Below are 57671 nucleotides of genomic sequence, written 5' to 3'. Positions count from 1 at the left end.
TTAAGGAAAAATAACTAATAAATACGAACAAGAAAAAAAACAAGTTGATTCCATGGGATTTATAAGTTTTGTACTGCAAAAACAAGTGCTTTTTTAATCGGAATTTGTACTTTTGTTGATATATTTTGTATCAATGTCGATTTTTTCAAACAATATTCGCTTTTTGAGGGATAAAAGAGAGCTCTCCCAACAATCTGTGGCCAATGAACTGGCCATTTCCCGTGTACGGTATTCCAAATATGAAAACGGAGTTTCTGAACCGCCTATCGGGCTTCTGATAAAAATATCTAAATATTTTCACGTCAGCATTGATCTTCTGGTCTCTGTAGATATCAGTAAATATCCGGTTGAAGATATGCTAAAACTTCCGGATAACAGAATTGTCCTTCCGGTGGCTGTAGATGATTTGGGTAATGATACCATTGAAATTATTCCGCAGAAAGCATCAATGGGATACCTTGAAGGTTACAGTGACGTAGGTTATATTGAAAGCCTGCAGAGAATTGCCCTACCCTTCCTAACTAATGGCAAATACAGAGCTTTTCCTGCAGATGGAGATTCAATGCCACCTTTTAGGAACGGATCTTATATCGTAGGGAAATATGTAGAGGGAATTGATGAGCTGAAACCGGGAAAAACTTATGTTTTTATCACTCTAAATGATGGAATTACCTATAAACGTTTCAAGGAAAAAAAAGGAAATACTATCTGTGTAAGTGCCGATAATTCATTTTATGAACCTTATGATATCCCTTTTGAAGAAATTGTAGAAATCTGGCAGTACGCATCAGGGATTTTTCCTGAAGACTTCGAGCCCGGTGACTATGATAATTATAATTTTAAAGAAATGTTCCGGGAACTGAAGCAGGATATCAAACAGCTGGACCAAAAAGTTTCCGGACGCCGGAAACCTAAATAAAGCTGATATAAACAGTGAAATGGATCAGTTAAGCTTATTTAATTCAGATGAATATTTCCGGTTCCCGAAAGAATTGCTCGAGTACACCGAACACTTCTTACCGGAAGATGAAGCCTCAGAACTTGAGGAGCTTCTGCTTCGTGCAGCTCCGTGGAAGCAGAGAACCCAGAAAATGTATGATAAAATGGTTCTGACCCCGAGGCTGACAGCATGGTATGGAGATGAAAGCAGGACCTATCAGTTGGGTGGCAACTCTTTTAACGTCAATCCATGGCTCCCTGAATTATTATCCTTAAAACAACAGATAGAAAAATCATCCGGTTACAAGTTTAATTCTGTACTGCTGAATTTATACCGTGACGGAAACGATTCAGTAGCCTGGCATCGTGACAAAGAAAGCGAGCTGGGGAACCGGCCAGTCATTGCTTCCGTAAGTCTTGGTCAGATAAGGAATTTTGATTTCCGCAAAGCAGATGACCATCGGAATAAATACAGCTTGCCGCTTCAGCACGGATCTCTGCTGATTATGAAAGGAGATCTGCAGGTTAACTGGGAGCACCGTATTGCCAAATCTGCAAAACCCATGAAGCCACGGATCAACCTAACCTTCCGCCTGGTTCATGAAATGTAGGCAATAATATTTATTTTTCCAATTGAATCCATACAGGCGCATGATCGCTGCTTTTCGTCCAGCCACGGACATGACTGTCGACACCGCCGGATCTTAAGTCTGAATGAAGATATGGACTTAAAAGAATATGATCCAGCCTTATACCTGCATTACGGTCGTATGCCTTATACAGATAATCCCAGAAAGTGTAAACAGTATCATCCGGATATAGCGTACGGATGGAATCAAGCCAGCCTTTATTTAGCAGATCTTTGTAGGCCTTTCTGACTTCTGTCCTGAATAATGCATCATTTTCCCAGCGTTCAGGTTTATAAACGTCCCGGGGTTCAGGAATAATATTAAAATCACCGATAAGTATTGCAGGCAGTTCCATTTTGATGAGCTCATTAGTTCGTTTTTTAAAACGTTTGAGCCAGTCTAGTTTATAATCAAATTTTGGGCCCGGATAAGGATTTCCGTTGGGAAGGTATAGGCAGCATATCACCATCTGGTCAATAATAGCTTCAATATAACGGCTTTGCACGTCTTCAGAATTTCCGGGCAGGACTCTCTGAACTTCTGTGATCTCCAGATCTTTGGCAAGTATGGCTACTCCATTCCAGCTTTTCTGTCCGTTCCATATGGCCTCATATCCTGCTGCATTAATCTCTTTTAAAGGAAAACGTTCCTGGGGTGCTTTTAGTTCCTGAAGACAGACAATATCCGGACTGGCTTCTTTCAGCCATTGCAGCAAGACCGGTAAACGGCCATTGATTCCGTTTACATTATATGTTGCTATTTTCATAGTTTGAGATGATTTAGAAACTATTTACCTGTTTTAGAAGGCAATAATTATTCCATCAAATGGAATGTTGTATATTAAAAATAAAATTCGGAATTATATTGGCATAATTTATTCATTACAATAAAAATAAAACATTATCCCATGTTAAATAAAAATTTTACAAAAGCAGAATTCATATTGAATAATGAAAATCAGTATCAGTTAGAATTTACCATTCAGGAAATTGGTCAAGGATCGAACCTTATCGTTGAAAGGAAAAATGAAAATGGAGAATATGAAACAGTTCAGGCTATGATTACCAGGCTGAATGACCGTATCTTTATAAAATGGAGCGAGCCATTCGACGGCAGACTTATTTTTGAAAAATAAAAACAAGTTTATGAAATACAGTGAAGCCTTAGAATATAAAAAAGAAGCTTTAAAAAAAGCCGATCAATCTGTACTCGAGAATTTTCATATCATTATTGCACCTGCCGATACCGGAGAAAGCGCAAAATATATAGAAGATTTTTCGAAAAATCCTGATCATTTTAATGACAGCAGCTGTAAAAAATACTGTTCGAATGATGAGTACGAAGTGATGAGCTTCAAAAAGGAAACGGAAAATTAAGAGCCTCTTCCCTATTGGATTATTAAAAAATTCCGTATTCGTAAACTTTTATGATCTGCCACATACATACCCGAAAATGCAGGCTGGTCCCATAATTGTAGATATTGTACCATCGAATAATTAATCACTAAAATATATTATTATGGAAACTAAAAAAACAACAAGAAAAACAGCCTCGAAAACTGCAGCAAAAAAAACAGGAAAAACGCCTGCTAAAAAAGATGCAGCCAAACAGCTGAAAGATTTGTTTGAAGATTCACTGAAAGACATTTACTGGGCAGAAAAAGCTCTCGTAAAAGCTCTGCCTAAGATGCATAAAAATGCCACAGACAAAAAACTGAAAACGGCTATTGAACAGCATCTTAACGAGACAGAAATTCATGTAAAAAGACTGGAAGAATGTTTTGCTGCTCTCGGCAAAAAAGCCCAGGCTAAAAAATGTGATGCCATGCAGGGATTATTAGATGAAGGTAAAAGCATCATGGAAGAAACTGAGGCTGGAGCTGTAAGAGATGCAGGGATAATTGCCGCTGCACAGAAAGTGGAACATTATGAAATTGCGACTTATGGGTCACTAGCTGCCTATGCCAAAGTTCTTAAAGAAAAAGTATGCTTAAAAAACCTATTAGCGACTCTTAACGAAGAAAAAAAATGTGATGAGCTGCTCACTAAAATAGCAGATACTGCCATTAATACTAAGGCAATATAAAAACTCAATTCAATATATTTAAAGAGACCTTCAAGAGGTCTCTTTTTTATATTTATTGATTCAGGCTATTATTTTTAATTCTTTCATGACAGAAATTCACCACTTAATCAGCTTATAAAATCCAGCAGACGTTTTCTTGTGATCACTTGGTTTTCTTTATAGAATTCTTCTTTATCTAAACGTGCCAGTGATGCTGTAGATTGAGAGGAAAGCCATTCCACAAATAAATCCCGGGTTTCAAAGATTCTTGGGACATTGAAATCACTATCATATATTTCTCCGTATATAAACTTTTGATCTTCATTTACTTTCATACCCATTCCGCAATAATCCCTATGACTGTAACCTAAAACCGAACCGGTCTGCAATTTATCGGCGACAAGATTGGCCAATCTTTCTCCAAACGCAGCGGTGTCTGGGTCCGGTTTTTCTGAAAAATGGTAATTGTCCATAAGTTTAAATTATTTTAATCAATAATCTTCTAAGTTAAATCATTCATCTTTGAAATTAATAAATTTAGATGATAATTTTTTATATCCATTCTGTTTTTAAGTCTATCGCTATAACAAAAATTAATATCAGTTGTTTAACTTTGCTTCATCTTAAAACTGCAAGTAAATAAACAGATTTGAAGCTGCCACTTTCTTATTATTTAAATCAGGATGTTATTTTCCTGGCTAAGGATCTTTTGGGAAAAGTACTTTTCACAGAAATAAATGGGGACATCACTGCGGGGATCATTGTAGAAACCGAGGCCTATTTTGGTGTCATAGATAAAGCTTCCCATGCTTACGGTGGCCGACGCACCGGACGTACCGAAACATTATATACCCAAGGTGGTGTTTCCTATGTTTATTTATGTTATGGAATCCATCATCTCTTTAATGTTGTAAGCTCCGTTGAAGACGAACCCCATGCAATATTGGTAAGGGCTGTGGAACCATTAATAGGTAAAGGAATCATGGAAATCAGGCGGAATATGCCGGCTTATAAAACTGCTATTTCATCAGGACCTGGTTCAGCAGCTAAGGCTTTGGGTATTGACCGCTCTTTTAACAAAAAGGATTTAACCGAAAATGAAATATGGATCGAAGACCACGGAATTAAATATTCTCCGGACGAGATCGTTTCAGGACCTAGGATTGGAGTTGCCTACGCTCAGGAAGATGCACTGCTGCCATGGCGTTTTTATGTCAGGGGCAACAAATATGTAAGCAAACCAAGATCCTGAGAACTGTTGTTAAAAATGTTAGTATCAATAAAAATGTCTGTTCGTGATATTTATATCTGTGCAGCTTTTAACATTAGGTAATGCAGATCTGTATTTTTAATAAAAGGTGGCAGAAGTTCTTTCCCCGGGCCATAAACCGCAACTTCTACATAATCTCCGGAATGGTCCATACTGATCCATCCGACAGAATTATGCTTTCTCTGAATTTCTGAATAAGCTTTAAAAGGTAATTTTTTATAATTGTAAAGCCCAGCTTCCTGCTTTTCAAGCCCCGAATAAAAACCGAGTAAATGTTTGGCCTCATCATCAGCAAGACGTATTTTGTTGGTCTCATAGATCCAGTCTTTCATTTGCTGAAGATTAAAATCCGGGTGAATAGCATTCAGAATATATTCATTAGTGTATCGATAATCGGAGATGCTGTTGAAATTTTTGGTGGCATCCGGTCCGTAAATTGTTCCCGGATTAGCATTTCCATGATCTGTTGTGATGATCACCAATGTATTTTGATCTTTCTCTGCAAAATCCATTACGGTTTTTATAGCTTCATCAAAAGCAATCTGATCATGAATTAAAGCAGAAATATCATTAGCATGTGCTGCCCAGTCAACTTTTCCGCCTTCGATCTGTAAGACGAAACCTTCCTGATGATCTTTCATCTGATGAATAGCAGTTTGAGCTAGTTCAGCAAGAGAAGGCATCTGCTGCAGCTCAGGAATATTCGCCCTGTCGATGGAATATGGCAAAGCGCCGGAATTGAAAATCCCTAAAGTTTTCTTTCCTTTTTCTGAAGTTTTCAGGTCTGCCCTATTTTTAAGAACCTGATAACCTTTCTGCTTATAAAGGGCATAGATATCTTTCTTATCTTTTCTTTTTAAAGGATTAAAAAATTCATCTCCACCACCCATCATTACATCAAAACCTATTTCAGCATACATTTCCGCGATTTCATTTTCTGCATTTCTACTGTCTGAATTAACGCAGAAACCTGCCGGTGTCGCATGGGTAATGGTTACTGTCGTGACACAGCCTGTCTTTTTTCCAGCCTTTTTAAATTTTTGCCAGATTGGAACATATTTTTCTCTATTTCCTCCAATATTAAGGACACCGTTTTTCACACGGAATCCACCGCCAAAAGACGAACTGGCCGCAGCAGAATCTGTAACAATAGAGCTGGCAGAAGCAGTGTCCATCAAAGCTCTGGAAACTTTATTTTCAAGATAAAGATTCATCCAGTTTCCGTTTTTTCCCAGAATATTCTGAGAATACAGATTAGCCATTGCTAAAGTTCCCGAGCTCATCCCATCACTGATCATGAAAATAATATTTTTTGCTTTTTTCCCCGGACCCTGAATTTCCTTTGCACTGTTGGCAAAAAAATCAACCGGATTTAAGGTGAATAGGCCTGACAGCAATGCTGAACCTTTTAAAAATTTGCGTCTGTTCATCTGGATAAATTTGGTATTGCAATTTAGAGGGTAATGCTAACTAATGAAACTAAGTTGCGTTAATTAATTATGAATTTTCATCATTAATATTCTGAATCATTCCGCTTCGGAATTTTAAGTAATCAGAATCTTAATGCTTGTGATTTCTAAAATTGATGATATGGCCTGTAATTAATCCTGCTGCTCCTACGTAAATCAAAGGAATATGGATTTCAAAGATTAAATCTGCCAAAACAGAAATTGAGATAAGGATAATAGAACTCCAAAAAAGTAATTTAAGCCAGCTATTGGTTATATTTTTAGTCACTCTATAGATTACAACAGCGCCAATGATAAGGAAGGCAAGATCAATATAAGGATTATGGGATATTCCCAACGGAATGATCATTAACAGAGGAAAAACAACACAATGGATAAGGCACAGGACCGCTGCAGAAATTCCTACTGCATCAAGAATTTTTGATTTCATAAAGATGGGGATTTAAATTTCTTATTGTAACTTTGTTGCAAAAGTATAGATAAAATCTCAAATAACGCAACTTTATTGCATTAAAAATGAAGCAAACCAGAAATACACAGGCTAAAACTGAAATTTTAAATGTCATTAATCATTCTGACATAGCTCTTTCACAACCGGATATTCAGAAAAAGTTGGGCGATCTATGCAATAGAGTGACGATTTACAGAGTGCTTGAAAGACTTGAAAATGAAGGTCTTATTCATAAGATTGTTAACGTTGACGGTGTTGTGAATTTCGCGAAATGCAGTGGAAAATGTAGTACAGAAAAGCATTTTCACAATCATATTCATTTCAATTGCAAGGAATGTCATTCGGTGACTTGTATTGAAAATGTGATTCCTGATATCAGCCTTCCACCAGATTTTATAGCACAGGAATATAATTTTATAGTAAGCGGAATATGTCCGAAATGTTCCAAAGTATAGAATCTTGTGCACCACCGCTTGATCGTTTGTTTGCTTTCTAGACGTTTATAAAATCCCAGCATCAGTTTTTCCTGTATCTGGAACAGATTAATGTTTGGTAAAGTAAATAAAAGTACTATTTTTATTTTCATAAAAGAAAACACCAATTATGCCGACTGAAGCTTCCCACAAGCTGATTCCGATGACAGATTTTGTTATTGAGTACTACTCTAACGAAGGATATGCCGATCTTCAGACATTGCGTCTGATGAAAAACTATGCTAATTTTCTAAGACGACCTCTTACGCTTGGAATGTTTGTTCCTGTAGATCTAAACGGAAATGTATTGAAAGAACCGAAAAACTATACCTCCTGGAAATCTCTTGATCATAATACCGTAAAAAGAAATGATGCAGCCGGATTTGAGGAATATACCGAATATCAGAAAGCTGAAAAGAACTGTCTGTTTGAAGGCTTTACCATTGCTTACAATGGATATTCTGTCGTAAGAATCGTAGCTTCCTATGATGAGGCAGTTGAGCTTTCTTTTAATAAGAGCGATCTCATGTCATCTGCCTTTGCAGATATTGAATCACTGACGGTTTTTAATGACATTTATCTGACGGTTAATGCTTTGGAGGCTATAGGGATCAAAAAATAAAACTTATTTTCCGTCGTTCAGTATCTTTTCCAGTTCGGTTATAAAGGCAGCCTGCGCCGGATTGATTTTTTTCTGAGCTTCTTCTGATTCAAACCATTCCCATTGGTCTACCTCAGGAATTTCGATCATTTTAGAAGATCTTGGTGGCCATTCCATCTGTAATGTATTGCTGTGAAGTCCTGTTGTTTCAATATCACTCTCCAATGCCCATGCATAAACAGTTTTGCCGCCTTTCTGTTTAACAGGTGATAAAGCGGTAAATTTTCCTTGTACTGTTTGGCCTGTCTCCTCCTTAAACTCAAGTAAAGCCCTTTCCAGAGGATCCTCATCTGGCTGCACTTCCCCTTTTGGGACAGACCATGCGCCTAAATCTTTATTTTTCCAAAAAGGTCCGCCTGGATGAACCAGAAAATAATACAGCTTATTTTTCTGTCTTTTATACAATAAAATGCCGGCACTTGTTTTCATAGCTTTAAGATAAGACTTTTTTAAAGTAATAATCAATCAGGCGGTTAGTTATTTTTCCTGAATGCTGATGGTGACATATTTTTATATCCCCGGAAAATCTTATTAAAATGGCTGGCATCATTAAATCCAAGCCGGTCCGCAATTTCATTGATGTTATAATTACTCTGCTTCAGAAGCTTTTCAGCGGCCTTTATTTTCTGATGCATCACGTGCTGTTGTATGGAGAATCCGGTCTGCTTTTTAATGTAAATGCTGATGTAATTCCGGGAAAGCATAAATTCCTTTGCCAGATTTTCAAGCTTCATTTTGTTGGCATCCATTGCATTAACATTGATATAATAGAGAATTCTTTCCGCCTGATTGATCCCTTTTGATATTCGCTCCATACCACCGCTGTTCATCGTATTTCTGATCAGAATGGTGATTATTGCCGAGAAAATATCTGCCGCTGTTTCTTTGCTGTACATACTTTTGTTGCCGAATTCATAAAGAAGGATTTTGGCAAGTTGTAGTAGGTGTTTCCTGTCTGTTGTATTTGTAATCGCCGACTCATATACGAATGTGCTGTCTTCCAGCATCAGCCGGACTACTTTATGAAGCTCAGCTTTTTTATCAGTCTGCAGACTTTCCCAGATATGATGTTCTGTAAATTTTATATAAATGAAACTGGTTTTGTTTTTTATAGAAAATTCGTGTGCATCGCTTGGTCTGAGCAGAAAAGCATCTCCTTTTTTATAGGTAAATGTAATCCCATTCAGGTAGTGTGTTCCTGTTCCGCTTTCGATAACAATCAGCTCGTAGAAATTATGATTATGGTATTCAATGTCCCAGACCTCCTTTTCAATACTGAAAACATTAAAAGAACTGAAATTGACAATACGCTTCATGTTGAATGGATTTTTACAAATTTAGCATAAATTTTTACAATATAAGTCAACCGTTTATTCTTCAATTTTGTAGAACAAAAACTCTTTAAAATGAAGCATTTAAAACAATCAGTCTTCCTGATCGCATCTGCAATATTTTTAGTTTCCTGTTTTGACAGAAATATGAAAAGCACAGCTAAACAGTCCGCAGAAACCGGAACATCCTCTAAAAAATACTGGCCCAATGGTGCTCAGCTGGTTATCTCAGTATCTATGCAGTTTGAAACAGGAGGACAGCCTGAAGGTGCAGAAAGCCCTTTCAGCGGAACTCCCCTTCCCAAAGGCCATCCGGATCTCGCAGCAGAAAGCTGGTATCGGTATGGAGCCAACGAAGGAATTTACCGTATGCTGGATCTGTGGAAAAAATATGATATAAAAGTGACCTCTCATGTTGTAGGTACTGCTGCTGAAAAATATCCTGAAATTGCCAGAGCTATTGCCAACGGAGGTCATGAAATAGCTGCACACGGTTTTGCCTGGGACAGCCAGTGGAACAAAAACTATACAGATGAAATGCAGTTTGTAAAAGATGGCGTAGATGCAGTGGAAAAAATTACAGGACAAAAAGCAGTGGGCTACAACTGTAACTGGCTCAGAAGGAGTCCTAACACTTTAAAAATCCTGCAGGAGCTTGGTTTCCTTTATCATATAGACGACCTAAGTCACGATGAGCCTTTCATTACCCAAGTAAACGGTAAAAACTTTGTTGTGATGCCTTATACACTCAGAAATAATGATATTGTGAATATTGAAGGTAAACACTGGAGCCCGGATCAGTTTCTGACCCAGCTGAAGTTCGAGTTTGACCGCCTGTATGAAGAAGGAGCTTCTAAGAGAAGAATGATGAGCATCAGCTTCCATGACAGGATTGGCGGAACTCCGGCAATGGTTCATGCTATGGAAGAATTTATCAGATATACCAAAGAAAAACAGGGAGTTGTTTTTATGCGTAAGGATGATATTGCGAAAATGATAGTGAATGATCCCGCAACGCCTGTAGATAACAGCGAAGAAAAATTTAATAACTAAAAATAAATATTATGAATAAAAATATAGCCTATTTCCTTTTACGTATATCTATGGGAGTGAATCTTCTGGGACATGGTCTTGCAAGAATCCCCAAACTTTCCGTTTTTGCTGAGGGAATGACCAAAGGGTTTGAAAAAAGCTGGCTTCCACAGCCATCCGTATACCTGTTCAGTACTACTCTGCCCTTTCTGGAATTTATTATTGGTGCTTTGCTTATTCTTGGCTTTAAGACCCGTTGGGCAAACTTTGCCGGAGCCGGGCTTATCATTATGCTTCTTTTTGGAAGCAGTACCGTTGAAAACTGGGAAGCCATGGGAATACAAATGATTTATGCTCTTTTCTTTTATATTCTGATCAGCAGAATAGAAGATAACTGCTATGCCCTGGGTCAAAAGAAATCATTTCATACAAAGTAGATACCTCAGATTTTAATGATTTTCGACTATTATAATATATCTTAATTTGTTTCAGTTGTAAATACAGTATAGATACCACATTTTAGATATTATTGCTGGTTTTCTTCATAAAGGCATGGAATATGTATTTAATAAAAACAATAACATTAAAAAATTTGAGTCATGAGAAATTTATTATGGTTAGTAGCCGTCATTTGTATCGTTATCTGGCTTCTGGGAATGTTAAATATCGTACCGGGAATAAGTACTGGTTACTTAGTGCATGTTCTTTTGGTAATTGCTATTATTGTAATTCTTTATAATATCATTTCCGGCAAAAGGCCACTTTGATAATAATTAAAGCTTTTTTGAATAACAGATTAAAACAGGTCAGAAATCATTTCTGACCTGTTTTTTTGATACTGCCGAAAATATCTGATGATAAATCTTCAGGTATACGTCTGAATATTTTATATATTTATTATAGGATATAATGAAAGTATAAACAAAAGTAATTCAATACAATGGAGGAAAAATTCCAGCCTGATGTTATCATTGTGGGAACAGGGTTAGCAGGACTCACTGCTGCTATGGAAATTACCGATGCCGGAAAAAAAGTACTTCTCCTGGATCAGGAAACTGAACAGAATATTGGCGGACAGGCATTTTGGTCGTTCGGTGGTTTGTTTTTTATCAATTCACCACAGCAGCGGAAAATGGGAATTAAAGATTCTTATGAACTGGCTCTGCAGGACTGGAAAGGAACAGCTGGATTTGATCGTCCGGAAGATTACTGGCCCAGAAAATGGGCAGAAGCCTATTTGAAATTCGCAGCCTATGAAAAATATGCTTATGTTTCTAAGCTGGGGGTCAGGTTTATGTTCATGGTAGGCTGGGCCGAACGTGGAGACGGATCAGCAACCGGCCACGGAAATTCCGTACCGCGCTTCCATGTCAGTTGGGGAACCGGGACAGGAGTTGTGAAGCCTTTTGTAGATAAGGCGTATGAAGCAGAAGGAAAAGGCCTTTTACAGATGAAATTCAGACATAGAGTCACGGAACTGATCATAGAAAATGGTAAAACCAAAGGCGTGAAAGGTGATATCCTTGAAAATGATCATAAAGAAAGAGGTGTTGCCACCAACAGAAACGTAATTTCCCAGTTTGAATACCATACCTCTCATGTGATCATTGCATCAGGAGGCATAGGAGCCAACCATGAACTTGTGCGGAAGAACTGGCCGGAAAGATTGGGAAAAGCTCCCGAAAATATGGTTTGTGGTGTGCCTGCGTATGTGGATGGAAAAATGATTGGTGTTGCAGAAAAGTCCGGTGCACACATCATTAACCCGGACAGAATGTGGCATTATACAGAAGGAATACAGAACTGGAACCCGATATGGCCGAAACATGGCATCAGAATACTGCCGGGACCGTCTTCTTTATGGTTTGATGCCAGGGGAAACCGTTTTCCCGCTCCTTTTCTGCCAGGATTTGATACGCTTGGAACCCTGAAACATATACAGGAAACAGGGTTTTCTTACTCCTGGTTTATCCTGACCCAGAAAATCATTAAAAAAGAATTTGCTCTTTCCGGATCAGAGCAGAACCCCGATATTACCAATAAAGATTATGCTCTTTTTCTGAGAAGAATTTTTGGAAAAAAAGCTCCGGGACCTGTGGAGGCTTTTAAAGAACATGGAAAAGACTTTATTGTTTCGGATGATCTGAAAACCCTTGTGGAAAAGATGAATGAACTGTCTGGCACTTCCCTTTTGGATTATGAGAAGATGAAAGCACAGATCGAAGCCAGAGACAGGGAGCTGGACAATAAATATTCAAAAGATACACAGGTCAATTATATCAGGAATACAAGAAATTATTTAGGTGACAGACTCGGTCGGGTTGCCGCTCCGCATAAAATATTAGATCCTAAGAATGGTCCTCTGATCGCTGTCCGTCTCAATATTCTTACTCGGAAAACCCTGGGAGGTATTAAAACGAATCTTGACGGACAGGTTTTAAGAGATGATGATACGGTGATCGACGGGCTTTATGCAGCAGGAGAAGCTGCGGGGTTTGGCGGAGGCGGAATGCATGGCTACCGTGCACTGGAAGGAACATTTCTTGGAGGGTGTATTTTTTCAGGCATGAAAGCCGGAAAATATATTGCCGGACTTTAAAGGTCAGATCGTGAATTCTTCTTTGAACCTGAATGGTGAATTGTAAGAATAAGAGAGTAAAATATTAAAATAAAAAAAACAAAAGTGAATACTTATTTTGATCATAAAGTGGTTTGGGTAACAGGAGCTTCGTCAGGAATAGGAGAAGCTCTGGTAAAAGAGCTGGCAGTGAAAAGCAATGCGAAAATTATCCTTTCATCAAGAAATAAAGATCAGTTAAATGCTGTGGCTCAAAGGGCCGGACTTGAAGCAAATCGTTTTTTTGTTCTGCCTTTGGACCTTGAAGACTATAAAAAAATGCCGGATGTTGTGGAAGAAGCTGTAGAAAAATTCGGAAAGATTGATATTCTGATCAATAATGCAGGACTGTCTCAGCGTTCTCTGGCTATAGAAACTGACATAGAAGTTGATAAACGTTTAATGGATATTGATTATATAGGAACCGTAGCCCTTACAAAATCTGTGCTTCCCTATATGGTCAGGAACGGCGGCGGACATATTGCTGTTGTTTCCAGTCTTATGGGTATTTTCGGAGCTCCGATGCGAAGCAGCTATGCGGCAGCAAAACATGCACTTCACGGTTTTTTTGATTCGCTGCGTGCTGAATTATATACGAAAAAAATTACAGTGACCATCATCTGTCCCGGCTTTGTACAGACCAATATTTCTATAAATGCATTAACGGGTAACGGCTCTCTGCAGGGAACAATGGATGATGCTACAAATAAAGGAATGCCCGCAGATGTGTTTGCAAGAAAAATGCTTGCGGCTATTGAAAAAAAGAAAAATCAGGCATCTATTGGCGGTCGGGAAGTAATGGGAACCTATCTCAAAAGATTTTTCCCCTCCCTGTTGGCTAAGATTGTCCGTAAGGCAAAAGTGGTATAGACAAATACAAAAACCTCCCATAATGAGAGGTTTTTTGTATATTTCATTGAATAAGAATAAGCTATTATTTAAATTGCTTTTTAAGATTTAGGAACCTGCGCCTTTTCATAGATCAGTCCGTTAGACTTCAATTCGTTCCAGAATTCAGACGGAATAGTGGCCTTAAAACCTTCCACATTATCTTTCACCTGTTCCGGCCTGCCGGCTCCGGGAATAATAGAAGCAAATTCATCTGAAGCCAAAACAAAATGAAGCGCAGCATGTACAATATCTGTATTGTATTTTTGAGCAATAGCAGTTATTGCGGCACGTTTTTCGGCCATTCCTTTTGGAATGACATCCTTATAATTGTACCTTTCTCTTCCTGCAATATATCCGGAATTATACCCAGCACCCGAGACCAGTTTTACACCGGCTTTTTTTAACTGCCGGAAGCAGCCTGTCGACGGCATCTTCATGTTCAAGGATCGAATATTGTGTTGCAGAAAGACAAATATCAGGATCAGCAGAATCAATACAGTCTAAAATAGGTTCAATTTTGTTGACTCCCATTCCCCATGCCTTGATCACTCCCTGGTCCCGCAGCTCGGAAAGAACTTTAAACGCTCCTTTCTTTGCCTGTTCCAGAAAATAAGGATACCGGTCCCCTACCTGATCTTCAGACAGGTCATGAACATAAATAATATCAATATAATCCAGTCCTGTTCTCTGCAGGCTGTTTTCTATAGATCTTTTGACTCCGTCTGCTGTATAATCATGTTTAAAATCATAATTCAGCGGTTTTTTCCACATCGTAGGTGGAACTTCTGATTCAGGGACTTCATGAAACAGTCTCCCTACTTTAGTTGAAAATATAAAATCGCTCCTGTCTTTATCTTTCAGAAAGTGTCCGAATCTTCTTTCACTTTTTGTAAGGCCATACCAGGGAGATGTATCATAATAGCGGATTCCCAGATCCCAGGCGGTCTGAAGTATTTTATAAGACTCTTCATCACTTATATTTTCGAAGGCCGTTCCTATCGCCACCCCGCCTATTCCTAACCTGTGCTTTTCTGTTAAAACTTCTGTTTTCATATGATTGTATTTAAGTGTTGGTGATAAATAAAATACAAACATCGTGCAGAGAAAACTAAAGGATATATAAAATCACCCCGAACGAGAGGTGATTTTTCGCTTTTCTGATATAGTTATTGTTTAGGCAGAAAAATGAAATTACTGCTCAACAATTGTTAAAACATTATAGCCTCCTGTATTAAGAAGAGGACGTTTGTCTGGGTCCCACGATACATTGATCCATACAAAAGGTCTTAGCTTATCTCCTGCATTCAGATACAGGCTCGCAGTACAGGCAGATCCCACGATCACAGCATTCGGAGCAACTCCTGTGTCCTGAGGATAACCGTTATTGGTTTTTATCCTCTGTATAACCGTATTGGAAGAGTTTCTTACTTCCCAAATCGCTTCCGTCTGGTTTTGTCCAGAACTGGTATTTACCTGGTTGGGTGCTAGGGCAAAAGTAAAAGTAGCATAATATACGCCCGATCTCGGAGCAATAAATTCCCCTGTAGCAGGATCAAAATTAGTTCTTGGCTGTCCGGAGTCCGAATCCAGTTTTTCTGCCCATGAAGTAAGATAAGCAGAAGATCTTCCGGGGATTCCGTCTGTATAGTTTCCTATAGGCCACAAACCGGTTTCAAAAACAGTGGAATTATTATTGGTTTTCTCGGCCATCACCACAATTCTTGGCTTTCCGTATGGCAGAATAGGAACCCATACTGTTCCGTCAGAATATTCTATATAACCCTGGACCCCGATGGCTGGACTTGGATTGTAACGCATAGCTCCTGCCCCGGCCTCGGCTGCGGTTTGATTGGTCATTCCTATAGCCATAGAACCGTTGGCTCCATTTCTTAGGTCAATAGCCATTTTTGGAGTAGCTACCCCAACCCCTATTTTTCCTGTTTTATCAATAATGACTTTTTCAGTTGTGTTAATTTCAATGGAATTGGCAGGATTCGGATTATTAATACCAATACCTATCTGAGCTAAAAATAAGTTTGGGAGAAGTCCCAACCCCAGAAATAATATATTTTTTTTATTTAATTTCATCTTTGTTTGTTTATAGTTCGTAAACGCTGATACTGTTATTGGTACCGGTATTGGCTGTATTTATACTTTTATTGCTTCCGAAATTGTGAAATACTTTAAACTGGATGGTATCACCTGCTACCAAATTGAAAATAGCCGTACAGTTACCTCCTACAATATTATTCACTGTATTAACGTCCCATGCCGGGTATGAGTTTACACTTCTGTATGTCTGGATATTATTAGTGGCTGTATTACTTTCAATAATAGTTTCAATTCTTGAGTTTTGGGCAATATTCCCATCAGCTAAGGTAATATTGAACGAAACGATGTAAAATCCGTTTCTGGGTGCAGTAAAAGTAGTACCATTGAAATTAGACTGTGAATCTGTAACTACGGTCCATCCGTTTACAAGAGTGGTGGTATTATTTGTGAGGGTAAGCGCACTGCTTTTATTAGCCAGCACCACTGCTTTAGGCGGTAAGGTCATTGGAAGATTATGCCACGATACGCCGTCAGAATACTGGATAATATTTCCGGTGCTGTAACGGATGGCACCACCACCTGCTGCTGCGGCAGTCTGTGAGCTTGTTCCCAATCCTATAATCCCTTTTTGATCGGCAGAGCGGACATCTACTTTTGTTTTGGGATTTAACAGTCCCACCCCCAGGTTACCATTGGAGGTTACTACTACATCATTTAATATCTGAGGTGCAGAAGGCGGTACACTGCTGTTATCTTTTGCACCGTCTAAATGAAAAGTCTGCATTGGATCTTTGGTGAAGAAACCTGTCTGTGCCTGTATAGAGAATGACAGAAAAAAAACCAGTAATTGATATAAATTTTTAATTTTCATTTTGTGTATTTTTTAATTTTCAATAATGGTCATATTGTTAAAACCTGCATCCGGGTGGGTCCAGTCTGCATTTGCTCTTAAAGCTCTTGGCCCGGATCCTGTGATGTTTTGATTAAGCTGTGGCCGCACAGTCTGGTTGGCAGTCAGGCTTACTGTAATGGTGGCGGAACCTCCTACCTGAGCATCTTCATTGCTGCGGGCAAAGGTCTTGTAAGAACGCGCAAGGATAGCTGCAGTAGTTGGGCTGTAAAACTGGCTGGTGACTTCAGAAGAATTGACTATTGATCCGGAAACAAAATTATACGTCATCAAAAACGTATAAACTCCGGTTCTTGGAGCCGTAAAAATCCCTGTAACAGGATCAAAACTGTTGGAAAGATCTCTTATCTCGTCCCATCCTGTAATATTTACATCAGTATTGAAAGGAACCGAGAACGGACTTGTCAACCTGGCAACCACCACAGCTTTAGTGGGCAGGATAATTGCTGCTTCCCATACATTCCCGTCAGATACTTGAAATTTTGCCTGAGTAGGTTCATATCGCACGGCCCCTGCTCCTGCTGCGCTCGCTGTCATAGTTGTTGAGCCCAGTCCAACAGCATTCTGAAGTCCTGCTGAACGCATATCAAGTTTTACTACTGGATTTGAAACGCCTGCTCCTATAAAACCGGTATTAGTAATAATAAGGTCATTACTGATTTGTGCGGGAGTGGCTGATGCTGTATTGTCTTTTGCACCGTCAACATGCAAAATTCCCAATGGATTACTGGTACTAATTCCTATCTGTGCATTCAAGAGAGATGATGCAATAAAAGCTAGGGATAGCAATTTTTTTTTCATTTGAATTGTGTTTTTAAGATGTCAGGATTTAGTGGAACTTCTGATATAAAACTGCTTATTAACAAATTTGATACCAACATGCAAATTTAGGTTTTCTTAGTTAATGAATGAGGCTTAATACAAAAATTGGCAAATTCTTTCAGAATATAAAATGTATGGTGTAATATTTACTGAAATAAACACATTGATTTTAGATTGTAAATGTTTGATATATAAGTGATTATTTTTTAAAATACACTTTACATACCGTATTCTGCTAAATAAGTTTCTTTTTCCAATTAGCAATCGTATTTCTGCTTAATTTAAAATGCCGGGCCAGTTGTGCGTTATTGTATCCATACTTTTCCTGGTAATTTAGTATTTCAAGAATCGATTGTTTATCATAAAAACGATGTTTCTGATTAAAAATAAGGGTATTTTTATCTTCCTTATCCGTAAGAATGTTGCTGCAAGCGATAACATCCAATATGGACAAAGTTTTTTTAGAGAGTATGGTTCTACATGCTTCCTTTTTATCAGGATATTTTTCATTGATAAGGTCTGTATAGATTCTTTTGTAATCCGGAATATTTTTCATTATGTCTTTATTTATTCATCATATCATATTTATGAAGCCATTTGTAGAGTGTGCTTTTGGGGATTTTATACTCAGAAATTACACTGGATTTTGTCATTTCCCCTTTTCTGATCTTGTGCAGGACAAATTCTACAATCTCTTTGGTGTAAAGGCTCTTACGAAAAGCCGGGAGTAGATGATCTGTTTTTTTCTTTTGAATATAATTCATAGAAGACTGTGGAGAATATAAGATCAGGTGTTGTGAATAGAGCCTGAAAAAATCATATTGCAGGAGTTTGGACCAGCGCAGAAGGACTTCCGTGTCAAAAGCAGAAGAATTATACATTTTCAGGATATCTTCTTCCTGGCAGTTCAGGAATTTACATATGCGAGACATTTCTATATCGCTTTGGGCCACCTTTTCTTTTATCATTGATCCAATGTTCAGATGTTTTAGATCCATATTTTTTATTGTTTGTGTTTTTTTTAGATGAATTAGAAGTAATTTTTATTTTTGATGAAAGAGGGATAAATAAAGGAAAAGCAATAGGACAAAACTCCTAACTGAGGAAATTAGAAATTTTGACAAGGTTATTGCTTTTCATACTTGTGTTTTAGAATTTTAAGCCTGATTCTGTTTTGTTTTACAAACATCATGTGAGATTCTAACGCAACATTAAAGGTTTATCATGGAATATAAAAATAGATAACGTTGTAAATTCTGAATACTTCACTATGAATTTATAGTATTAGCCATATCTTAATATTTTTAAACCAAATGACCTGTTTCAGTAAGGATATCCGGGCTGTAGCGGTAAATAATTTCTTTTATTATTTGTATTGCTTTAAAGTTAAGATGAATTTTTCCATCTTTAAAAAACACAATATTAAGCTTTTGGTCATGTATGTAAAAGTATGGATTGAAATGATTTCTGAAAAAAAGCAGATATTTTGAGGCAATTTTCTAAATGAGATTAAGCAGTGTTGTTTAGTTTGCAGATTTGAATTTAAATCCTTCAAGTTCAATTGATTGATAAATTTAATTAATAATATAAATTCTGAAAAACTAACACTATTATTGAGTTATAATTATTAATATTGTACTTTATTTGTTCCTTCAAAAAACACATGATGAAAAATACCGTTTTATTTCTGTCCTGTTTTATTTTCGGGCTTTTTCATGCTCAGCTCGATTCCGGATTTCTCACAAATTCACAAATTGATTCTAAAATTATCCGGGCTGAAGAACTGTCTAAGAGCAATCCTGCAAAATCAATAGAACTTTCGAATGAGATTTACCGTGCCTCTAAAAAGACAGGCTATAAAAAAGGGCTTCTGGAAAGCACTTCTATCCTTATGGCCAGATATTATGACGCAGGAAATCATAAAAAAGTAATCGATCTGAGTACAGAAGGTGAAAAGCTCGCTATAGATGCGAACGATGATGCAAAACTGGCCAATATTTACAGGTTAAGAGCTTCATCTTACACAGAATTAGGCTTTAACAATGAAAGTATCAGAGATTTTAGAAATGCATTAAAAATATCTGAAAAAATAGAGTCTGAAGACAAAAAGAATTATTTGAAATCTTTGATATATACAGGTATAAGTTCATATTTGGCCCATGTGAATGCCCCATTGGATTCTGTGATACATTATCAGAAAAAATGCCTGGAGAGTGCAGTTCATATTGGAGAAAGCAAGGATTTTATATCAAAAAAATACCACCTTCTTGCGCTGTCTTATATGAACTTGGGTATGACAAGCGTCGCGTCCAAACGGATCCATGATGCGGAGGGTTATTTTGACAAAGCATTAAAGATAGCTCAAAATGAACATTATGGAGTATCTAAAAACCTGGAAGTTACTATTCTGAATGAATATGCATGGCTGTATTATGACCAAAAAAAATATGACCAGGCTGTACACTACGCAGAAAAGGCCGAACAGCTGGAAAAAGTAATGAGTATACCCTATATCCGCAGAGATATTTATGAAGTTAACTTCAAATCTTATGTAGAGCTTGGAGAAAAGGAAGCTTCAAAAAAGTATATGAATCTCTACACGAAACTGAATGACAGTCTTGTTAACGAAGAAAAGAAAACTATCAATACTCCCGTAAAAAAGATGATGGATCAGCAGGGAGAAGTTCATACCGGGAATATTCAGAAAATGCTGATGATTGTCTTTACTTTTATTATACTTCTTGTGGCGGGTGGTCTATTTTTCTGGAAAAGAAACCAGAGAAAACTTCATGAAAGTTATGAGACAGTCATTAATAACCTTAAAAAGACCAATGATCCTCCGGCACAAAATGTACAGCTGGAAATTTCTTCTGAGAAAAGCATTAATATCACAGACGAAACACTAAAAATGATCCTGACCAAGCTGGAAAAATTTGAAAAATCACAAAAATTCATTAAAAAAGATCTGAGCCTTACTTCCCTGGCCAATGACCTGAATACCAATACCAGATACCTATCGGAAATCATCAAACAGTATAAAGGAAACAGCTATAATAACTACATCAATGGTCTCAGGATCAACTATATTACCAATAAACTGTATGAAAATCACATTTATCGGGAATATAAGATCAGCTATCTGGCCGAAGCCTGTGGATTTTCGTCGAGAGAAGTTTTTGCAGTAATTTTCAAGAAAGAAACCGGAGTAAGTCCCTCCTATTTCATCAATAATCTGAAAAAAGACAATCTGGAATCGGTTTCTTAAAATTTTTACAGTGCCTTTAAATGAATATGATTAAAAATACCTGAGATTTCCGGATGGATCTTTCAATTGCAGGATGGAATTAAAATTATGAGAAATATTTATAAAGATATAACCTATTGAATTTCATTATGCTGCGATAAGCTTTAATGCTTTTTTAGTAATCCATGACCAGACATTTATAAAGATATTTCATAAATTTACGAAACCATTACGGTTTTAAAATTGGTTTCCAAGTGAAAATTCACAATAAAAAAAAGTATTTAAGCTTTCTAAAATTTAAAAGAGACTTCCAGGAATACGGACTGGAAAAAGCCAGAAGCTATGAACTGATTCTTCACTGGCTTAATAACAGGCTCAGCAGGAACCAGTTTCTGGTACTTTCCGGAATACTCGTGGGTTGTACTGCTGGTCTTGCCGGAGTGGTCCTGAAAACGCTTGTACATACCATCCATAATTTTATTACGCATAAGGTACATTTTGAATATCAGATCTTATTCTATATTGTTTTTCCTTTTTTAGGAATTGTTCTTACTACAGCTATTGTTCTTACTCTGTTTAAAGGCCAGGACAGAAAAGGAATCGGTGCAATTTTGTATGAAATCGCTCAGAACTCAAGTATTGTAGCTTCTGTAAAAATGTATTCACAGATCATTCAGAGCGCCGTGACAGTTGGTTTAGGAGGTTCTGCGGGATTAGAAAGTCCTATTGCAGTTACAGGGGCCGCCATTGGTTCCAATTATGCACAGACCTACCGGCTCAGCTATAAGGAAAGGACTCTCCTGTTGGCTGCAGGAGCCACCGCAGGTATTGCTTCAGCTTTCAATGCTCCGATTGCGGGAATCATGTTTGCTTTTGAAATTCTTTTGACAGGTGTGGTTTTTACAGATTTCATTCCTTTGGTAGTGGCTGCTGTCTGCGGAAGCCTTTTATCAAGGATTCTGCTTCAGGAAGATGTGCTTTTCAGGTTTTATACCAGAGAACCCTTTAACTATAAAAATGTTCCATACTATCTTATACTGGGAATTGTGACGGGACTGTATGCCCGTTATTTTGTCGTGATTTCTCAAAAAGTAGAACATTTCATCAAAGGGCTTAAGCTTTCAAGGATGCGTAAGGCTATGTTCGGAGGTTTGGTGCTGTCATTGTTATGTGTTCTTTTTCCGCCATTGTTCGGAGAAGGATATGAGACAGTGAAGGCTTTTACCAACGGAAGTACTCATTCTATTATCAGAAACAGCTTTTTCCGGTATTTTGAGATCGGAGACTGGACCATTATTATATTTTTGGTTCTGGTATGTCTGTTAAAAGCTTTTGCTACGTCTTTTACAATATTTAGCGGTGGTAACGGTGGTAATTTTGCCCCGTCTCTTTTTGCCGGAGGAACAGTGGGGTATTTATTTGCAGTAGTCTGCCAGCATATCGGGTTTACGGATGTTCCGGTAACGAATCTTGTTCTGGTAGGAATGGCAGGAGCAATGAGCGGTGTACTCTATGCTCCTCTTACGGCTATATTTCTGATCGCTGAATCCAGTTTTGGATATGATCTTTTTATTCCGCTGATGATTGTATCCATTATCTCTTATCTTATTGCAAAATGGTTCTCCCCGATCTCCCCGGAACTGGAATCTTTGGCTGATCAGGGGAAAATATTTACCAACAAGCATGATAAAAACCTGCTTTTTGCTTTGAGAACCGAAGATTTTATAGACAAATATTCAGAAACAATCCATGAAAACGCTTCCATTACAATATTGTTTGAGCAGGTGAAAAATGGAACTAAAAATATTTTTGCAGCAACAGATGAGGCAGGAAAACTGAAAGGCATCCTTACTTTGGATGATATCCGTCCCTATCTTTTTAATAAAGAAGCTGACAGCTCCATGACGGTTGCGCAAATTATGAAAGCTCCGCCTGCAGTCATTCACCGGGACAATAAACCGTTGGAAATTCTTCAGATTTTTGATGATACCGGCGTATGGAACCTTCCGGTAACCAGTGAAAACAATGATTTTATAGGGTTTATTTCAAAATCATCTATCTTGATGAGTTACAGACAGCTTTTGAAAGAATATTCTGATTAATTTTTTAAACATAAAGTTCAGAATCAAACTTCATCATTTAAAACATAAAAAATATCCGTTCAGCAAACCGAACGGATATTTTTAATTTCAGATGAAATTAATTAATGACTTGCCTGATTAAGCAATTCAATATCTTCCTGGTCTAGAATAAGTTTTGGGGCACTGAATAAAGTATCAAGCTGGGAGGCACTTGTCGCACTTACAATAGGTGCAGTGATTAAAGGATTGGCCAGAAGCCATGCCAGGGCAACTGTCCCCTGTGTTGTTTTATGCTTTTCGCTTACGTGGTCCAGGGCTTTTAATACTTCAAGACCTTTTGGGTTCAGGTATTTTCTTACGCCTTCTCCTCTCTGGCTTTTGCCTAAATCTGTTTCATTGCGGTATTTCCCGGTAAGAAAACCGGCAGCTAAGGACCAGTATGGAAATACACTCAATCCAAATTCTTCTACCAGCGGAGCATAATTTTTTTCAAAACCTTCTCTTTCCATTAAATTGTAATGAGGCTGTAGGGCTACATATTTGGGAAGGTTATTTTTTTCTGAAGCCTCAAATGATGCCTTCAGGCGCTCCGGGGAAAGATTGGAAGCAGCAATATAGCGTACTTTCCCGGCTTTTATGATCTCGTCGTAGGCAGAAAGGGTTTCTTCTACGGGAGTGGTATGATCATCAAAATGAGTATAATAAAGATCAATATGGTCGGTCTGAAGCCTTTGAAGGGATTCATCCACAGATTTCAAAATATGTTTTTTGCTGATGTCAAAACCGTGTTCTTTGGTCTCAGATCCCACCTTGGTAGCCAGAACTACATCCTGACGGTTGGAACGACTTTTCATCCATTTTCCTATGATTTCCTCAGACTGGCCTCCTTTTCCGTTGACCCACCAGGAATAGGTATCTGCTGTATCAATAAAATTGAACCCAGCATCCGTAAACTGATCCAATATATCAAAGGACTGCTTCTCGTCCAGCGTCCATCCAAAAACATTTCCTCCAAAATTAACTGGGGCTACTGACAGGTCTGTATTTTTTATTTTTCTTTTTTCCATAAAAACAGATTGAATTAAAATTTCATGTACTAAGGTAAGGATTATCATGGAGGATTTCAGATTCAAAATAAGCATATGGCTTATAGTTATTATAAATAGAAAAGCTTATTCTGCCTCACTTTTTCACATTTAAGAGGAGAAGATAACTGATTATTTTATTAGAATGAACATAAAAAAACAGCCTTCACAATGAAAGCTGTTTATCTATCAATTTAAAAAAATACTGTTACTTTTCAGCCTGAGGAATCTCAATGGCTGTAAGTATCAATTTATGTTCCTGCAGCTGCAGTTCTATGGTATTCAATCCGCTTTTAAAAAAAGTGGATGTATGAAACATATGATGATAATATTCAATGCCTTCCAGAACATTCTTTTTGAATGTATTCCACTTTTTGGTTTGGGAATTTGTGATCTGTGCTGAAGAATTACTGATTTCTTTTTTAAGATAATCAACATACATTTTCAGTTCATTGATGAACATATTCGGGCGCTGGTTATCCGGAAGGATATTAGCGTTCCCGTAGATGTGTTTTACCATCTCCGAAAGGGAAACTTCCCTGTCAAAAAAAGCCAGATTAGGTCCCGGACATATAACTACCCCCTGTTTTTCGCCCTTTATTTCAAGATTCTGTTCTATATAAGCGGCATTTACCAATCCTACACAGAGACAGGCTTTATCTGTAATCTCAGTCTTCCTTTTGCTAAATTCTTCAGCAGTAAGCTCAGGATCGGCCTGAAGTTCTTTCAGTTTAATATCCTGGTACTTCTTAGAGGCAGTACAGGTTCCCTGCGGTGAAAATTCTTTGCTTAAAGCCAGTAGTTTTTTCGGGCAAGAACTTCCGTATTTTCCGGCAGATTCCTTTTGTTCTTTTAATAGCTCATTAGATGTTCCTCTAACCGTATTGAAAGGTACTCCCAAAGGTGAGATATTACTCAGATAGAAGTCCTTTTCTCCAGATTTTAAAAGTAGATTTCTGGTTTCCGTATCTACAGAAGTAGCTTCAGGAACCAATAGAAATGGTGATCCCCATCCGACACTGTCTACATTATAGTTTTCAAGCAGAAATTCATGTTCTTCCGAGGTTCCCACTCCACCCTGAACTGTAATTTTCATTTCAAGAGGTTCGGAAACGGTATGTTTTCCTTTTTGCTCCAAAGCGGTGATCATTAAGGCATGAGCAGACTGGATAAGGTCGTTCTTTTTCTGTTTAAATTCTTCCATGATAGGCCCCAGCAGCATCCCTTCCGTAGCAAATGCATGGCCTCCGCAGTTCAGTCCTGATTCAACTCTGTATTCTGAAATCCACAGTCCTTTTTTAGCTAAAAAATTGCCCTGGATCATTGCTGAACGGAAATCGCTTACTTTCAGAATGATTTTCTTTTTTAAAATACCCTTCTCATCGGGAAAGAAATCATCAAATTCTTCAATATAGCTGTACAAACGAGGATTCATTCCTGCGGAAAGTACCATTGAAGAAGATAGTTTACTTTGGGCAAAACCACGCAGTGAAGCATGGGCATCGTTAAAGATCACAGGAAGTTGCTGATCTTTTTTATAGTTGTCTTTATCAACTTTTGTCATGATATTGACATCGATACTTCCCGGTTTCAGGTTGTTTTCAATAAAGTTCTTAATATTTGAGCCTAAACTGTCTTTTTGGTTCACAAGATTTTGAAGTCTGCTTTTCAGATCTGAAGTATTGGGCAGAATGGCTATAAAGTTCTTTAATGCTTCCTTATTTCTAGTGATTTCCTGTTTGAAAGATTCAAATTTTTCATTCACGATATCATCTACCATATCCAGGTAAGCTGTAATTCTTTTAGCCCTGTAATCCTCAGTTTTTGTTGAAATTCCTAAATAATCAAGACTGAATTTCTTACTATAAAAGTTTTTCATTTTTTCCAGGATCTCATCATCAATAATGGAAATCACGGAAGAAATTCCATATTGGGCAACACGGATTGGACTGTCTATGGTATAAGCCAGGCCCATTACCGGAATATGGAAGTTGTGTAATGGTTTATGTGTCATTTTATTCTGATAAAAATTCTTTCGCTGAAAATGAATTAAAATCCCGGAATGCTGGATCCATATTGAAATGAACGCTTCAGTCCAAAAACTTTAATTGACCTAAATTTATCATTTTAATATTAGCTATGCATTAAATAATACTTATAATATCGGAAATATGTTAAATATCATTGTTTCAAAGCTTCTCCCCTTCTGGAGTACTCAAATGTGATAACTCAACTCCTGAAGTTTTTCAAATAGATATTCTTGGGCTCAAAAGAATATTCCTTCTGAAGAAATTCAGATATCAAAGAATTTATTTTCATACCTCCTGCCAAATACACTCTGCTGTTTTTTATATTTCCCCGAAAGTGTTTCCTGATGTATTCTAGAATATTTTCGGGATGTAAAGGATTGATAATAGAAAAATTTAAAGGAAAGCTGTGATCAAGATCCGGAAAAAGTCTGCCCGGGTGTTTACTGTATATAAAACTTTCAACTTTTTTGCTGACGGCAAGAGCTCTGTTGATCTCATAAAGAAAAGATAAACCTGTATGATCTCCTATCAGAAAATACTGATTTCCGGAATGATCTGTCACCGTTTCATTTAAAAATCTGCGAAAAAATACACTGTCTCCTTCCTGAGCTGTACACATCCAATCTTTCACACTGCTGTCTTCTGCTGTGATAACAAAATCCGCAGTATGGTAAACCGGTTCATAATTCCAGAAGGCATATTCCCGACTCCTGCTGCGTGGACTATAATAAGGATCGCAAAGGAAAATTTCGGCGGTATATCCTGCGGCATATTGAATCGTTGAAAAATCCCGGCTCTGAACCTTGATGTGAAAGGTGTCGTATGCAATTTTATTTTTTGAAAGAATAATGCCTGTAAAAATATCTGAAGGTTGGTGCTCGCTGTTGTTCATAGTTCTGATGATTGACTGCAAATTTGCAGACTGTCAGATTCTGAAACATTGATTTGGGTCAAAAAAGAAACTTAAAGTTTTGATTTTAACCGGCTTAATGTTTCCTGCGAAATATTAAGATAGGAAGCCACCATTTTATTGGAAAGCCTCCGTACGATAATAGGGTTTTCATCCAGCAGCTGGCGGTACTTTTCAAGGGCGTCCTGCACCAGAAAAGACATCAATCTCCTGGTATTGTTTACATAAGCCATTTCAAGATATTTTCTGTAGAATTTCTCCCACTGCGGAATCTCATCCAGCAGATGATAAAAGCTGCCGTGCGTTATATAATACACCTCCGAATCTTCCACAGCCTGTATAAATTCATCAGAAGGTTCTGATGTGATAAAACTGACCAGTGCAGTAGCAAACTGATTTTCAAAAGCAAAATACCGGGTAGAATCCTGGCCTTCTTCATTGATAAAGAAAATCCGGAGACAGCCTTTAACCACAAAGAAAGTCCGCTGGCTGGACTGCCCGTTGGCGAGCAGCAGCTCATTCTTTTTCAGTTTCATCGGTCTGAAATGGGAAAGAATGATGTTCAGCTCCTCTTCTGTTACCGATATTTTGCTTTTAATGTATGAAGCTAATAGTTCTTCCATAAATCTGAAATCAGTCCTGAGCAAATGTAGCAATAAAAGCTCAATCTCCCTGTACCGACCTGTCTTTGGAGGTTTCATCTTCCGATTGGCCTGCTTTCCAGTAAGAAACTGCATGCATGCCGTGGGAATCCCAGTTGAGTTCTGTTTTAAAATAGCTCCGGAGTTCTTTTACAGTACTGTATTCTGCCGTGACATATATATACTTTTTCAGTATTCCAGCGGGAAATTCAATTTTTTTGACAAGATCTGCAATACGGCTTCCTTTTTCGGGATGAGGATTATAAAGCCATTCTACGGAGAGTTCTGCTCTTGAACACAGCATGATTTCGTCTTCCTTTCCGGGAACTTCGAGCAGTATTTTTGCGGTTACATAGGAAGGCAGCAGTTCTGCAACAGCGCAGATCACAGGAAGTGCCGTAGCATCACCAACGAGTAAATAAAAGTCTGCATCAGGAACCAGTGGCCGGGTGCTTTCCTTCATTCCTATTTCCAATGTATCCCCCGGTTTTGCATTAAGCGCCCATAGAGAGGCAGGGCCGGTTTCACCATGAACAGCAAAATCAATCGTCAGTTCGCGGCTGTCCAGATCGATCTTGCGGTTGGTATAGGTTCTGGTCAGGAATAAAGGTTTCTGACTTTGATCTGTCATACCTGTTGGAATAAATAATTTATTGTTGGATCCGGATTGTACGTTTCTTAATAATTCAACCTGATTTTCTTCAATTTTAAAGATTACTCTGATAAAATGAGGACTAAGATATTGTTTATTTTCAACGGTAAATACCGAACGTATTTTTCTTGATATAGCTGGATTATTTGTCATTGCTTCAAGTTTATTTTTTGTTGAATAATAAAATGATCATAGAAATGATGCAACTCAATCCTCCAAACAGATACACCGCCTGATAATTGAACCATCCCGCAGCAAGACCTGCAGCCGGGCCCGCCAGTCCCAGTGAAAGATCCACAAAAGCCACATAGGCGCCTAAAGCTGTTCCTCTCATTTGTGGTTTTACTTTTTGAATGGCCAGCACACCCAATGCCGGAAAAATCAGGGAAAACCCTACTCCTGTAAGCCCACAGCCAAGAATAGCCATTGCTTTTGATGCTGAGGTCCAGATGATGATCTGCCCTGCAGCTTCGATTATCAGGGAAATAAAAGCAATTCTGAAGCCTCCGTATTTGTCAGGAAATGAAGCAAAGAAAATTCTTGTCAATACATAACAGGCCCCGAAAGTTATAAACGCCAGTGACGCATCACCCCAGTTTTTCTCCGTAAAAAACAGTCCCACAAAAGAAGCAATACATCCGAATGCCATAGAGGAAAATGCAAGGCTTAATCCCTGTCCGGATACCGTTCCTATAACTTTGTAAAAAGGAGTTCTTATATGCCCTTTATCCACAGGAATGGAAGGCAGTTTCGCTGTGGAAATCCAGCTGACAAACGGCAGTAGCATGATCAGGATAAATGCCGGAAGCACTCCAAAATCTTTACTCATCCAGATACTCAACGGAGCACCAACAGCAATTCCGGCATACATGGCAATACCGTTCCAGGTCATTACTTTTCCTGAATTCTGATGCCCGACAAGGCCAATTCCCCAGGTTAATGCTCCTGTAACCAGAAAACTTTCACCAACACCGTGAATCATTCTGGCAAGCAGGAGAAATACTAGCGCTGTTTGTGGTGATGCCTGGAAAGTGACCGCAAGAATATAGGCTACACCTGCAATAACGGATAGCAAAACTCCCAGCATTTTGCTTTTCTTTGCTCCTTTTGTATCTGTAATTTTTCCGGAGTAAGCACGGGTTAAAAGTGTTGCCAGTGATTGTAACCCGATTACCATTCCTATGATGATACTGTTAAATCCTAAATTGTTCTGGACAAATTTCGGAAGCACACCTAAAGAAATTCCTATCGTAAGATATATGGCAAATACCGATAGGATAATAGGCATTGTGGCTGTATAGAAATTAATAGTCTGTCCTTTTTCTAATGTTGCACTCATAATTTTGTTTAAAATATTCGGTGCAAATGTCCTGTTACGGACAAAAAAAAACTTTGACTTAAGTCAAAAAACAACCTACAGGAATTTATTCAAAATCCAGAAAACCATCTGTCAGCTTTTTCCACTGGACCTTAGAAATTCCCATCATTCCTCCTACGGCAACCATAAGATTTCTGATAACATCAATATATCCGGCGTTAAAATTCGGCGTTTCATTCCGTCCGTAGACTGCAGCTTTTAGATGAGTAGGCGTTCTCGCGATCATAAAAGTTGAGGTTGCTATGGAGCTGTAAAAATGGGCAATATGACTGTTTTTTCTGTCCTGAGGATTTATGGAGGGTCTGCACGTTATTAAAATGCTTTCCGAATAGTTATCTTCCTGAAAGCAGATATCAGTAACTTCTACCCAGTCATACCCTTTGGCTTTAGTTTCTCCCGGTCCGGGAATATCAATTCTCATAAAATCTCCTTTCTGAGGTGGTCTTTCAGCAATATTTCCTTTTGAATCATAAAGTTTAAAGGCTGCAAAGCCTTCACCGCAATAGCTTTTCCAACGGCTCACTGAAAAAAATCTTTGTTTCAAAATATCAAACTTGATCGGTAAAAGTGTCGGTTCAAACTGCTTCTGGCTTTCTGTATCGTGAAATCCACCGGATTGCTGTTGTGGAACTCTGTTGATCTGCTTAGGCTTCATTGTACTGGATTTTATACTAATTTATAAAATATGAAAGTGTTTCTTTATGAGCACGATCATAACCCCATGATAAAAGCCTCTCGATGGAGAGGCTGATGTTAAAACTTAAATGGATCGGGATAAATGGATTTAACTGTTATAAGGGTCGTAAAGAAAATGGAGAAAGAAAAAACAGTAAGAATACAGAATGGCAAAATATTTTATTGACCTTTTTTAATTGCTCCTGAATCATTGGATGAAATTATTCAATTGTACCATTTATATTATTGGAATCTTTTTAATTTATTTTTTGTTTTATGATAATATATGATTGCTAAATTTCACGGTTAATGGTAAGAAAAGCATTATTGAACGAGTCCTTATTTTTAATTAGAATGAATGTTTTTTTAATATTTATGCTTATATAATGTTTTGCATAATATATTTTTTACTTATATTTGTAAATCGAAATAATTTTTTTTCATCATTTGTGTTTTTTTAAGGTCTCCTCCTTTAGGGGACCTTTTTCATTTTAGCCTATGATTTTTTGCAACTAAGTGTAAATACGGAATGGTAAATTTGGTATTTTCTACGCTATCATATATCTCATTAAAGTGACAACTTTGTAATGTTAAACAACTTAAAAACATTACACCATGTCAACATTCAAAATCAATATCATTGCAGGTCCGCTTTGGAGCAATGATGAAGCACAAAAAATCGGAGGTCGTATTGCTGCGGCACATTTAGGAAAATTCACTGGACAATGGAGCACTATTGTCGAAGGTCAGATGAGCGTTATCGAAGTTGAATATGATACGCAACCATCAGGAAGCACAGAATATACTATGGACGTTTTAGCAGGACCAATCTGGAGCAACGAAGATGCTAAAGAAATATGCCCTTCAATCTGTGCTTCTTACGGAGGAACCTGGAACGGACAGTGGACAACAGTCGTTGAAGGCAAAATGAGCGTTTGCGGATGCACATTTAAGTTCTAGAACTTATTTAGATTAATATGAATCTCTGGGGCAACCTGGAGATTTTTTTTGCTCTGATAATAATTTTACAGCTGAATTATTGAGTAGTTTTTATAAAATCCGTAGGTCTGGACTGCATTACAGACTGGAAACTTCTTGTAAAGGCCTGAACACTCTTATACCCTACTTTGTATGCTGTTTCGGAAATGGTATGGTCGCCGGAGCTCAGCAGTTCCAGGCTTTTAATAATTCTTAGTATCTGCTGGTATTTGGCCAGTGTTATTCCGGTCTCTTTTTTAAAAATGCGTTCTATTGTGCGTAAGGAAAGCATTGAAATTTCACTCAGATCTTCCATTCTTACGTCCTCCTGGTAATGACTGTGAAGATATTCAATAGATTTAGATAACCTTTTATCTTCAGGAAGTCTGATATAAAGTTGTAAGGAATGTTCCACAAAATGAGGAAGCTCATTAAAAAGCGCTTGTAAGAAAAGTGCTTCATCCGGATCTTTTGAAATGCTTTTTGACCATTTTTCTGCATACTTTATCATTTCTTTCAGAACAGGAGGAACGGAAAAAACATTAATCTTATGATGAAAAGCACTGCTTTTTTCTACATCGGCGAACATGATCATCAGTTTAATTTTTTCAGAGTGTGAATTGGTTTTATGAATGGCACCCGGAGGAATCCAGGCTGCATGGTTTTGAGGAAGAAGGTAGATCTTCCCGTCGACCGTAATATACTGGAATCCGCTTTCTACATACACGAGCTGGCCTTTTTGGTGAGAATGAAGAATGTCATCATGCCGCCAGCCTTCTTCAAACCAGACAAAATATGGTTTCTTCAGCTGATCAATATCTATAGTGTCGTGAATATTCATGTCGTTTTACGTTAAAACTTTGGCAAAATTAAATAAAACTGCTGAATTAATTTTGCATCAAATATTAATTATATGATGAAGAGCGAATCAAGAAAGAATGCTTCTTATATTCTGATGGTGGTCAATATACTGGTTGTGATCCTGGTATCCAGTAATCTGAGATCTCCTATTATCTCTGTTTCCCCGGTATTGGGTGATATACGGCATGCCTTGAATCTGGATAGTTTCCAGGTGAGCCTACTTACTTCTATTCCACTGTTTATGTTTGCAACATGTTCCGTTTTAGTGAGCAGATTTTCACATAAATTCAGTATCAGCCGGTTTCTGATGTATTCCCTGATTATTTTAAGTTTCGGACTGTTCCTAAGGATTACGGGATCTCTATGGACTCTTTTCACAGGATCTGTGTTTATAGGTTTGGGAATCTGTATCGGAAATGTAGTTACTCCGGGTTATATCAAGAATAATTTTCCTAAACAGATCGGTTTGATGACCGGAATTTTTGCAGTTTCCATGAATCTTACAGCTGCATTAGCCTCAGGCTTCAGTGTAAGAATCGGAGAATGGACGGGATTCGGATGGCGTGGCTCCCTGGGAATCTGGCTGATCATTGCCGGACTGGGACTTTTTGTCCTTATCCTGGAGCTGATATTCAATAAAAAGAATCCGGGACAGGCAAAAGCAGCTTTAAGTGTTTCTGATTTTAATATGTTTAAATCTGCACAGGCATGGAATATCAGTGTATTTATGGGGCTGCAGTCTTTATTTTATTACTGTATGATGGCCTGGCTGCCTTCATTTCTTACTGATTGTAAAATGGAAGGTGAAAATGCGGGATGGGTCCTGTTTTTTATCCAGATTACCATGATCCCGATTACTTTCTGTGCTCCGATTATTGCCGGGAAAATGAAGGATCAGCGGATCCTGATCATACTTATCTGCAGTTTAATGTTCGGAAGTACGATGATGTTCGTGTGGCTGCAGTCGCAATGGATCTATGCTAATGCTGTCATTATCGGTATTTCTAATGGTTTGTCTTTCAGCCTGTCTATTCTGTTTTTTTCAACAAGAACGAAAAATAGCGCCAATGCGGTAAAAATATCCGGAATGGCACAGTCTGTGGGGTACCTGATTGCTGCATTCGGGCCTCCGGTTTTTGGAAAACTTCATGACTGGGATGCATCCTGGAAAAGCTCTTTTTATTTTTTGAGTTTCGCTGTTATCCTGATGTTTTATTTCGGAATGAAGGCGGCCAGGAATAAATGTGTGGAAGATTAAAAATAAAGGACTGTATCTTTCCGATACAGTCTTTTATTAATGTTTGTCTGATTTAAGTTATTCTTCTTTTGTTGCTGGCTTCTATCCAGTCATCTTTTTTACATTTAGGACAGTGCGCTGTATTTCCTTCTGTTTTAAATTCGGTATGTCCACAGAAGGTACATGAATATTGACTTTCTTTATGAATTATTTTTAATGGATTTTTTAATGAATCCGGCATAATGGGAAGGCCGTATTTTACATCTTTATCTTCATAGTAAAATACACTGATCTCACCGGAAATTTCTTCAATAGCTGTTTCAATCTGCCCAAGCTGTGAAACACCCTTCAACCTGAGCTCTGCAAAAAATTCATCGCTTCCCAAGTTTTCTTTTTTAAAGTTTTCAATAGCAAATTCACCGTCTTTGATCAGGCAGATGGAACTTCCTTCCACCAGTTTCTCAAATTTTTTGCTTCTTCCTATAAAAAAAGTGACAATACTATATAAAAGAATGATGACTATAAAAACGAGAATGGAAGAAATAATACCAACATCTTTATTGAACATAGGATCACCAGCCGCAGAACCTAAACCGATAATAACGACCAGCTCAAAAATAGAAAGCTGCTTTACCCCTCTTTTTCCTAAAATCCTCAGGCCAATAATAATGGCCAGGAACATGATCATAGTCCGTAATATGATTTCCAGAAGAAAAGACCATTCTTCGTGTCCCAGAAATAATTCTTTCCAGTTGAGTTCTAAGAGAAATAGAGATAGCATAGAAATTAATTTAGAGAAGGTATCCAAAAAATGAGCCATCCCCCAACCCATTCTTCTTAAAGATTAATAGATTTTAAACTCTTTTAAATTAATTATAAAGAATATTCCATCCCGTCCTGCAGAACTAAGCATCTGTTCTCCAGATCGTTTTCATTGATCTTCTTCTGAATGTATTCACGGCTTTCCTTACAGTGGCTGACTGCTTCAAGATGCGTGACCAAGATGGAGGCATTGGGTGCATATTCACAAAGTTTGATGATGTCTTCACTGGTCATAATAATAGGATCTCCCACTGCAAAAGTGGCTGCACCTCCGGCTACAACAATATGCTGAGGCAGATGCTTATCGATCTCTGCTGCAATCCCTTCATACCAGATACTGTCACCAACGACATAGAGAGTTTGATCCTCAGTTTTAAAGACAAATCCGTTTACTTTACCCATTTTCTCCCCTATTTCTCCGGTTCCATGCTGCCCTTCTGTAATTGAAATATTGATATTTTCCCAGATGATACTGTCTTTAATAGAAATTATGTTCTTAAAACCTGACTCGGCTATCTTTTCTGCAATGATCTCAGGGCAGATTACAGGAATATTTTTATCTAAAAATTCAATAGCTTTTTCGTCCCAGTGATCAGGATGAAGATGAGTTACAGCTACCGCATCAATTTTTGACAGTTTATCTTTTAATTCCTCTTCACTGAACGGAAGGTCAACCAAGGGATTCAGCAGTTCGCTATCTGTCATTGGAAGCTTTCCCAAAGAACCTTTTGCCCCAAGCATGGGATCAATTAAAATATTTTTTCCTCCTATTTGGAGCAGTAATGTGGCATTGCGCCATAATTCCAGTTTCATTTTGTTTAATTTTGTCCTGCAAAACTATGGTTAAACCAAGGGTAAATAATAGACGGTTACCAAAAGGTTAACCATATATATAAAAGTTACCGATGAATTTTGAAGAATTTAAAAACTGCGGGCTTAGACGAAGCCTTGATATTCTTTCCGGAAAATGGAAACCGCTGATCCTTCTGAATCTTTTTGAGGAAGATCAGGTACGGTTTATAGAATTGTGGCGTAAAATGCCGAGGGTTTCAAAGAAAGTGCTTTCTGAACAGCTGAAACAGATGGAGGAAAATCATATCATTCAACGGATTGAAGTCTATAATTTTCCTCCTGAAGTCTATTATAAGGTGACTGATAAAGCCCGGAAATTAGGTCCTATTCTTGATCAGCTGCATGCATGGGGTAATGATCTTGATTCTTAAAAGTATTCAATACCTCCAAAATATTCCGGTAAATAAAATCAAGTTCTTCTGATGTGATGCAATACGGTGGAACCAGATACATAACATTCCCCAGCGGACGCATAATGATCCCGCGCTTGAGAAATTCATCATAGAGAACCTTTCCAATCTGGTTAAAATAAGAAGTATGTTGATCTGTTTTATACTCAAAAGCCAGAATGGTTCCGGTCTGACGTACATTTTCAACATGTGAATGCTTTGAAAGAATTTTAGAAAAATCGGAATGTTGGTTGTTGATACGATCAATGGCTGCTAATGTTTCTTCCTGCAATAAAAGCTCTATGCTGGCCAGAGCCGCAGTACACGCTAAAGGATTAGCCGTAAAAGAATGTCCGTGAAACAACGTTTTGTATTTGTCATCAGATAAAAAGGCATTAAAAATTTCCTGCGAACAGGTGGTAATTCCCATAGGCATTGTTCCTCCGGTGAGGCCTTTTGAGAAACACATAATATCCGGCACTTCCGTCAGGTGATTGGCCGCAAACAGTTTTCCGGTTCTCCCGAAACCTGTGAATACTTCGTCCTGGATCATCAGAATTTTTTTGCTTCTGCAGAATTTCATCAGTTCATCCAGATGTTTGGCCTCATACATCAGCATTCCTGCTGCGCCCTGTACCAATGGTTCATAGATAAAACAGGCTGTTTCTTCTGCCAGATCTTTAATCTGAATCTTTAAACTTTCCAGATTTTCTGCGTTAGGTATATCGATAAAGATCACCTCAAAGAGCATACTTCCGAAAGGCTTTGTCCAGACACTTCTCCCGCTCACAGACATCGCCCCGAATGTATCGCCGTGATAAGCATTTTTAAAAGCCAGAATCTTCGTTTTTTCTTTCCCTGAATTATAAGCATACTGAATACACATCTTCAGCGCTGCTTCCACTGCCGTTGAACCATTATCCGAATAAAAAACTTTGTTCTGATTCTCAGGCAGCAATTTTAATAAATTTTCTGATAACTGAACAGCCGGTTCATGTGTAAAGCCTGCAAAAATAACCTGTTCCAGAGTATTCAGCTGCTGAAAAACACGTTCTGCAATATAAGGATGAGCATGACCGTGCAAAGTCACCCACCACGATGAAACCGCATCAATATATTTTTTTCCTTCCTCATCATATAAATAGACGCCTTTTCCTTGTACTATAGGCACTGCATCTCCTGCTGTTTTCATCTGCGTGTAGGGATGCCAGTTGACGGCTTTATCTCTTGACTGTAGAGATTGTATTGATGTATTCATTTTTTTTAATTAAAAGTTAGAAATTAGAGGTTAGAAGTTAGTGGAGATGATCGTTCCATAAGCCAATTGTAGCTTTATAACCTGTAACTGGTACCCCTTCATCCCGAAACTCATTAACAACAACTATTCTCCTTCATCTTCATCGGCTTCAAGCCCAGTTTTTCCAGCATCTGCATGTCTTCGGAAACTCCCGGATTAGGGGTTACCAATAAAGTTTCTCTTTCTCCTGTGAAGATGGAATTGGCTCCGGCCATAAAGCACCACGCTTGCTCTGTTTCATTCATTTCAATACGTCCGGCGCTTAATCTCACCATGGAGGAAGGCATGACAATCCTGGCGGTAGCGATCATTCTGACCATTTCCCAGGTATCTACTTTTTCGTTGTCTTCAAGCGGCGTTCCTGCTACTCTTGCTAAGGCGTTGATGGGAACTGATTCCGGATGTTTTGACATGGTGGCTAAGGTTAAAAGCATTGAAATTCTGTCTCTGTGCGTTTCTCCAAGTCCTATAATTCCTCCTGAACATACCGTTATTCCTGCTTTTCTTACATTATTGATGGTATTGATTCTGTTATCAAAGGTTCTGGTTGAGATAATTTCTTCGTAATACTGTTCAGAAGTATCGAGATTGTGATTGTAAGCATATAAACCTGCTTCCTGAAGACGAATGGCCTGCTCTTCGGTAAGCATTCCTAACGTACAGCACACTTCCAGTCCAAGCTCATTTACGCCTTTTACCATATCGATTACCCTGTCGAAATCTCTGTTGTTACGAACTTCACGCCATGCTGCAGCCATACAGAAACGGGAAGAGCCACTGTCTTTTGCTTTTTGAGCGTGGGCAATCACGGTTTCTGTCGGAAGCAATGCCTGCACTTTGATATTGGTATGGTAACGGGCAGCCTGACCACAATAGGAGCAGTCTTCGGGACATCCTCCCGTTTTAATGGATAATAAGGTAGAGATCTGTACTTCTGAGGGATCATGCCATTCACGGTGTACTGTTGATGCTTTATAGATCAGCTCCAGCAAAGGCTGGTGATAAATTTCTTCTATTTCTTCTTTTGTCCAGTTGTTTCTGATGGTTGTTTTTTTATCCATTATCATAAATTTGTTTTTGTTAATTGTTCTGCGGCAGCTTTAATGCTGACTTTAGTTGGCTGGTCGATTTCAGGAATGTAGATAGTTCTGGTTTCTCTTTTCATAAAGTTACAGATCACTCTTTCGGTATCTGGAGGGAAATTTCCATTGAAAATCAAGTATTTCAGCTTAAGTTTTCTTTGTTTTAAGGCCATGATGGAAAGTAAGCTGTGGTTAATGCATCCTAAATAATTTCTGACGACTAACGCTACAGGAAGATTAAGTTTTTCAATAAGGTCTATCATAAAAATCTCATCCGAAAGCGGGACCATAAGCCCTCCGGCTCCTTCTATGATTAGTTTGTTATCTGTTTTGGGAAGCTGAAACTGATCTAAACTGATTTCTATATTTTCTTCCCTGGCAGACTGATGTGGTGATGCAGCCAGCTGAAGACGGTAAGTTTCCGGATGGCAGACAGTATTCTCTGTCCATGATTCTATTTTATGGCTGTCCGTATAGTCGAGATCCCCGGATTGCACAGGTTTCCAGTAATCTGCTTTAAAATATTGTGTTAAAACAGCGGAGCATACTGTTTTTCCTACTTCGGTGCCGATTCCGGTGATAAATATTTGATTCATTTGATGTTACAGGTTGAAAGATTCGGGGTTTGGTGTTTATTGATTCGTCTTAAATAAATTCTTTAATAATTCTCGTGAGTTCTACAACTTCTTCTTCTGTATTAAAGCTGTGGAGGCATATTCTGAGTCTTTCGGTTCCTGCTTTTACAGTGGGACTGTAGACGGCGTAGGTTAAGAAATTATTATCAGATAGTGTTTTCTGTAAACTTCTCGATTGTTGATTATCCGGCATCAATACGGCCTGTATCGGGCTCAATTCTGAAGATGGGGTTTTAATATTTTGATTCCTGAAAGTTTCAATATTCTTTTGAAGTCTTTCTGACAGTTCTGGTTTTTGCTTTAAGAATTCATAGCCTGTTTGAATAGCCATCCATAAAAAATCCTGAGCAGCAGTGGTATAGATAAAAGGAGATGCAAAATTCACTAAATAGGATTTTATGGTTTCATCACACAAAATAGCGGCACCATGTGCTCCTAAAGCTTTTCCATAAGTCATTACGGCGGCAAAAACATCATTCTGTAACTGATTCTTCTCAATCAGGCCATATCCGAAAACACCAAAAGCATGGGCTTCATCTACAATCAGTGCTGCATTATATTTTTTGGCTAATGCTGCAATTTCCTGAAGGGGTGCAAGATCCCCATCCATCGAATAAAGACTTTCTATGGCAATATAACAGGTTCCGAGCTGTTTTTTCAGTATGTTTTCCAAATCTGCCAGGTCATTATGCCGGAATTTTAGTTTTTTAGCATGAGACATTCTGCAGGCATCATGAACTGAACGGTGAATCTGCTCATCTACAATAATCGTGTTATGACGGTCCGGCAGCGTAGAAAATAAGGCCAGATTTGCATTGTAACCGGAAGAAAAAAGAAGAGCTGCTGGGTATTGATGCTGTTCAGCAATGTATTTTTCTGTTTCATCAACAATATTGCTGTTTCCGCTGATCAGTCTTGAACCGGAACTTCCTGAAAGAAGCTTGGGATTTTCCTGAACATTCCGAAGCAACTGTAATTGAAGTTCTTCATTTCCCGCTAAGCCAAGATAATCATTGGAATAAAAATCAATCCCATTAAGTTTTGGCTTTAACGTTCTTAATATTCCTGCTTCCTTTCTTTTATCGAGGGCGTCCTGAAATTTTTTAAGCATAGTCTAATTGAGAAACTTCTTCAGCTATAGCATTAATCCACTCATCATGCAGTTCTTTTTCTATCGTCAGGATATTTTCTGCATGTTGTTTCCAATCTGCGGAGAATTCATTTAATTGATTGATCATTTCCTCAAGATGCCCTTCTTCTTCCAGAATAATAGATTTCACCATAATCCTCGAAGATTCCTTGGTCAGAATATCCTGGTAAACCGGATAGAGCTCATCTGCACGAACTTCAATGGCATAAGTCACAAAAAGATAAGCTGCATATTTCAACTCTTCCTTATTCAGGGCAAATACGGTCTGAAGATACCTGCAAGCCTTTACATCCAGAGAATGAAGATACTGTCGGGTGGCAACTGGGGCCAGAAGTTCGTCTGCTTCATAGGTTTTACATAATTCGGGATCTATTTTGCTGATCTGTTTTTTTAGATAATAAGCATGACGGTGCTCTTCGGCAGCATGTTTCAGCTGAATGAGCGTGACAGAAACCGGATGCTCACACTTAGAGATCTTTCTGGCACCGGCATTTTCCATGAACGAAAGCGTGTTCAGCCATTTGGCATGAGTTCCGTCATCCTGTACAATTCTTTCAAGCAGTTGTTGAAATTCCATAGATTTTTATTTTGAACCAAAATTAGTATATTGCCGGACCATTAAAAGGTGCCAGTTTTAATATTATGGATAGTCCGGTTAAGATTCCTTATCAAAGTTTTATAGAAATTGACAGAAATTCGGAGACTTCAATCTATATGCAGATTACAAATCAGCTTATTAATGCTATTCAGAGAGGTTTTCTGCCATACGGCACCAAGTTGCCCGGAACCAGAGCCTTCAGTAAAGTGTTGGAAATCCACAGGAATACCGCCGTTGCTGTTTATGATGAATTGTCAGCACAGGGCTGGGTTGAAAGTCTTCCGAACAAGGGAACGTTCATTATCGGGGAAAATCAGGAAAAACCGGTAAAGGTTAAGGATTTTGAAAAAAACAACCTTCAGAATTATCCTGAAACCACAGGTTTTGCATTTAAAACTTCGAATATTTTAGATAATCCTTTTGAACATTCGGATTGCGAATATGTTTTCAACGACGGCGTTCCGGATATCAGACTGACTCAGATCGGGCAGCATTCGAGGTTTTACAGCTCTATTCTTAAACGGAAATCCAATCAGAAAATGCTGGGCCACTACAATCATGACGGAAGTGAATTTTTTAAGGAACATCTGTCGCATTATCTTAATCTTTCCCGCGGACTGCCTATTTCAAAGAACAATCTTCTCATTACCCGAAGCACGGAAATGAGTATCTATATCGTTTCCGAAATTCTTCTTTCTGCAGGAGATACTGTATTGGTAGGTGCTTTGAGCTATTTTTCCGTGAATATGATTTTCCAGAAAGCAGGTGTGAATATTGTATCACTCCCGATAGATGAAGAAGGAATTATCGTTGAACACGTTCGGGAAGCCTGTAAAAAGCAGAAAATCCGGATGCTTTATCTTACGCCGCACCACCACTATCCTACTACTGTCGCTTTAAGTGCACAGAGAAGGCTTGAACTCCTTGAGCTTGCCCATGAGTATGGTTTTATTATTCTTGAAGATGATTACGATTATGAATTTCATTATGACAAAAGCCCCATTCTTCCGCTGGCAAGTGCAGATACTAAGGGAATGGTTATTTATATCGGATCATTCGGAAAATCATTGGCTCCGGGATTCAGGACTGGGTTTATTGTTGCTCCGGAAAATCTGATGGCTGAAATGAGGAAATATCTCGGAATCATAGACCGTCAGGGTGATATCTTAATGGAAAGAGCTTTGGGCGAAATGATTGAAGAAGGAGAAATACACCGGTATCTTAAAAAGTCTTTAAAGGTTTATCAGGAAAGACGGAATCACTTTGCAGAGCTTCTTAAGGAAAATTTAGATGAATTGATACAGTTTCAAAAGCCTTCGGGAGGTCTTGCTTTCTGGCTGGAATGGAATATTCCTGTCAACCTGATGCAGCTAAGCCGGAATTGTGCGCAGAATAATTTGTTTATTCCTAAAACACTGCTTTATCAGACGAAAGATATTACGGCAATGAGACTGGGGTTTGGAAATCTTAACTTTGAGGAAATGGAGAAGAGTATTGACATCCTTTCTGATCATGCGAGGAAATTATTGTAAAAATGATTTGTTTTTTTTGAATTAACCACGGATGACACGAATTTTCACAGATGTTTGCGTTCTACTAAGCCGTATGTAAACAAAAAATATCAACCACAAAGATCACAAAAGCTTCTTGAAACACTTAAGTTTATTTAAAGTTTAAAAGCTTATCGCAAAAAAGTACACTTAAGTTTTTGTGAAAATCTCTGATTTTCTTTATCATAACAGGAAGATCCGCCTGATCTTTTTAGTCTGCGAGAGATAATATTTTAAACCATTAAGGATTATTAAGCTTTTAAGAATATTAAGTTTTAGTTTCGCTTCAAGGCGTACAACTTAAAAAAATCAATGATTTTTTCTTAACTCACCTTACTCTCTTCATTTATCTTAATGTTTAAAAAAGTTTAGGACGAGAATCAGCGACCATATTAATGTTTGGAGGAAATTGATTTTAAATAACAGTGTAAAATTAACCACAGATGACACGGATTTGCACAGATGTTTGCGTTGTATGCGGCTGTGAAATAAGGGGATTTTGAAATAAAAAAAGTGTAACACCCGGGTTACACTTATCTAATTTTTGTTGTTTTTTTAATTGGAGGGAGTCAATATCTTCACTTTCTTTTTCTTGGATTTCTTCTTTTTTCTGTTCAAATAGATAATGAATCCTGTGATGGGAAGTGAAGCCGCGATCATTCCTGCAAATAGATATAAAATCCTGCCAGTCACTCCAAAGATGCTTCCTGTATGAAGGTCATAATTTCTTTCTCTTAATGCGGTTCCATTGCCGATGTTTTTGTCTTTGTAGGATTGATGCTTCAGGATTTTTCCTGAGTATTGATCAAAATTGAACTGCTCATTCTGGTATTGTTTATTCCCATACGTTACTTCAGCATAATAAGTCCCTTCTTCTGTTTTCGGAAAGCTGATGAGTGCAGATTTCTTATCCGCCAGGCTCTGTTCTACCCTGTTTCCAACAATATTTAAAATATTTTTCTTGTCTGAATATTCTTCGGTAGGAATGGTACTTTTAGCTTTCTGTTCGGTTTTCGCCTTTCCATTCAGTGTTTTTTTGACCCATTGATCAACGTCTTCAAAATTCCATATCAATGCTGCATAGGAAATAAGACATAAAGGAATAACGGCATAAAATCCCAGGACATTGTGCGTATCATAATTGATTCTTTTCCATTTAGCAGACGTTTTAATGAAAAACATTCCTTTCAAAGCCTTCTTATTCATTTTACGGGGAAACCAGATTACCAGTCCTGAAAAAAGCATGATTGCCAATATCAGCGTAGAATATCCGGTAATGGTCTTCCCAATTTTTTCACCCAATAAAAGTCTGCGGTGAAGGTCCATCACAATTTCAAAAAAATCATTTTTGGCATTTTCCACCTCAAGAACTTTTCCGGTGTAAGGATCTATATAAACCCTGTAATAATAAATATATGAACCCCAATAAGTCAAAGCTTCCTTATTCATTTTCAGGGAGCGGAACGCATAGCTTCTGGATGGATCTGAGGATATTTCTACCCTGTTTACCTTAAGACTGTCCGGAAGTGCCTGTTCAGCTTTTAGTTTAAGATCGGAAAACTGCAGCTTTTCTTTTTTTATGGTTTTGACGAAATATTTTTCCGGGTGTAGGGCATGTTTCAGCTCTTTTTCAAAAGCGAGAATACATCCGGTAACTGCCATTATCACAACTATAAGCCCAGACGTTAGTCCGAGCCATAGATGTAATTGATATGCTGTCTTTCTTAGTATAGAATTCATATTAAAACTTAAGAGTAACCTCCGCTACAAAGTTACGGGGCATTTGGGCTACTATAACACCCTGCCCTGCGAAATACTGTGCATTTCCTAAATTATTCATTTTAAATCCTAATCTGTATCTTTCTTTTTCAAGAGATACGGAAGCGTTCACTAAAGTATAAGCCGGGAATGTAAACTGTCCGGTAGTTGCATTGTCTACAGTAACCTGCTCACCCACGCGGTTTACTCCAAAACCTAATCCGAGACCTGAAAGTCCTTTGATTGGCAATATGTAGCTTACCCATGAATTGAATACATTAGCCGGACCTGAAGACGACGGACGGCGGCCATCTACATTGGCAGCAGCTTTTACAAACTTACTGTCGTTATAAGAATATCCTGCCATAATGTTCAGCCCCTGAATTGGATTAAGGATGGTTTCAATTTCGATCCCTTTACTTCTCTGTTCTCCGTCCTGAATGGTCACATTATAGTTTGTTCCGTCGCGATTCACAACATCTGCCCGTAACATATTGTCAACCAGAATATCATAATATCCTACCGTGAAATTCACTCTGTTTCTCCAAAGATTTCCTTTGAATCCCACTTCCCACTGATTGGATCTCTGCGGTTTGAAATCTCCACTATAGTCTGCAAGCGGTTGCGCAACCGGAGCTAAATTACTGAAACCATTCATATAGTTAGCATACGCAGATAGACGGTCTTTAAAGATCTGATAGGATAAACCAAATTTTGGAGACAACGCATTCTGATTAAATGTCCCCGTATTTACATTTTTGATCAAATCCAGCTGTCCATTGCTTTCATAATGGTCAAAACGTAAACTTAGCAAAGTAACCAAACGATCTGTAATGTATACCGCATCGGAAATATAAGCTCCATAAATATTGCTTGATGTTGTATTTCTTACTAAAGGTGCTGTAGAAGTCTGAATTTTTTGTAACGCTAAATCTCTGGTGATATTTCCATATAATCCTGTTACCGGCGGCGCTATCGGTGCTGTAGGATTTTTAGGATCAATATAATCAAATACAACAATGGGAGAAAGGTTATTGTTCAAAGACTGGTTTAAATAATCTAATCCTACAAGAACTTTATTTTTGATTTTTCCTATTTTAAATTCCCCGTTAAAGTTCTGCTGAACGCTGGTAGATGCTCCTTCGCCATTCTGCCACTGTACATTACGCTCCAGAAGGTTATCTGTAGCTCCTCTCATGAACTGATACTGATACAATCCTTCCGTTTTCCTGTAATTTCTTGAGATCAAAGTCTGGGAACTCCACTGATCTGAAATTTTGTAATTCACCTCAGCTTTTACATTGATGGAAGGCGCTTTTAAACTCATATCGTTATTGGAATAAGACTTTTTCCAGTCATATCCAAGCTCATCCGGAGTGGTTGCGATGAATGGCCGGGTTCTCGGTAAAAAGACAATCGGTGTATTCGTTCCTTCATAGGTGTAAATCTGGGCTCCCAGGTTAAACTTTAACCGGTCATTCACCTGGTAGCTGAATGTAGGCGCCACAAACATGGATTTTCTGAACTCTGAATCTCTGAATCCGTTCTGATACTGATACGCTGCATTCACACGGAATAAAGTCTTCCTTGAATCTGTGATTGGACCGTATACATCAGCTGTCACACGGTTCAGATTATAACTTCCCAAAAGATAAGAAGCTTCTCCGCCGAAATAATCTTTAGGCTTTTTCGTTACGACATTAATCAATCCTCCAAAAGAATTGACTGCGCCTCCGTATAAAGTTCCGGAAGGCCCTTTGATCACGTCGATACGCTCAATATCCGCCGGATCAATTTCTGAATTGGTGGTCGCAGGAACACCATCTACCATAGAAACTCTCGTAGGAAAACCTCTTAAATTGTAGTAGAAACTTCCGTCTCCCGCTCTACCCGCACTTCCCTGCATTTTTACAATACCCGGAACGTTTTTTAAAGCGTCGGACATATCATACACCAACTGCTCTTTCAGAATCTGCTGGTTGATGCTGGTATACATTTGAGGGTTTTCAATGTTTTTCAAAGGCATTTTAGAGATCGAAGTACTGTCTCTGTCCAGAAATTTATTTCTACTGAAGGCATATACTGTAATTCCTTCAATCACATTATTTTCTGTCTCAGGATAAATCACCGGAATTTCAAAGACATCTTTTTCAATACGGATCTGCTCACGCATCAATTCAATATCATTTAAAACCACCTGAAGCGTATACTCTCCCGGTGGCACATTATCAAAATAGTATTCTCCTAAACTGTTGGTCTTAGCCTGATACGGCGTATTGACTAATCTTAAAAGCGCATTCTTCACGGGCACTTTTTCAGACAACATAATCTTTCCGTTGACACGTTCATTCTGCTGGGCAGAAACAAATAATGGAAGACCGACAAGAAATAAAAGTATTATAGGGGTTTTAAATATTTTCATGCTGTAAGTTTTGTAACAGAGGATAATTGATTTTGCCGTTTTGTGATAATGGAAATGATTCTATGTGTTCGGTGCGTACGTACTGCGGATTGATGCGCAGTTTATTCTTAATAATTTCCTTAATGATCTGAGGATCTATTTCTTTGTTGTCATACAGAACAATGATTTTTTTATCATTGCCGTTCAGACAGACCACTGTATTCCCTTCCAGTTCATTCTTAAGGATAAATTCTACCTCATCCAGGTTGAGACGGATCCCGAAAAGCTTCATGATGCGTTTGATTCTTCCTGTGATGTAGTACAGTCCGTTCTTCCCTCTTCTGCCTGTATCTCCTGTATGAAGAAGTTTAGGCTGTTCGTAGATAGAAAGGTCTTCAAGCTTGTTGGCATAACCTCCGCTGATGCTTGAATGTAAAAATAGGAGTTCATCTGTTTCTTCATCAATCTGGAAGCTTCCTCCGTGTACAGGAGTGCCAATAGATGTTTCCTCTTCAAGAAGTCCGTCTGTAGTAAGATAAGCCATTCTTCCGCCTGCTTCGGTTTGTCCGTACTGAGCAAAGAACTGCTTTTCAAATTCAAGGCAGTAATTGAAGATGGTTTTCCTCAACTCAGCGTTGATCACCCCTCCCGTATGGGTCATGTATCTCAGGCTGGTGCTGTCTTTTCTGAAGAATCCGATTCTATTCAGGTTTTCGTACAGATAAGGAACGCCTCCCAGCGTACTGTAACCGTACTCTTCCATTTCATCCCAGAAGGCTTTCTGCATAATGTCTTTGTCCGTACAGACTATTCTTCCCGCCCGCATACAGTTGGTGGTAAAAATAGAAAAACCGTACACAAAATTAATCGGTACGTTGAGCGGAACTACATCAGATTCCAGGATAGGCATATATTGAAGGATGCTCACAGCGTTCTGATAAAGGTTTTCATCGGAAAGCTTCACCAATTTTGGAACTCCGGTGGTTCCGGAAGTACTCAGCAGGATCTTGATCTCGGGATGAATAACCACTTCAGGTTTGTAATCTTTTTTAGCAAAGATCTTCACCGTTTCCGAGAATTTCTTCAGTTCATATCCCTGAACCTCATCTCTGGAGGGGTCAAAGATATATTTCGGACGGTATTCAGCTTCCAGACGGTCTTTAAATTCCGGATGCAGTTTCTGTCCCAAAACAGCAATGGCATGCGTGGTTCCATAGAAATTGAGGAGTACTTCAATACTGGGCACCTGATTGTCATTGTACAAAAAGATCAATCCTTTCTCTACAGGATTGAGGCCTAAAGAACGGTACAGTGTTCTAACCGGCGTGGAAGCACCGGTGGAAGCATCTGTAAACAACAAGTTCTTGTTGGCAATTACATTTTCTAAAATTTTCATATACTTAGTTTTCTACGAGTACATCGTATTTTTTCATTTTTTCGCGGATCTTTCCGACAGTTCCCATTTCAAGGATGTCGTTGAAGTCAAACTTGACACGGTAGAACTGCTCCAAAGCTTCTACAATAAGCAGATGCGACATGGAGTCCCACTCAGGAATTTCCTGATACGTCAGGTTTTCGTCTACCAATTCTTTTTTCACAGCGATTGCTGATGCGATAATTTCATAAAATTCGTCTGTTGTGTGCATTTTAAATTTTTATAGTTTTCCATTTACCATTTTTGAATATCATGAGGAACAAGACAGCCAGTATTATTTCCGAAGAAACAATAGCTGTAAATATTCCCTTCAGCTCCCACTGAAGTCTTACCCCAAGCAGGTAAGCTAAAGGAAGCTGAATCACATAGAACATGATCATGTACAGCAGGGTCACCTGCATAATATTGCCAGCCGCGTTAAGCGCACGGCTGATCACCATTGTAAAACCTAATAAGAGATAAGCCATAGACACCACATGGATATACTGTACAGCGTATCTGGCTACCTCAGCTTCCTTGGTGAAGAAGGTCACCACATATTCCGCAGCGAACTGCCAGAATATAGCGACGGCTATCAAATAGGTCATATTGATTCCTCCGGCTCTCCATACCGTTTTCTCAGCGCGGTCCGGGTTTCCGGCCCCTAGATTCTGTCCTGTAAGAACACCCGCAGCATTTCCTATTCCCCAGGCAGGCATCGTCGCCACAGAAGCAATTCTCTGCGCAATAATGTATCCTGCAAGAGCAGTAGTGCCGAAGGTGGCGATGATCTTAACCATGATCAGCCAGCTGGAAGCAGGAATAATATACTGAACCAGTCCGCCAAAAGTAATTTTCAGAATTTTCTTAATTAAAGGCAGGTCAAAATGAAACCTGACCAGAATATTCACACTGGTTTTGCGTGTAAGAAGAATAAAGAACTGATATAAAACCGCCAGTAACCGGGATAATATAGTAGCATAAGCCAGTCCCATTAATCCGTAAGCGGGAATAAAACCAAGTCCGAAAACAAGAATTACGGCAAAAACCATACTGGAGATATGACAAAGCCACAGGGACTTCATCGCCAGATCGGCATCACCCGCTCCTCTGAAAAGACCATTGATAGACAGACGCAGAATCACCAGACCGATACTCAGAAACACCAGCTTGGAAAAAGGAAGTCCGTTATCTACCATCCCTGTATTGAATCCAAGGAAACTGATGATTTCACCCGCAAAAAGGAATGACAGACCGCCAATCAGTAATGCAAAAGCAGCAGCCAGCAATATGATGTAGTGTGCAGTCCGGCTCATACCTTCCTGGTCTTTTTCTCCGGCTCTCCTGGCCGTAAGTGTTGCAGCAGCGATACCCAAACCAATGGCAATTGCATTGGCAAAATTGATGTAGTTATCTGCAATTCCCACCAGCCCAAGGACCTTGTCTCCTAATCTTGCAATAATTAAAAGATTGATACTGACAAAAACAGATTCCATCACGAGCTCCATCACCATAGGAATGGCAAGACTGAAGATAGAACGGTTGATACTCCCCGAGGTAAGTTCTACTTTTTTTCCCGCTAAAGCTCCGTACGCAAATACAGAGCCTTCTTTTACAAGATGCAGAAACTTTCTCATACCGTCGCTACAGAGTTTTTATTCGCAATCTGATACAAAGGATTCGGCAGTGCACCGTCTTTCTTTGGAATAGCAAATGCTTTATTTTCACTGTAGCCATTGTTTTTCAAACGCAGACTGTTGATGTAGAACCTTTTGAATGTAGGAACATACAGATCATATTTTTCATAACGCTCATTCGGATGAGGATTATGGTTTTTGTAGTTCTCTATACAATCGTGAACAAGCGTCCAGAAGGTCTCTTCCTGAAAATTGGAATGGGTATGCAGAACATTGGATAAATACCTGAAGAACGCATCAAAAACACCCAAAAGAATAGACAGCGGAACATTTTCCTTGTTGGAAGACTGGATGAGTCCGTCTGCCAGATGATCAGGAAGTTTCTCCCTTGCTTCTGTGGTCAGGACAATATCATCTACAAAATCTTTGATCACAATTCTCTGTGGCACTCCGTTTTTTAATACCACCATGATGTTTTCTCCGTGAGGTGTTACACAAAGAGAATGGGTGTAATAAATGTGAAGTAACGGCGTAAGATAAGCATCCAGATAATCTGTAATCCACTGCTGAATACTGATTCCTGCCTGCTCTGCAAAAGCCTGTACCAATGGAACTCCATTCTGATCTACAAAAAGCAGGGAAGCCATAGTAAACATTTCTTCGTCTTCCTGTAAATAGTTGGAAGCACTTTCGCGCCATAAAGCTCCAAGAAATTCGTTATACTGATAAGGAACACTGGCAATGGCACTGTATTGAGGATGCAGATAAGCAATAGAAGCTTCTTCTCCTAAGAATATGGTTCCTTTTGTTTCAAGATAAGTATCGCCTTTGATCAATCCTTTTACCCAGTCTGTAATGGATGGGGCAATTTTCATCTGCTTAGGCGACAGCCCTCTGATATTTCCTGTGCTTAAAATAGAAACAGCAGTTTTCAGGTATCTTTTTTCAGGATGATCTGTATTGAATAAAGTTCTGATGCTCTGTTGCGGACTGTAGATATCATTTCCTTCTCCTAACAGAATTAAAATACCGGATGCGATATCACCCGCAAAATGAATCTTTAGTTTATGTTCCCACTGCCATGGATGCACGGGAATTAAATTATAATCCTCAGGAGACTTTCCGGAATCAATCAGTTTTTGTTGAAACACCTGATACAATTCGTCTCCAATTTCAGAACGGTAAAATTTTTCCTGATCTATGTGCTCCAGCGACTGGAACGCTGATCTGTCCTTATGAGCAGCCAGCCACAACACTTTTAAATTCTCTCCTGCTTCCGGAGCAAATGTTTCAAGATCGGTAGGAGAAAATCCTAATCTGCTTTTATTGACGATCACCCAAGGATGGCCTGTCATCTGATGTTCTACCGTTTGGTAATTACTGGAAGCGAGCTCTTTTGAAGACATAACGCCTCTCGATAAAATTAATGCGTCACAGTATAACGTATGCAGCAATTCTTCGGTATATCTCGCCAGCGTATTGGCATCCAGATCGAATACGGTCTGCATTTCAAGGAAGAACTGGGGAATATTCAGCGCTGAGGTGGGTACGCCATTCTCTATTTTCACGATACTTTGCGTATCAATGTGCCAGTAATCCATCATCCTTTCCTGTCCGCGGAAAATGTATTCTATAGTTTCGATCCCTGTTTCCAGTTTGAAGACCGTAAATCCTTCTTCATCCTGTGAAACGGCAACAGGTTTCAGCCGTTCTTCATGCATTAATTCTGCAATCGTCTTGGCCATAAGGTCTCTATTGGCCTGGAACCAGATTTCCTGGCTGATTGTATTATTTTTTAAGTTGGTGTTCATTGTTCTGTTATATTTTGACAGTTGATGCAGCAGCGTGTTTCTCTACATCAAAATCCTGGAAAGCAATTTTCTTTTCGATTTTATAATGTTCTCTTCCCAAAATGTCATTGATGATATAGGAATTACGGTACGCCGCCATTCCAAGATCCGTAGAAATGTAGCTATGGGTGTGTACTTCTGCGTGAAGCACATAGATTTCCCCGCCGTTATGATCTATGGAATAATTCCTGTTAACCGCAAATAATCCTGTGGAATCTCTTTTAATTCTGGACTGAATATTTTTTAAGAAAGCCGGTTCATGATAACGGTATCCTGTTCCTACTACCAGATAGTCAGCTTCCTGTTCGTAAGGAACCTCTTGTTCTAATTGTGTGAACTCAAGAGTCAAATGCTCCGGATTGCTGTTATCTACTCTATCCAACTGGCTGTTTGGAATGATGGTGAGTTTTGGATCAGCATTATCAATATTCAGGTCGTAAATGAAATCATAGATCTGGTTGATGAGGTCGTAATTGATTCCTTTAAACTGAGCCTGTTGCTTGCTTAATATTGATTTTCTTGCCGCTTCATCCCTGCTGTAGAAATAATCCACATAATCAGGAGAAGTCAGTTCCAGCGTCAGCTTTGAATACTCCATCGGAAAGAAGCGATCTGGACGTGAATACCAGCCCAATTGGGTATTTTCATCACGGCTTTGCAATAAATCATAAAAAACCTCAGCAGCGCTCTGTCCTGAACCGATCACGGCAATTTTTTTACCCTGAGCTAAAAGTTCCTCTTTGCGGTACAGATAAGAGCTTGTATGAAGAATACGGGAATCCTCTTTCGGAATAAACGAAGGAATGTGAGGCTGTGTGCCTGTTCCCAGGATCAGTCTTTCTGTTCTGAAAACCTCTGTCTCCTTGGTTTTGGTATGAATGGTTGTGATTAAATACAGCCCGTCTTCATACACAATATCAACCACCTGTGTTGAAAAACGGCACTGTGGAAGCTGGCTCACCACCCATTGGCAGTAACGGTTGTATTCTTTACGCGGAATGAAAAAATCTTCCCTGATAAAGAATTTATACAGTCTGTTTGTTTCTTTCAGATAGTTCAGAAGGCTTAAAGGATTCGTAGGATCTGCCATGGATACACAGTCGCATAGAAAAGGCGTCTGTAGTGTTACGTGGTCGATCATCAATCCCGGATGCCAGTCGAAACCGTCTCTCTGGTCAAGGAAAAGTGTTTTTAATTCAGAAATCGGATTGGATAAAGCGGCAAGCCCTAAATTAAAAGGACCAATACCTATTCCGATCACGTTATATATCGTGTTGCTATTCATGTTCAGTGATTTTTACGGTGAATTCTACATCTTTGTTTTGCGGGAATTTTTCCCAGTACCATTCTCTGTAGCAGAAATTAAGGTTGGCTTTTTTATGAGGCATTTCAATGACTTTATCTACTTTGAACCCGACATGTGCCTTGTTCATCATAGAAGCCAGAGAATCTACCGAGCCTTCGCCTACCATTTTTCCAACCTCAGGCTGGGCAAATACATAATCTACCATAGACTGTGTGGAAGGAGAAACGTATTTCTTCTTCGGATCTGTAGGTGCGATAAATTGGTGGGTTCCGTAATCGGTAGGCAGTACATCGTAGTAATCGCCTACAATATCTCTGCATGGCCAATATACTTCGATATTACATGTAGGTTCGCCATTGCTCATCACGATGTAGCTGTGTGCTTCATCACCCGGCAGCATTAAACGGTAATAGGTTTCCAGCTCGTCAATCGGCCAGTTCATCTGCCAGATTTTGATCGCATGTTCACGGTTAAACCACTCATGAAGCATTTCAAGGTCAAGATCAAGATCAACAGGTCTCATCGTAACCGTGACATCATCTTTCTGGAAATAACGCTTGAAGAAAGCTTCTTTTCCTTTCGGATGGATCAGCTGATCTGAGAAATAATGATAATGAAGAAGATTCGGAACTTTGGCGTAAGAAATGGCTGCTGCACTGGTGATTCCATCGATTTCATTAGCTACCGCCTTAAAATTGGTCTTAGTTCCCCAATGACGGTTTTCAAGTGCATAGCGGGTAAAATCAGAAGGCATTTCCTGATGAACCTGTTCAAATTCGTTATGCAGGATATTGATCAGAGTTCTCTCTTTCACCCATCCTGTCTTTCCTAAGGAAGCGATAAGTGCTGAAAGATTGCTCACCAGAACATGGTAAGAGATAATGTCTAAAAGTCGTTCATCCCTGATAAAAAGATCTTCAATTTCAGGATACGTTTTGGAAAGCTCCGCATACTGTTCTCTTGCGCTTTCTCTTAATAAATATCCCTGTGCATCTCTTACAAAAAGAGTCGTCGGAAGCAACTGATCATCCAGTTGGATTAAAAGATTCTGTTGGTGTGCTTCAGGAGCCATGCCGTATTGGCTGTATAAATGGTTTAAAGGAGCAATCAGCAGATGAATATATTTTGCAAACCAAATGGTCACCGATTCTTCCGGACTTGTTCCCAGTTTCTCAGAAACATCTGTAAAGAACTTTTGAATAAAATTCTGTCCGTCTGCAGGTTCGTCCTGACATAATCTTGCTAAAAGAAGGATTTTATCTTCCGGCTGGAAAGGATTTTCGCGGATTAGAAGATTAAGGCTTTCAATATTTTTATCACGATGATAAACGCCTAATGTTACAGGCTCCAAAAGCAGTTTAAACTGGCTAAAATCCTTTTCAAATGCTGCGCCTGCATGTTTTCTCCATAAAGCCGATGCATAGCCTCTTTTTAGATCTTTCTCCGTATTGATCCTTATCGATCCTGTTAAAAGAACATTTAAAGAAAACTTAGGCATCCACGGAATATGAGGACTGTACATACTTCTGATGGAAGAGGTTGAATAAAATTCTTCCCCAAAAGCTCCGATATGGATCAGAGTACGGTCTTTGATCATTTCCGCCCCTTCTTCGATAGATAAAAGATAAGTAGCTTCCCAAGGATGACACGGAACCGTATAAAAATCAGAAAGTTTTTCACCTTCGTTAAGGTATTTTGCTTCAAGATCTTCCGGTAATGAAACGATACTCTTCAGAAATTCGCTGTAAGGCTGCTCCAAAACCGACTGCTCCTGAACACAGCTTTTGTGCACCAGGAAATACTCCAGCTGAATGCCTTTATTGAATTCCGGACCATACAGAAGCTGCTCTTCTCTGGAGAATCCCATTCTCGCTTTTGTAAAAGGGTGAAGATTATGTCCTACAGGAAGCTGTTGTTCAGATTCCAGGAAAGAATACGTTAGAGCATCTTGATCCTGTAAACCTTCCTCCATGATCATTTCCAGATTTCTTAAGCTGCTGTGAATTCTTTTCGTAAATAATTCAAGACCTTTTTCACTGAACTGCTCAGAAAGTTCGCAGTATACCAGTTCGGTAAGCTGATCAACATCCGGTTCAAAAACCTTCTGATTTTTATGATCAACCACCCATAAAGGCAATCCATAGTTGTGGAAAGCACTTTCAGAACGGTAAGAAACCGGAGCGAATAAAAAGATGTCGCTTTTCTTTAATTCAAATCTTATATGAAGCGGATAGGTACTGTTTTCCAGTGCCTGAGCCGTAAGGATATCGTATTTCGGAACTCCCTGATAGAACTTTCCGTTTCCAAGCTCACGAAGCATTCCGTTCAGCAGGATTCTGATCGTGATTTCCTGTGCTTTTTCCATAAGCTTAGTTTGCTGTATCAAAGTCTTCTCCATGCGATTGTATTGTATTTAAAATTTGGTGAACATCTTCTGTTGTCGTAATCGGGTTCAGGAAAGTAAACTTCAGGTAGAAATTTCCATCTACTTTGGTACTTGCCACCAGAATTTCCCCGCTGTAGAAAAGTTTCATTTTGATATGCTGGTTCAAAGCATTCAGGTCTTCAATATCAGGTCTTACATAACGGAAAACCAGAACGCTTAAATCCGTATCGGAAAGCAGTTCGAAATGAGGATTTTCAGTGATCATTGATGCTACATCTTTGGTAAGGTCTATCACCGTGTCTGTATATTCTGCAAGCTGTTCTTTGCCCATCATTCTTAAGGTAAACCACAGTTTCAGCGCATCGAATCTACGGGTACTCTGGATGATGGATTTGTTGATTTGTGCAGGAATTTCCTCTTCATCCATTTCCACAGGATTCAGATAGTCTGCATGGTGTTTCAGGATTCTTAATTCCCTTTTGTTTTTAACGATGAATGCACTGCTGCTGATGGGCTGGAAGAAAGATTTATGATAATCGATTGTCACAGAATCCGCTCTTTCGATGCCGTTCAGAAGATGACGGTACTTTTCGCTTAATAATAAAGCACATCCGTAAGCCGCGTCTACGTGCATCCAGATGTTGTACTGCTCAGCAATATTGGCGATATCTTCCAGAGGATCTACGTTTCCGAAGTCTGTGGTTCCGGCCGTTGCTACAATTCCGATAGGAATATTTCCCATCTGCTCTTCTCTCTTAATGTATTTCTTCAGTAAACCGATGTCCATACAGAATCTTTCATCTGTAGGCACTTTAACAATACATTTTTCGCCTAATCCCATGATAGAGGCGTTCTTTAAGTTGCTGAAATGAGATTTATCGGAAACAAAAATTCTGAAATGTCCGGCCTCCTGTGGAAGACCATCCAGTTTAATATTATGGTTGTATCTCTTCTGGGAAAAGCAGTCACGCATCATCACAAGTCCCATTAAGTTACTTTGTGATCCGCCTGCCGTGAAAACGCCGTCGCTGGTTTCTGCATTGTATCCTAACTGCTCTGCGGTCCAGTCGATCAGCTTTCTTTCCATGAAGGTTCCTCCGGCACTCTGGTCGTAAGTATCCTGTGAAGAATTGATGGCACTGACAAGGATTTCTCCTGCCAAAGCGGGAATTACGACGGGACAATTAAGGTGTGCCACATATTGTGGGAGATGAAAAGCAGTCGCGTGCTTTACATATATAGTATCTACCTCTTCAAGTAGCTCCTGATACGAAGACAGTTTTTGATTAAGGTCTATCTGCTGTACCATGCCTTTCATTTCTTTGGCTTCTATTCCGCTGAATGGTTTGTCGGTTCTGTGAAGAAAAGTTCCTACAAGGTCTAAAGTTTCTTCGACAGCGGAACGATAATGATCGTAATTATCAGAATGAAAAATATTTCCAAAATTCCCCGAAATGTGAGGTAAGTAGGCGCCCAGGATCTCTCCGGCGGGCATTTGATTGTTATTCATATACGTATTTGTAAGGTGATTTTTAAAATCAATAAGTTGTGTAAAAGTGTATAGCATATAGATGTATATGCTTGATAGTCAAGTTTTTATTTTTTACATTTTTTTTACTTTTTATTTGGTGGTTGATAAATTATTCATAAATTTGAACCGGTTATTGTTATTTAGAATAATTAAAAACAAATATAGAAATTATATTCACACACCAAATATTTTTTTAATGAATTCGCTAGAAATTTTAGATAACGACAGTATTACTGCGGTAAAACTGCTTCCGAGAGTCATTGAGATCACCTCTCAGGAAAGAAGAATGATACAAGATGCAGCGGTGCATCTTCAGAGAAAATATGACAGCTATGAAAACAGAGATTTCATTACCCATGTTCATCAGCTGGCCTCTTATTTTTTACCGGAAAGAATTCTGCATATAGCGGCTGATTTCGCCAGCGACTTTTCAAAAGATCAGTACGGAGCGCTTGTGTTTAGAGGATTAATGGACATTGATCAAGAAAGTATAGGAAATACTCCCCCGAACTGGCAGTCTGCGGATTATTCTAAATTCAATATCTATGGTTTTGCCTGTGCTTTGATCCATGGAGCACTTCCGTCGAAGCCCGTACAATATTATTCGCAGCGTAAAGGTGGCGGATTAATGCATGCGATCATTCCGGATGAAAAAATGAGAGAAACGCAGACCGGATCGGGATCTGCAACAGATCTTTATGTACATACCGAAGATGCTTTCCTGAAACATCAGGCAGACTTTTTAAGCTTTATGTATATCCGTAATGAAGAGCAGGTACCTTCTACCCTATATTCTATCCGTTCGCATGAATCTATCGGAGAAAAATTCAGGCCTCTTTTTGAACGGATGTATAAAATTCCAAAAGATGCCAATCTGGAAACAGCTGCAGAGGAAGAAGAAGCATTAGAAGCTGTTCTGTATGGTAATCACGAGCTGCCTTTCATGCGGTTCGATGCAGCAGAACAGCTGTTTAATCCAAGCATTAAACAAAGTGATGAGGCCCATCATCATCTGACAGAATTCTGGGAAGAGGCAAGAGATCTGATCTATTCAGGGTTTACGCCACAGGCCGGAGATGTGATATTGGTGAATAACCATTTATGTGCCCACGGGAGATCTGCCTTCAGAGCCGGGGTAAGAAATGTTGATGGTGTAGAGCACGAATGTCAGAGAAGAATTATGCTCCGGATGATGAGTAAAGTGAGCCTGATGGAAATGAGAGCGCATACGCTTACAGAAGATCCGTTCTTTGTAATTGAAGAACATTTGGGTAAAAATTTCGAAAACATTTAAAATGTTCTATTAGATATTTATTTGATAATAATTATGATGGATCCTTTTAAGCTTTGTGCTTAAAAGGATTTTTTTAGCTGAATACTTTTTTAAACCTGAATAAATATTTAAACCATTAAGGGCATTTAAGTTTTTAAGATGATTAAGGTGAGCTTCGCTTTTAAAAGTTTAAAGATTTGAGCCCTGTTAACCATGTCAAGGTTTAAAACCTTGACATGGTTAGGAGATGTTGATTTCAACTTCAAATAAATTAGCATAGACAATTATAACAAAACCAGATACATCAATTTATATAAAGCTAATTTTATAGCTTAAAAAATCGATCAAATAAAGTCA

At 38.7% G+C, this 57671-nt stretch carries 57 protein-coding genes and 1 pseudogene (2 of these 58 only partly in view); 21 read left to right on the top strand and 37 right to left on the bottom strand.

The genetic code is table 11. The annotated features are described in order from the left end of the window. From ACTJIV_RS14040 to ACTJIV_RS14030, 3 genes are all read left to right on the top strand, one after another. Positions 1-14, top strand: partial view of an AsmA family protein gene (locus ACTJIV_RS14040; RefSeq protein ID WP_440628196.1) — the 3' end only. The gene continues 2854 nt to the left of window position 1, outside the view; the window shows 14 of its 2868 coding nt (coding positions 2855-2868); its start codon lies beyond the left edge, outside the window; its stop codon occupies positions 12-14. A gap of 149 nt (positions 15-163) precedes the next feature. Beyond that, positions 164-919 carry an XRE family transcriptional regulator gene (locus ACTJIV_RS14035; RefSeq protein WP_440628195.1) on the top strand — a complete coding sequence of 252 codons (756 nt, stop codon included), beginning with the start codon at positions 164-166 and terminating at the stop codon, positions 917-919. Positions 920-938: 19 nt separating this feature from the next. Next, positions 939-1550 (top strand): alpha-ketoglutarate-dependent dioxygenase AlkB family protein, encoded by a 612-nt coding sequence (locus ACTJIV_RS14030; RefSeq protein ID WP_223559423.1) that lies wholly within the window; start codon positions 939-941, stop codon positions 1548-1550. A gap of 10 nt (positions 1551-1560) precedes the next feature. Here ACTJIV_RS14030 and xth read toward each other — a convergent pair whose 3' ends face one another. Then, the gene (gene xth / locus ACTJIV_RS14025; protein WP_223559424.1) at positions 1561-2334 is read right to left on the bottom strand and encodes an exodeoxyribonuclease III; all 774 of its coding nucleotides are present in this window, start codon (positions 2332-2334) and stop codon (positions 1561-1563) included. Between the two features lie 141 nt (positions 2335-2475). Between xth and ACTJIV_RS14020 the strand changes: the two genes are divergently transcribed. From ACTJIV_RS14020 to ACTJIV_RS14010, 3 genes are all read left to right on the top strand, one after another. Next, positions 2476-2703 carry a glutathione synthase gene (locus tag ACTJIV_RS14020; RefSeq protein ID WP_111953545.1) on the top strand — a complete coding sequence of 76 codons (228 nt, stop codon included), beginning with the start codon at positions 2476-2478 and terminating at the stop codon, positions 2701-2703. 10 nt (positions 2704-2713) lie between these two features. Next, positions 2714-2944: a hypothetical protein gene (locus tag ACTJIV_RS14015; protein WP_223559426.1), complete on the top strand. Its 231-nt coding sequence runs from the start codon at positions 2714-2716 to the stop codon at positions 2942-2944. A 142-nt stretch (positions 2945-3086) separates the two neighbouring features. After that, on the top strand, positions 3087-3653 hold the full coding sequence (locus ACTJIV_RS14010; RefSeq protein ID WP_111953541.1) for a YciE/YciF ferroxidase family protein: 567 nt from the start codon (positions 3087-3089) through the stop codon (positions 3651-3653). A 107-nt stretch (positions 3654-3760) separates the two neighbouring features. Here the strand turns inward: ACTJIV_RS14010 and ACTJIV_RS14005 are convergent, their stop codons facing one another. Beyond that, a complete protein-coding gene (locus ACTJIV_RS14005) occupies positions 3761-4105 on the bottom strand; it encodes a hypothetical protein (protein WP_336379523.1) in 345 nt (114 codons plus the stop codon). A gap of 176 nt (positions 4106-4281) precedes the next feature. Here ACTJIV_RS14005 and ACTJIV_RS14000 point away from each other — a divergent pair, with 176 nt between their 5' ends. Further along, on the top strand, positions 4282-4884 hold the full coding sequence (locus ACTJIV_RS14000; protein WP_440628194.1) for a DNA-3-methyladenine glycosylase: 603 nt from the start codon (positions 4282-4284) through the stop codon (positions 4882-4884). Positions 4885-4934: 50 nt separating this feature from the next. Here ACTJIV_RS14000 and ACTJIV_RS13995 read toward each other — a convergent pair whose 3' ends face one another. Next, complete coding sequence (locus ACTJIV_RS13995) at positions 4935-6332, bottom strand: alkaline phosphatase (protein ID WP_440628193.1); 1398 nt, start codon at positions 6330-6332, stop codon at positions 4935-4937. 130 nt (positions 6333-6462) lie between these two features. After that, positions 6463-6801, bottom strand: a complete 339-nt coding sequence (locus ACTJIV_RS13990) for a MerC domain-containing protein (RefSeq protein ID WP_440628192.1) — start codon at positions 6799-6801, stop codon at positions 6463-6465. A gap of 86 nt (positions 6802-6887) precedes the next feature. Here ACTJIV_RS13990 and ACTJIV_RS13985 point away from each other — a divergent pair, with 86 nt between their 5' ends. Both ACTJIV_RS13985 and ACTJIV_RS13980 read left to right on the top strand, forming a co-directional pair. Then, a complete protein-coding gene (locus tag ACTJIV_RS13985; RefSeq protein ID WP_440628191.1) occupies positions 6888-7277 on the top strand; it encodes a Fur family transcriptional regulator in 390 nt (129 codons plus the stop codon). Positions 7278-7425: 148 nt separating this feature from the next. Further along, a complete protein-coding gene (locus tag ACTJIV_RS13980) occupies positions 7426-7917 on the top strand; it encodes a hypothetical protein (protein WP_440628190.1) in 492 nt (163 codons plus the stop codon). Between the two features lie 3 nt (positions 7918-7920). Here the strand turns inward: ACTJIV_RS13980 and ACTJIV_RS13975 are convergent, their stop codons facing one another. Both ACTJIV_RS13975 and ACTJIV_RS13970 read right to left on the bottom strand, forming a co-directional pair. Further along, a complete protein-coding gene (locus tag ACTJIV_RS13975) occupies positions 7921-8385 on the bottom strand; it encodes an NUDIX hydrolase (protein WP_440628189.1) in 465 nt (154 codons plus the stop codon). A 44-nt stretch (positions 8386-8429) separates the two neighbouring features. Next, the gene (locus ACTJIV_RS13970) at positions 8430-9272 is read right to left on the bottom strand and encodes an AraC family transcriptional regulator (RefSeq protein WP_440628188.1); all 843 of its coding nucleotides are present in this window, start codon (positions 9270-9272) and stop codon (positions 8430-8432) included. 90 nt (positions 9273-9362) lie between these two features. Between ACTJIV_RS13970 and ACTJIV_RS13965 the strand changes: the two genes are divergently transcribed. The 5 genes from ACTJIV_RS13965 to ACTJIV_RS13945 all read left to right on the top strand — a co-directional run bounded on the left by ACTJIV_RS13965 (position 9363) and on the right by ACTJIV_RS13945 (position 13806). Beyond that, positions 9363-10340, top strand: a complete 978-nt coding sequence (locus ACTJIV_RS13965; RefSeq protein ID WP_440628187.1) for a polysaccharide deacetylase family protein — start codon at positions 9363-9365, stop codon at positions 10338-10340. A gap of 11 nt (positions 10341-10351) precedes the next feature. Continuing rightward, positions 10352-10756 (top strand): DoxX family protein, encoded by a 405-nt coding sequence (locus ACTJIV_RS13960; RefSeq protein WP_440628186.1) that lies wholly within the window; start codon positions 10352-10354, stop codon positions 10754-10756. 162 nt (positions 10757-10918) lie between these two features. Next, on the top strand, positions 10919-11086 hold the full coding sequence (locus tag ACTJIV_RS13955) for a lmo0937 family membrane protein (protein WP_111953517.1): 168 nt from the start codon (positions 10919-10921) through the stop codon (positions 11084-11086). 173 nt (positions 11087-11259) lie between these two features. Then, complete coding sequence (locus ACTJIV_RS13950) at positions 11260-12918, top strand: FAD-binding dehydrogenase (RefSeq protein WP_440628185.1); 1659 nt, start codon at positions 11260-11262, stop codon at positions 12916-12918. 84 nt (positions 12919-13002) lie between these two features. Next, the gene (locus ACTJIV_RS13945; protein ID WP_440628183.1) at positions 13003-13806 is read left to right on the top strand and encodes an SDR family oxidoreductase; all 804 of its coding nucleotides are present in this window, start codon (positions 13003-13005) and stop codon (positions 13804-13806) included. An 80-nt stretch (positions 13807-13886) separates the two neighbouring features. On the opposite strand, the pseudogene ACTJIV_RS13940 reads toward ACTJIV_RS13945, so the two are convergent. From ACTJIV_RS13940 to ACTJIV_RS13915, 6 genes and pseudogenes are all read right to left on the bottom strand, one after another. Further along, positions 13887-14880: pseudogene (locus ACTJIV_RS13940) on the bottom strand (aldo/keto reductase). A 138-nt stretch (positions 14881-15018) separates the two neighbouring features. Continuing rightward, the gene (locus ACTJIV_RS13935) at positions 15019-15915 is read right to left on the bottom strand and encodes a hypothetical protein (RefSeq protein WP_111953510.1); all 897 of its coding nucleotides are present in this window, start codon (positions 15913-15915) and stop codon (positions 15019-15021) included. A gap of 10 nt (positions 15916-15925) precedes the next feature. Beyond that, complete coding sequence (locus tag ACTJIV_RS13930) at positions 15926-16750, bottom strand: hypothetical protein (RefSeq protein ID WP_111953508.1); 825 nt, start codon at positions 16748-16750, stop codon at positions 15926-15928. A gap of 12 nt (positions 16751-16762) precedes the next feature. Beyond that, on the bottom strand, positions 16763-17590 hold the full coding sequence (locus tag ACTJIV_RS13925) for a hypothetical protein (RefSeq protein ID WP_440628180.1): 828 nt from the start codon (positions 17588-17590) through the stop codon (positions 16763-16765). A gap of 256 nt (positions 17591-17846) precedes the next feature. Next, the gene (locus ACTJIV_RS13920; RefSeq protein WP_111953504.1) at positions 17847-18167 is read right to left on the bottom strand and encodes a helix-turn-helix domain-containing protein; all 321 of its coding nucleotides are present in this window, start codon (positions 18165-18167) and stop codon (positions 17847-17849) included. Positions 18168-18174: 7 nt separating this feature from the next. Next, positions 18175-18609, bottom strand: coding sequence for a transposase (locus ACTJIV_RS13915; protein WP_440628178.1), 435 nt, complete (start codon positions 18607-18609; stop codon positions 18175-18177). Between the two features lie 665 nt (positions 18610-19274). Here ACTJIV_RS13915 and ACTJIV_RS13910 point away from each other — a divergent pair. Then, a complete protein-coding gene (locus ACTJIV_RS13910; protein ID WP_440628176.1) occupies positions 19275-20876 on the top strand; it encodes a tetratricopeptide repeat protein in 1602 nt (533 codons plus the stop codon). Between the two features lie 233 nt (positions 20877-21109). Continuing rightward, complete coding sequence (locus tag ACTJIV_RS13905; RefSeq protein WP_111953498.1) at positions 21110-22957, top strand: chloride channel protein; 1848 nt, start codon at positions 21110-21112, stop codon at positions 22955-22957. 101 nt (positions 22958-23058) lie between these two features. Here the strand turns inward: ACTJIV_RS13905 and ACTJIV_RS13900 are convergent, their stop codons facing one another. The 7 genes from ACTJIV_RS13900 to ACTJIV_RS13870 all read right to left on the bottom strand — a co-directional run bounded on the left by ACTJIV_RS13900 (position 23059) and on the right by ACTJIV_RS13870 (position 30287). Further along, positions 23059-24003 (bottom strand): aldo/keto reductase, encoded by a 945-nt coding sequence (locus tag ACTJIV_RS13900; RefSeq protein WP_440628174.1) that lies wholly within the window; start codon positions 24001-24003, stop codon positions 23059-23061. 226 nt (positions 24004-24229) lie between these two features. Next, on the bottom strand, positions 24230-26035 hold the full coding sequence (locus tag ACTJIV_RS13895) for a hypothetical protein (RefSeq protein WP_440628172.1): 1806 nt from the start codon (positions 26033-26035) through the stop codon (positions 24230-24232). 215 nt (positions 26036-26250) lie between these two features. Beyond that, positions 26251-26943: a hypothetical protein gene (locus ACTJIV_RS13890; RefSeq protein ID WP_440628170.1), complete on the bottom strand. Its 693-nt coding sequence runs from the start codon at positions 26941-26943 to the stop codon at positions 26251-26253. Between the two features lie 71 nt (positions 26944-27014). After that, entirely contained in the window at positions 27015-27584 is a 570-nt protein-coding gene (locus ACTJIV_RS13885) for a Crp/Fnr family transcriptional regulator (protein ID WP_223559446.1), read from the bottom strand. A 40-nt stretch (positions 27585-27624) separates the two neighbouring features. Then, positions 27625-28407, bottom strand: coding sequence for a siderophore-interacting protein (locus ACTJIV_RS13880; protein ID WP_440628168.1), 783 nt, complete (start codon positions 28405-28407; stop codon positions 27625-27627). 10 nt (positions 28408-28417) lie between these two features. Next, positions 28418-29593: an MFS transporter gene (locus ACTJIV_RS13875; protein WP_440628166.1), complete on the bottom strand. Its 1176-nt coding sequence runs from the start codon at positions 29591-29593 to the stop codon at positions 28418-28420. Positions 29594-29678: 85 nt separating this feature from the next. After that, positions 29679-30287 carry a hypothetical protein gene (locus ACTJIV_RS13870; RefSeq protein ID WP_440628164.1) on the bottom strand — a complete coding sequence of 203 codons (609 nt, stop codon included), beginning with the start codon at positions 30285-30287 and terminating at the stop codon, positions 29679-29681. Positions 30288-30922: 635 nt separating this feature from the next. Here ACTJIV_RS13870 and ACTJIV_RS13865 point away from each other — a divergent pair. Further along, positions 30923-31267: a mannan-binding lectin gene (locus ACTJIV_RS13865; protein ID WP_040995112.1), complete on the top strand. Its 345-nt coding sequence runs from the start codon at positions 30923-30925 to the stop codon at positions 31265-31267. 76 nt (positions 31268-31343) lie between these two features. Here ACTJIV_RS13865 and ACTJIV_RS13860 read toward each other — a convergent pair whose 3' ends face one another. After that, on the bottom strand, positions 31344-32126 hold the full coding sequence (locus ACTJIV_RS13860) for a helix-turn-helix domain-containing protein (protein ID WP_440628161.1): 783 nt from the start codon (positions 32124-32126) through the stop codon (positions 31344-31346). A gap of 72 nt (positions 32127-32198) precedes the next feature. Between ACTJIV_RS13860 and ACTJIV_RS13855 the strand changes: the two genes are divergently transcribed. Next, a complete protein-coding gene (locus ACTJIV_RS13855; protein WP_228452524.1) occupies positions 32199-33404 on the top strand; it encodes a CynX/NimT family MFS transporter in 1206 nt (401 codons plus the stop codon). 52 nt (positions 33405-33456) lie between these two features. Here ACTJIV_RS13855 and ACTJIV_RS13850 read toward each other — a convergent pair whose 3' ends face one another. Then, complete coding sequence (locus ACTJIV_RS13850; protein WP_440628159.1) at positions 33457-34164, bottom strand: DUF421 domain-containing protein; 708 nt, start codon at positions 34162-34164, stop codon at positions 33457-33459. Positions 34165-34256: 92 nt separating this feature from the next. Further along, the gene (locus tag ACTJIV_RS13845; RefSeq protein WP_440628157.1) at positions 34257-35018 is read right to left on the bottom strand and encodes an MBL fold metallo-hydrolase; all 762 of its coding nucleotides are present in this window, start codon (positions 35016-35018) and stop codon (positions 34257-34259) included. 92 nt (positions 35019-35110) lie between these two features. Here ACTJIV_RS13845 and ACTJIV_RS13840 point away from each other — a divergent pair, with 92 nt between their 5' ends. Next, positions 35111-35428 carry a winged helix-turn-helix transcriptional regulator gene (locus ACTJIV_RS13840; protein ID WP_111953480.1) on the top strand — a complete coding sequence of 106 codons (318 nt, stop codon included), beginning with the start codon at positions 35111-35113 and terminating at the stop codon, positions 35426-35428. Here ACTJIV_RS13840 and bioA read toward each other — a convergent pair. The 5 genes from bioA to ACTJIV_RS13815 form a co-directional block, all read right to left on the bottom strand. Continuing rightward, a complete protein-coding gene (gene bioA / locus ACTJIV_RS13835; protein ID WP_440628155.1) occupies positions 35382-36704 on the bottom strand; it encodes an adenosylmethionine--8-amino-7-oxononanoate transaminase in 1323 nt (440 codons plus the stop codon). The genes ACTJIV_RS13840 and bioA overlap by 47 nt on opposite strands. A 113-nt stretch (positions 36705-36817) precedes the next feature. Beyond that, on the bottom strand, positions 36818-37804 hold the full coding sequence (gene bioB / locus ACTJIV_RS13830) for a biotin synthase BioB (RefSeq protein WP_440628153.1): 987 nt from the start codon (positions 37802-37804) through the stop codon (positions 36818-36820). A gap of 2 nt (positions 37805-37806) precedes the next feature. After that, a complete protein-coding gene (gene bioD, locus ACTJIV_RS13825) occupies positions 37807-38421 on the bottom strand; it encodes a dethiobiotin synthase (protein ID WP_440628151.1) in 615 nt (204 codons plus the stop codon). A 49-nt stretch (positions 38422-38470) separates the two neighbouring features. After that, a complete protein-coding gene (locus ACTJIV_RS13820; protein ID WP_440628149.1) occupies positions 38471-39571 on the bottom strand; it encodes an aminotransferase class I/II-fold pyridoxal phosphate-dependent enzyme in 1101 nt (366 codons plus the stop codon). Then, the gene (locus ACTJIV_RS13815) at positions 39564-40187 is read right to left on the bottom strand and encodes a hypothetical protein (RefSeq protein ID WP_440628147.1); all 624 of its coding nucleotides are present in this window, start codon (positions 40185-40187) and stop codon (positions 39564-39566) included. The genes ACTJIV_RS13820 and ACTJIV_RS13815 overlap by 8 nt, the downstream gene beginning before the upstream one ends. A 65-nt stretch (positions 40188-40252) precedes the next feature. Here ACTJIV_RS13815 and ACTJIV_RS13810 point away from each other — a divergent pair, with 65 nt between their 5' ends. After that, positions 40253-41740 (top strand): PLP-dependent aminotransferase family protein, encoded by a 1488-nt coding sequence (locus tag ACTJIV_RS13810; protein WP_440628145.1) that lies wholly within the window; start codon positions 40253-40255, stop codon positions 41738-41740. Positions 41741-42313: 573 nt separating this feature from the next. On the opposite strand, the gene ACTJIV_RS13805 is transcribed toward ACTJIV_RS13810, so the two are convergent. The 9 genes from ACTJIV_RS13805 to ACTJIV_RS13765 are packed head-to-tail and all read right to left on the bottom strand — an operon-like array spanning position 42314 to position 56020. After that, the gene (locus ACTJIV_RS13805) at positions 42314-43498 is read right to left on the bottom strand and encodes a PepSY-associated TM helix domain-containing protein (protein ID WP_440628143.1); all 1185 of its coding nucleotides are present in this window, start codon (positions 43496-43498) and stop codon (positions 42314-42316) included. Between the two features lies 1 nt (position 43499). Next, a complete protein-coding gene (locus ACTJIV_RS13800) occupies positions 43500-45938 on the bottom strand; it encodes a TonB-dependent siderophore receptor (RefSeq protein WP_440628141.1) in 2439 nt (812 codons plus the stop codon). After that, positions 45925-47313, bottom strand: a complete 1389-nt coding sequence (locus ACTJIV_RS13795) for an AMP-binding protein (protein ID WP_440628139.1) — start codon at positions 47311-47313, stop codon at positions 45925-45927. Before ACTJIV_RS13795 ends, ACTJIV_RS13800 begins: the two co-directional genes overlap by 14 nt. 4 nt (positions 47314-47317) lie before the next feature. Continuing rightward, on the bottom strand, positions 47318-47563 hold the full coding sequence (locus ACTJIV_RS13790; RefSeq protein WP_062646915.1) for an acyl carrier protein: 246 nt from the start codon (positions 47561-47563) through the stop codon (positions 47318-47320). 1 nt (position 47564) lies between these two features. After that, positions 47565-48968: an MATE family efflux transporter gene (locus ACTJIV_RS13785; protein ID WP_440628137.1), complete on the bottom strand. Its 1404-nt coding sequence runs from the start codon at positions 48966-48968 to the stop codon at positions 47565-47567. After that, positions 48965-50779, bottom strand: coding sequence for an IucA/IucC family protein (locus ACTJIV_RS13780; RefSeq protein WP_440628135.1), 1815 nt, complete (start codon positions 50777-50779; stop codon positions 48965-48967). The genes ACTJIV_RS13785 and ACTJIV_RS13780 overlap by 4 nt, the downstream gene beginning before the upstream one ends. Before the next feature lie 7 nt (positions 50780-50786). After that, a complete protein-coding gene (locus ACTJIV_RS13775) occupies positions 50787-52103 on the bottom strand; it encodes a lysine N(6)-hydroxylase/L-ornithine N(5)-oxygenase family protein (protein WP_440628133.1) in 1317 nt (438 codons plus the stop codon). Next, the gene (locus ACTJIV_RS13770; RefSeq protein WP_440628131.1) at positions 52096-54522 is read right to left on the bottom strand and encodes a GNAT family N-acetyltransferase; all 2427 of its coding nucleotides are present in this window, start codon (positions 54520-54522) and stop codon (positions 52096-52098) included. The genes ACTJIV_RS13775 and ACTJIV_RS13770 overlap by 8 nt, the downstream gene beginning before the upstream one ends. Next, complete coding sequence (locus ACTJIV_RS13765; RefSeq protein WP_440628129.1) at positions 54494-56020, bottom strand: pyridoxal phosphate-dependent decarboxylase family protein; 1527 nt, start codon at positions 56018-56020, stop codon at positions 54494-54496. Before ACTJIV_RS13765 ends, ACTJIV_RS13770 begins: the two co-directional genes overlap by 29 nt. Positions 56021-56237: 217 nt before the next feature. On the opposite strand from ACTJIV_RS13765, the gene ACTJIV_RS13760 reads away from it, so the two are divergent. Next, entirely contained in the window at positions 56238-57335 is a 1098-nt protein-coding gene (locus ACTJIV_RS13760; RefSeq protein ID WP_440628127.1) for a TauD/TfdA family dioxygenase, read from the top strand. Positions 57336-57639: 304 nt separating this feature from the next. On the opposite strand, the gene ACTJIV_RS13755 is transcribed toward ACTJIV_RS13760, so the two are convergent. Further along, positions 57640-57671 carry the final stretch of an alpha/beta hydrolase gene (locus tag ACTJIV_RS13755; protein WP_440628125.1) on the bottom strand. It continues 781 nt past the right edge of the window, so 32 of the gene's 813 nt are visible here — the last part of the coding sequence; its start codon lies beyond the right edge, outside the window; it ends in the stop codon at positions 57640-57642.

The sequence above is a fragment of the Chryseobacterium sp. 22532 genome (assembly GCF_052044665.1).
Taxonomy (GTDB): Bacteria; Bacteroidota; Bacteroidia; order Flavobacteriales; family Weeksellaceae; genus Chryseobacterium; species Chryseobacterium lathyri.
The sequence above is the reverse complement of the archived record's forward strand: the minus strand, read 5'-3'. Positions and strand labels throughout refer to the sequence as shown.

Excerpts from the sequence above, each read along its gene's own strand:
- ACTJIV_RS14030 (WP_223559423.1), top strand. The coding sequence starts at position 939 with ATGGATCAGTTAAGCTTATTTAATTCAGATGAATATTTCCGGTTCCCG.
- xth (WP_223559424.1), bottom strand. The coding sequence starts at position 2,334 with ATGAAAATAGCAACATATAATGTAAACGGAATCAATGGCCGTTTACCG.
- ACTJIV_RS14020 (WP_111953545.1), top strand. The coding sequence starts at position 2,476 with ATGTTAAATAAAAATTTTACAAAAGCAGAATTCATATTGAATAATGAA.
- ACTJIV_RS14015 (WP_223559426.1), top strand. The coding sequence starts at position 2,714 with ATGAAATACAGTGAAGCCTTAGAATATAAAAAAGAAGCTTTAAAAAAA.
- ACTJIV_RS14010 (WP_111953541.1), top strand. The coding sequence starts at position 3,087 with ATGGAAACTAAAAAAACAACAAGAAAAACAGCCTCGAAAACTGCAGCA.
- ACTJIV_RS14005 (WP_336379523.1), bottom strand. The coding sequence starts at position 4,105 with ATGGACAATTACCATTTTTCAGAAAAACCGGACCCAGACACCGCTGCG.
- ACTJIV_RS13995 (WP_440628193.1), bottom strand. The coding sequence starts at position 6,332 with ATGAACAGACGCAAATTTTTAAAAGGTTCAGCATTGCTGTCAGGCCTA.
- ACTJIV_RS13990 (WP_440628192.1), bottom strand. The coding sequence starts at position 6,801 with ATGAAATCAAAAATTCTTGATGCAGTAGGAATTTCTGCAGCGGTCCTG.
- ACTJIV_RS13985 (WP_440628191.1), top strand. The coding sequence starts at position 6,888 with ATGAAGCAAACCAGAAATACACAGGCTAAAACTGAAATTTTAAATGTC.
- ACTJIV_RS13980 (WP_440628190.1), top strand. The coding sequence starts at position 7,426 with ATGCCGACTGAAGCTTCCCACAAGCTGATTCCGATGACAGATTTTGTT.
- ACTJIV_RS13975 (WP_440628189.1), bottom strand. The coding sequence starts at position 8,385 with ATGAAAACAAGTGCCGGCATTTTATTGTATAAAAGACAGAAAAATAAG.
- ACTJIV_RS13970 (WP_440628188.1), bottom strand. The coding sequence starts at position 9,272 with ATGAAGCGTATTGTCAATTTCAGTTCTTTTAATGTTTTCAGTATTGAA.
- ACTJIV_RS13965 (WP_440628187.1), top strand. The coding sequence starts at position 9,363 with ATGAAGCATTTAAAACAATCAGTCTTCCTGATCGCATCTGCAATATTT.
- ACTJIV_RS13960 (WP_440628186.1), top strand. The coding sequence starts at position 10,352 with ATGAATAAAAATATAGCCTATTTCCTTTTACGTATATCTATGGGAGTG.
- ACTJIV_RS13955 (WP_111953517.1), top strand. The coding sequence starts at position 10,919 with ATGAGAAATTTATTATGGTTAGTAGCCGTCATTTGTATCGTTATCTGG.
- ACTJIV_RS13950 (WP_440628185.1), top strand. The coding sequence starts at position 11,260 with ATGGAGGAAAAATTCCAGCCTGATGTTATCATTGTGGGAACAGGGTTA.
- ACTJIV_RS13935 (WP_111953510.1), bottom strand. The coding sequence starts at position 15,915 with ATGAAATTAAATAAAAAAAATATATTATTTCTGGGGTTGGGACTTCTC.
- ACTJIV_RS13930 (WP_111953508.1), bottom strand. The coding sequence starts at position 16,750 with ATGAAAATTAAAAATTTATATCAATTACTGGTTTTTTTTCTGTCATTC.
- ACTJIV_RS13925 (WP_440628180.1), bottom strand. The coding sequence starts at position 17,590 with ATGAAAAAAAAATTGCTATCCCTAGCTTTTATTGCATCATCTCTCTTG.
- ACTJIV_RS13920 (WP_111953504.1), bottom strand. The coding sequence starts at position 18,167 with ATGAAAAATATTCCGGATTACAAAAGAATCTATACAGACCTTATCAAT.
- ACTJIV_RS13915 (WP_440628178.1), bottom strand. The coding sequence starts at position 18,609 with ATGGATCTAAAACATCTGAACATTGGATCAATGATAAAAGAAAAGGTG.
- ACTJIV_RS13910 (WP_440628176.1), top strand. The coding sequence starts at position 19,275 with ATGATGAAAAATACCGTTTTATTTCTGTCCTGTTTTATTTTCGGGCTT.
- ACTJIV_RS13900 (WP_440628174.1), bottom strand. The coding sequence starts at position 24,003 with ATGGAAAAAAGAAAAATAAAAAATACAGACCTGTCAGTAGCCCCAGTT.
- ACTJIV_RS13895 (WP_440628172.1), bottom strand. The coding sequence starts at position 26,035 with ATGACACATAAACCATTACACAACTTCCATATTCCGGTAATGGGCCTG.
- ACTJIV_RS13890 (WP_440628170.1), bottom strand. The coding sequence starts at position 26,943 with ATGAACAACAGCGAGCACCAACCTTCAGATATTTTTACAGGCATTATT.
- ACTJIV_RS13885 (WP_223559446.1), bottom strand. The coding sequence starts at position 27,584 with ATGGAAGAACTATTAGCTTCATACATTAAAAGCAAAATATCGGTAACA.
- ACTJIV_RS13880 (WP_440628168.1), bottom strand. The coding sequence starts at position 28,407 with ATGACAAATAATCCAGCTATATCAAGAAAAATACGTTCGGTATTTACC.
- ACTJIV_RS13875 (WP_440628166.1), bottom strand. The coding sequence starts at position 29,593 with ATGAGTGCAACATTAGAAAAAGGACAGACTATTAATTTCTATACAGCC.
- ACTJIV_RS13870 (WP_440628164.1), bottom strand. The coding sequence starts at position 30,287 with ATGAAGCCTAAGCAGATCAACAGAGTTCCACAACAGCAATCCGGTGGA.
- ACTJIV_RS13865 (WP_040995112.1), top strand. The coding sequence starts at position 30,923 with ATGTCAACATTCAAAATCAATATCATTGCAGGTCCGCTTTGGAGCAAT.
- ACTJIV_RS13860 (WP_440628161.1), bottom strand. The coding sequence starts at position 32,126 with ATGAATATTCACGACACTATAGATATTGATCAGCTGAAGAAACCATAT.
- ACTJIV_RS13855 (WP_228452524.1), top strand. The coding sequence starts at position 32,199 with ATGATGAAGAGCGAATCAAGAAAGAATGCTTCTTATATTCTGATGGTG.
- ACTJIV_RS13850 (WP_440628159.1), bottom strand. The coding sequence starts at position 34,164 with ATGCTATCTCTATTTCTCTTAGAACTCAACTGGAAAGAATTATTTCTG.
- ACTJIV_RS13845 (WP_440628157.1), bottom strand. The coding sequence starts at position 35,018 with ATGAAACTGGAATTATGGCGCAATGCCACATTACTGCTCCAAATAGGA.
- ACTJIV_RS13840 (WP_111953480.1), top strand. The coding sequence starts at position 35,111 with ATGAATTTTGAAGAATTTAAAAACTGCGGGCTTAGACGAAGCCTTGAT.
- bioA (WP_440628155.1), bottom strand. The coding sequence starts at position 36,704 with ATGAATACATCAATACAATCTCTACAGTCAAGAGATAAAGCCGTCAAC.
- bioB (WP_440628153.1), bottom strand. The coding sequence starts at position 37,804 with ATGGATAAAAAAACAACCATCAGAAACAACTGGACAAAAGAAGAAATA.
- bioD (WP_440628151.1), bottom strand. The coding sequence starts at position 38,421 with ATGAATCAAATATTTATCACCGGAATCGGCACCGAAGTAGGAAAAACA.
- ACTJIV_RS13820 (WP_440628149.1), bottom strand. The coding sequence starts at position 39,571 with ATGCTTAAAAAATTTCAGGACGCCCTCGATAAAAGAAAGGAAGCAGGA.
- ACTJIV_RS13815 (WP_440628147.1), bottom strand. The coding sequence starts at position 40,187 with ATGGAATTTCAACAACTGCTTGAAAGAATTGTACAGGATGACGGAACT.
- ACTJIV_RS13810 (WP_440628145.1), top strand. The coding sequence starts at position 40,253 with ATGGATAGTCCGGTTAAGATTCCTTATCAAAGTTTTATAGAAATTGAC.
- ACTJIV_RS13805 (WP_440628143.1), bottom strand. The coding sequence starts at position 43,498 with ATGAATTCTATACTAAGAAAGACAGCATATCAATTACATCTATGGCTC.
- ACTJIV_RS13800 (WP_440628141.1), bottom strand. The coding sequence starts at position 45,938 with ATGAAAATATTTAAAACCCCTATAATACTTTTATTTCTTGTCGGTCTT.
- ACTJIV_RS13795 (WP_440628139.1), bottom strand. The coding sequence starts at position 47,313 with ATGAAAATTTTAGAAAATGTAATTGCCAACAAGAACTTGTTGTTTACA.
- ACTJIV_RS13790 (WP_062646915.1), bottom strand. The coding sequence starts at position 47,563 with ATGCACACAACAGACGAATTTTATGAAATTATCGCATCAGCAATCGCT.
- ACTJIV_RS13785 (WP_440628137.1), bottom strand. The coding sequence starts at position 48,968 with ATGAGAAAGTTTCTGCATCTTGTAAAAGAAGGCTCTGTATTTGCGTAC.
- ACTJIV_RS13780 (WP_440628135.1), bottom strand. The coding sequence starts at position 50,779 with ATGAACACCAACTTAAAAAATAATACAATCAGCCAGGAAATCTGGTTC.
- ACTJIV_RS13775 (WP_440628133.1), bottom strand. The coding sequence starts at position 52,103 with ATGAATAGCAACACGATATATAACGTGATCGGAATAGGTATTGGTCCT.
- ACTJIV_RS13770 (WP_440628131.1), bottom strand. The coding sequence starts at position 54,522 with ATGGAGAAGACTTTGATACAGCAAACTAAGCTTATGGAAAAAGCACAG.
- ACTJIV_RS13765 (WP_440628129.1), bottom strand. The coding sequence starts at position 56,020 with ATGAATAACAATCAAATGCCCGCCGGAGAGATCCTGGGCGCCTACTTA.
- ACTJIV_RS13760 (WP_440628127.1), top strand. The coding sequence starts at position 56,238 with ATGAATTCGCTAGAAATTTTAGATAACGACAGTATTACTGCGGTAAAA.